We start from the raw sequence: 55,093 nt of genomic DNA on the forward strand, positions 1-55,093 counted from the left end.
GCACCCTGAAAAGCTGGGCCGTGCCCAAAGGGCCGAGCTACGACCCACACGTCAAACGCATGGCGGTGCAGGTGGAAGACCATCCGCTGGCCTACGCCGGCTTCGAGGGCACGGTGCCGGCCCGGCAGTACGGCGCGGGCAAGGTGATCGTGTGGGACAGCGGCCACTGGACGCCGCTGGGTGACGCACAGCAGGGTTACCGCAACGGCAACCTCAAGTTCGAGCTGCACGGCCACAAGCTGCAGGGCCGCTGGGCGCTGGTGCGCATGAAGGGCAGGGGCGAGCGGCAGACCGCCTGGCTGCTCATCAAGGAGAAGGACGCCCTGGCGCGGCCGGCCGAGGCCTACAGCGTGGTGGACGAGCAACCCGGCAGTGTGCTCGGCCTGGCGCCCGCCGCGAACGCCGCAAACGCGGTGGCTGCGGCCAGGGTGGTGCCGTTGTCGCACGCGCGGCGCGGCAGTGCGGCTCAGAGCAATACCCCCACGCGCGCGACAGCGGCACGCATGGCGCTGCCAGCCGAAGCGCTCGCGGCGCCATTGCCGGAACAGCTGGCGCCGCAACTGGCCACACTGGTGTCCAGCCCACCGGCCGAGCACGCAGACTGGTTGTACGAGATCAAGTTCGACGGCTACCGGCTGCTGGTGCGCATCGACGATGACGGCGGCGTGCGCCTGCTCACGCGCAACGGCCAGGACTGGAGCGACAGGCTCGGCGCCTTGCACCAGGCGCTGGAACAGATGGACCTGCCGGCGGGCTGGTACGACGGCGAGATCGTGGTGCTCAACCACAAGGGCCTGCCGGATTTCGGCGCGCTGCAGCGCTCGTTCGAGAGCGCGCGCACCGACGACGTCTTGCTTTACCTGTTCGACCTGCCGTACGCGCAGGGCCACGACCTGCGCGCCGTGCCGCTGGAGCAGCGCCGAGCCCTGCTGGGACGGTTGCTCGACGCGGCGCCCGTGCACGACCGCGTGCGCCTCAGCGCGGTGTTCGACGCGTCGCCACAGAGCGTGATCGCCTCCGCCTGCCGGCTGGGGCTGGAAGGCGTGATCGCCAAGCGCCGGGGTTCCAGCTACCGCTCCGCGCGCTCGGGCGACTGGATCAAGCTCAAGTGTGGCCACCGCCAGGAGTTCGTGATCGGCGGCTACACCAGCCCGCGCGGCGCACGCAGCGGCCTGGGTTCGTTGCTGCTCGGTGTGCACGATGCACAAGGTGTGCTGCAGTACGTGGGCAACGTCGGCACCGGTTTCGACCAGAACACGTTGACCAGCCTCACGCACACGCTGGCCCCCCTAGCCCGCGGCAGCAGCCCGTTTGCGCCGGGCGCCAATATCGGAGGGCAGCCCCATTGGGTGCGCCCGCAACTGGTGGCCGAGGTGTCGTTCGGCGACTGGACCGCCGCGGGCCGGCTGCGCCATGCGGTGTTTCAGGGCTTGCGCAGCGACATCGACGCACGCCGCGTCGTTCGGGAGACCGCCATGAAAACCGACGCTTCAACGGCCCGGCCGCGCAGCACCGCCGCAGCACCCACCAGCCTGCTGCAACGCGCCCGTGTAACACACCCCGAGCGGGTGGTCGATGCCAGCACCGGCGCCACCAAGATCGATCTGGTGCGCTACTACGATCTGGTCGGTGAACTGATGATGAAACACCTGGCCAGGCGGCCGCTGGCGCTGGTGCGTGCGCCGTCCGGTGTGGCGGGCGAGCTGTTTTTCCAGAAACACGGCGAGACCGGCCGACTGCCCGGCCTGCGCCAGGTGGACAGCGACCCGGTACCGGGCAAAGCGCCCATGTTCGAGGTGACGGGCGCACGTGGCCTGCTGTCGGCTGCGCAGTGGAACGTGCTGGAGCTGCACACGCTCAACGCCGTCACCAGCGCGCTGGACCAGCCTGATCGTTTGGTGTTCGACCTCGACCCGGGCGAGGGCGTGCCCTGGCCGCAAGTGCAGGAGGCGGCTCAACTGGTGCATGCGTTCCTGGGGGAGCTGGGCTTGCCGGCGTTCCTGAAAACCAGCGGCGGCAAAGGCCTGCACGTGGTGGTGCCGCTGCGCAAGCAGCACGGCTGGGACACGGTGAAGGGTTTTTCCAGGGCCGTGGTGCAACACATGGCGCAGACCATCCCGCAGCGCTTCGTGGCCAGGAGCGGGCCCCGCAACCGGGTCGGCAAGATCTTCATCGACTACCTGCGCAACGGCGCTGGTGCCACCACCGTGGCGGCCTGGTCGGCGCGGGCGCGCCCGGGCCTGGGCATCTCGGTGCCGGTGGCCTGGAGCGAGCTCGCCTCGCTGCGCGGCGGCGACCACTGGCGCGTGCAGACCGTGCACGAGCGGCTCGACCAGGGCAACGCGCCCTGGCAGGGTTACGCCAGGGCCGCGCGCGGCCTGCGGGCAGCCATGGACACGCTGGGCTACGAGGCGCCAGCCGAAGGCAAGACCACCACCTGAGGAGAGAGACACCATGCCCCGCATCATCTGGAAAGGCGCCATCAGCTTCGGGCTGGTGCACGTGCCGGTGGCCTTGTACCCGGCCTCACAACAGGTCGGCATCGACTTCGACTGGCTCGACAAACGTTCGATGGACCCGGTGGGCTACAAGCGCATCAACAAGCGCACCGGCCGGGAAATTCAGAGCGAGCACATCGTCAAGGGCATCAGGCAGGACGATGGTGACTACGTGGTGCTCAGCGACGCGCAGATCAAGTCGGCCTATCCGCAGGCCACGCAGTCGATCGAGATCGAGACCTTCGTGCAGGCGGCGGAGATTGCGTTCACGCTGCTGGACACGCCGTACTACCTGGAACCCATCGGCAAGGGCGACAAGGTCTACGCGCTGCTGCGCGAGGCGATGCGCGAAGCCGGCGTGATCGGCATTGCGCGCGTGGTGATCCACACCAAGGAACATCTGGCGGCGCTGGTGCCGTCCGGTGCGGCGCTGGTGCTCAACACCATCCGTTGGGCGAGCGAGATCCGCCCGCTCGATGAACTCAAGCTGCCGGCCGAAGGCAAGAGCGCGGCCGGCCTGAAACCGGCCGAGATGAAGATGGCGGCCCAGCTGATCCAGGACATGACCACCCCCTGGGTCTGGGAGGACTACAGCGACCGCTTCAGCGACGCGGTGCACCAGTTGGTGAACAAAAAGATTGCCGCCGGCGAAACCGAAACCGTGACCCCGGTGGAGAGCGAAGCCACCGAGGCCGAGGGCTCGAACGTGGTCGACCTGACCGCGCTGCTGGCGCAAAGCCTGGCACGGCGGGGTGGCGGCAAGGGCAGGGCGCCGACGGCGACTGGCAAGGAAGACAAGCCTGCAGGCAAAGCGATGGCGAAAACCACCGGGGCTGCAGCCCGCAAGCGCGCGCCGGCGAAATCGGCGGCGCGCAAACGTGCGTGAAGGTGGCGTGAAGGTGGATTGGGTGGAAGAGGGCGATGCTCAGCGCTTGCGTGGCACGGCCGGGCCTTGGCCGCCCGGGCCCGGCACGTGGCGCCGGCGTTGCTCGGCGTCCAGCCCGGGGGTGGCGCGCATGTCGGTGTCCACCAGGCCCTTGCGCAAGTCTTCGTGTGCCTGCTGGATCATGGCATCGGGCTCAACCGCGGTGACCTTGTGCGACTGGTCGCGCTCGTGCGGCAGTTCCAGGTGCTCGTCTTGCGACGTCGCGGGGCCCGTGCCGGGTGAGCGCGGCGTGCGGCTCACCAGGCTGGCCGGGCTCTGCGGCTCGCGCGAGGCCGATGGCTTGGCGGCCTTCGCATCCGCGTGGGATTTGGGCATGTGGTGTGCCTCAGGCGACCATCAGCACCGCATCGTGCCGATGGGTTTCCGGCAGCAACCGGCTCTGCTCGTCTCGCAGCAGGCCGTAGCACTCGCAGGCGTGGCCTTCCAGGCCGGGGCGGTCCAGCACGGTGATGTGGCCGCGGGCATAACGGATCAGGCCCAGCTTCTGGAAGTGGTGCGCGCAATGCGTGACACCTTCGCGCCGCACCCCCAGGCGCTGGGCAATCACTTCCTGCGTCATCACCAGGTCGTCGCCCGCAATCCGGTCCAGGTGCTGCAGCAGCGTGAACGCCACCTGCTGCGACACCGAGTGGTGGCGCATGCACACCGCGCGTTGCGAGGCCTGCGTCAACAGGGACTGGGTGTAGCGCAGCAGAATGCCCATCAAGGGGCCGCCGCGGCTGAACTCCTCGCGCAGCGTGGCTGCCGGCATGCGGTAGGCGTCCCCGGCCAGCTGCACCACCGCGCCGCTGCTGGTGAAGCCGCCGCCCAGCAACACACCCACGCCCAGCATGCCGTCGTTGCCGACCACCGCCGATTCCACGCAGGCACCGGTTTCGGTGAGGTGCATCATGGAGATCAAGGCCGAGGTGGGGAAGTAGGCGTGGGAGGGCGTTTCGCCCGCTTCGTGCAGTGACTGGTTTCGCGTGAGCTCCACGCGCTCCAGGTGCGGCTGGCACCGCTGCCACTCGGTGGCGCCGAGGCCGCTGAGCAGGAGGTTGTCGAAAGGCAGGCTGGTCTGTTGCATGGTGTGTTTCCCTGATTGGTTTGTCGTCACGCCCCCTGGTGGCAAACGACGTGCCACATGTCGCTGCGAGCAACACAGACTTACATCTCGGCGAGGCGGGAACGCTGCTTGCCCGTGAGGTGCATCGAAGCTCTTCACAAGGAACACGCGCATGCAGACTGCTCCCCCAACAGCTCCTTCTTCTGCCTTGATGGCGCCGCACTGGTGGCCGCACCCCGCGAGGGCCATCGCGCAACAAGCGGGCTTCCAGTGGGCCCACACACCCGGTGTGCCGCAGCCCACACCCGAGGTGCCGCCAGTGCCGCCCGAGATCTCGCCGGACATCGACGAGCCCGAGTTTCCCGACACGCCCACGCCGCCGGTGCAGGACCCGCCGCCGCAGCCACAACCGATCATCGGAAGGGCGTGAAGCCCTCAGCAGCACGCACGCTTTGAGTTGCTGAAAACGGCCCGCCACCGGCGGCGCCTGACGTGTGGTTTCGAGGTTCGGCTTTGTCCTACACAAAGCGCGAGCGGCCGTGGGCATCATGAATGTCGACCCACAACACGGCACGGAAGACCCTCATGAAACCCCTGGATTGCTGCCACTTTTACCTGCGCCTGGCGCCGGCATACGGCTGCCCGAGGAGCGCAACATGAGCCACGCTCTGGTGGTGGACGACGACCTGGACTCGGCCTCCATGCTCAGCGAACTGCTGGCGCTGGAACACATGACAGTGGCCACCGCGCATTCGCTGCGCGACGCCCGCAAGCAGCTCGCGCTGCAGTCCCCCGACCTGGTCTTGCTCGACCTGCAATTGCCCGACGGCAACGGCATGGACCTGTTTTCCGATCCCGAGCTGCTGTCGAATTCCGAGGTGGTGCTGATCACCGGCCACCCCAGCCTGGACACCTCCGTGCTGGCCTTGCGCCTGGGCGCGGTGGACTACCTGGTCAAGCCCATCAACGTGAAGCACCTGCGCGGCATCCTGTCGCGCATCACCAAACCGGCGGTGCTCAAGGCCGAGGTGGAAAGCCTGGCGGCCGGCGTGGCCAGCACCGGCACCTTCGGGCCGCTGTGGGGGCGTTCGCCCAACATGCAGCGCGTGTACGAGCAGGTCTCCCGCGTGGCGGGCACCGGCGTCACGGTGTTCATCTCGGGCGAGAGCGGCACCGGCAAGGAGGTGGTGGCGCAGACCATCCACGATCTGAGCCGTCGCCGCAAGATGCCGCTCCTGGGTGTGAACTGCGGCGCCATCTCGCCCAACCTGATCGAGAGCGAAATCTTCGGCCACGAGAAGGGGAGCTTCACCGGTGCAGACCGCCAGCACCAGGGCTTCTTTGAGCGCGCGGCCGGCGGCACCTTGTTCCTGGACGAGATCACCGAGATGCCGCTGGACCTGCAGGTCAAACTGCTGCGCGTGCTCGAAACCGGGCGCTTCATGCGCGTGGGTGCCACGCAGAGCCAGGAAACCGACGTGCGCATCATCGCGGCCACCAACCGCCCCGCGCTGCAGGCGGTGGCCAGCGGCCATCTGCGTGAAGACCTGATGTACCGCCTGAACGTGTTCCCGATTGACCTGCCGCCCCTGCGCGACCGCATGGGTGACGTGACGCTGCTGGCCGAGCGTTTTCTGGAAGTCATCGGCCGGCAGGAAGGCAAGACCAAGGCGTTTTCGGCCGGCGCCCTGCAGCAATTGCAGCAGCACGACTGGCCGGGCAATGTGCGCGAGCTGCGCAACGCGGTGCAGCGCGCCTACGTGATGGCCATCGGCGACGTCATCGACGCGCAATGGCTGCCACACCGCCACGGCAACGGCGTGCCCTCGATGCCGGCGTCGGCGCGCATCCTGGTGGTGCCGCCGGACGAAGACAGCAAGGCGTCGCTGCGCATCCCGCTGGGGGTGTCGCTGGCGCAGGCGGAGCAGGCCATCATCCTGGCCACGCTTCGCCACTACGGTCACCAAAAGGAGCGCACCGCGGCGACGCTGGGCATCAGCCTGAAGACCCTCTACAACCGCCTCAAGCTCTACGCGACCGACGAGCGCGCGGAAGACCGCACATCGGCCTGATGGTGGATGGAGGCACACCGTTTGCTCACGGGGCATGCGGACCGTGCCGGACCGTTGACGGAAGGAGTGCCCATGAGCGACAAAAAACCCTGCGTGCTGGAAGGTGCTGCCCCCATCGCCAGCCGCGACGCGGCGGCGGCAGCAGCGACGCATGCGCATCACGCGCCCTGTGCCTTGCTGAGCGCCGACCCCGTGCCGGCCCCTGCTGCGCACCGCGAAGGCCGTGAGGTCGAGGACGAATCGGCCGACCCGGTGGGTGATGGCCACAGCGATGCCGAGTGGGCGGCCCGCCACCCCGAAGGCGGCCACGGTACGCCGCATCGCTGACACACAAAAAAGCCCGCGATGACGCGGGCCTTGGTTGGGCCGCGCGCAGCGGCCGAGGACCATGTGGCCGAGCTCAGACCGTGGTGGCCCGGACCTGGTCGCGCAGCGACTTGATCTGGTCGTGGTTGCGCTGCACGCCTTGCATCTGCGCTTCCACGATGCTCGCCACGCCCGCCGGCAAATCTTCCTTGAGGGCCGCGCGGTAACGGGCGAGGGCGGCATCCTCGCCGCGCTCGGTTTCCTCCAGCATGGCCAGGTCGGTGTAGCCGGCCAGTGAGCCCATCACCGCAACCCAGCCGCGGTGCACCTTGCCCGTGGCGGTGCCGCTGTCTTCCGGCTTGCCGCCGTGTTGCATCACCAGGGTCTGCAGTTCGGCCGCGGCTTCACGGCAATCCCGTGCGCGCGACTGGAACAGCTGCTGGATGCGCGGATCCTGCGCGTGCTCGGCACTGGCCTGAAAGCCGTATTCGCCGTCCTTGCAGGTTTCGATAAGGTTGTTCAGCGTGTTGATGGTGTGCTTGTCTTTCATGAGAACTCCTTCCTTCGCGACATGGATTGGACGTCGACCTGGCTTGCCCCAAGGCTCACAGGCCAGACCACCCCATGGGGCACATGGCATACCCGCTTCCAGCGGCGGCGCTGCACGGCAGCCACGCGCTTCACCAGTGCTTTGCAGCAACTTTTGCCGCAACCGTGCGGCAACCCATACGGCGCAACCGCCCACATCGGGCATGTCATTTGCCCGATGACAACCGGGACTTGCCGCATTCGCCATTGCAGTGGAGTGGCACTCCCTTCTTCCCATTCCACGCCCCACCAACAAGACAGGAGCCAACATGAAGCACCTCTTCCACCCCCTCAAAATCGCAGCCGTTGCAAGCCTCGGCCTTGCATTCGCCTGCGGTGCGTCTGCCCAGTCCAGCGCGAGCAGCGGCTACTCGGTCATCCCGTATTCCCACAGCGGCTACATCGGCATCAACGTCGGTCAACCCGACTATGAAAACAGCTGCGGGCTGGGCGGTTTCAGCTGCTCGGACAACACCACCTCGGCCTACCTCTACACCGGTGGCATGTTCAACCCGTACTTCGGCGCGGAGATCGGCTACGTGAGCCTCGGCAAGGCCAAGCGCGGCGGTGGCCGCACGGAAGCGCAAGGCATCAACCTCAGCCTGGTGGGGCGTCTGCCGTTGGGCGGCTCGCGCGTGAGCCTGTTCGGCAAGGTCGGCACCGTTTACGGCCGCACCGAAGTCACGGCCAGCGCACTCTCGGGCATCCCGACGGGCAAGGCCAGTGGCTGGGAAGCCTCGTACGGCGCGGGCGTCGGCTTCGATCTGTCGCCGCGTTCGTCCATCGTGCTGGAATGGGCCCGCTACGACCTGCGCTTCGCGGGCGTGGGCAAGCGCCAGGTTGACACCACCAGCATCGGCTACGTACACCGGTTCTGATCGAATCGCCGGGCCGCGCCGGGCCGGCGTGACACCTCATGTCCATCACGCAAACCGTCTTCAGCACGCTGCAGGCGGAGATCGAAAGCTACTGGGAGGTGGAGCAGACCACACGCATGGTGTGGCGCTTGTTCATGGCACTCGTTCTGGGCGCCATCATCGGCTGGGACCGCGAACGGCGCGACGCCGAGGCCGGCCTGCGCACCCACATGCTGGTGGCGCTGGGGGCGGCCTTGTTCGTGCTGGTGCCGCAGGAAGCCGGCATGAACGACGAACAACTCAGCCGTGTGCTGCAAGGTCTGGTGTCGGGCATTGGCTTCCTCGGTGCGGGGGCCGTGTTGAAGAACAGCGATGAAGGCCGCATTCACGGCCTGACCACCGCGGCCACCATCTGGGCCACGGCCGCCGTGGGCATCGCCGCCGGTCTCGGCCACACCGGCACGGCCGCGGTGGCCACCACCTTCATGCTGGTGGTGCTGGGCTGGCTGCGGCGCATGGGCCACCAGCGAGGCCAGCGCGGGCAGCGCAGCGAAGACGACCGGCAACACAAACACGACGCCAACGACGACAGCGGGCATTGAGTTGCGCCTTGCAGTTGCGCCTGGCTTCGTCACGCTTTCGGCAATTTTTTCGGCAACAACGAGGCCAGTCCACGCAAGCGTGGGCAACGCGCCCCGCGGTATTGTTTGAATTTGTGTCCCGACACGCACCGGCACGTTGATTGCGTCACCATGTTCACGTGGATGTGCAACGCACCATCACACCCTGCAACCGCCAGAGGAGATGCCCGTGATCACCATGAACAACCGCGCAGAGACGCGACAGCAGCCGAGCATTTCGCCACGCCTGCAACACGCGGTGCGCCTGCTGCAGATGTCGTCGATGGACTTCGGCATCGCCGTGCGCGACGTGCTCGGCCGCAACCCCTTCCTGGAGTGGGAAGACGAACTGGACGAGGGCAGGGCGTCGGCCGGTACCGGACCCTCGGAGATGGACGCCGAAGAGGCGCGCACACAACCCTTCGAGCTGGAGAACGACCGCGCCTTGTGGCTGGCCGATGGCGCCGCGCCGCGCGTGGGCAGCGACAGCAGCACGACCTCCGCACTCGACTGGGTGGCCGCGGACACACCGCTCAACGCGCACCTGCATGTGCAGCTCAACACGCTGAAGCTGTCCGACCGTGAACTCGCGCTGGCGCGTGTGGTCGTCGAGTCGCTGGACGACGACGGTTATCTGCGCACGCCGTTGTCGGAACTGCAAGGCATCGAAGCACTGAGCCCGGCCGCCTCGCTGCACGACATGGAAGACGCGCTGGCGACCGTGCAATCCCTGGACCCGGCCGGCGTAGGTGCGCGCAGCCTGCAGGAATGCCTGCTGCTGCAGCTCGATGAAATCGAATGCCCGCAGATGCGAGCAACGGCCCGCACCGTGGTGCAGGACCACCTGGCGCGGCTGACCTCGCGCGACGTTTCCGCGCTCGCCAGCGAGCTGGGCCGCCTGCCGCGCGACGTGCAGGCGGCATGCGACCGCATTCGCCACCTGGACCCGCACCCGGGCTGGCAACTGGGTGCTTCGCGCGTTGACTACGTGGTGCCCGACGTGCTGGTGGCCCGCGTGCGCGGCGAATGGGCAGTGCAGCTCAACCCGGCGGTGGTGCCCAAGGTGCGAATGAACGACGACTACGTCAAACTGTTCCAGCGCCACCGCTCGGAGGACAACGCCGAGATGGGCGCCCACCTGCAGGAAGCGCGCTGGACCATGCGCAACGTCGAACAACGTTTCTCGACCATCCTGGCGGTGGCCCAGGCCATCGTGCAGCGCCAGCGGCACTTCCTCGAATTCGGCGCCATGGCCATGAAGCCACTGGGCCTGAAGGAGATTGCCGATGAAATCGGCGTGCACGAGTCCACGGTTTCGCGTGTGACCAACAACAAGTACATGGCCACGCCAACCGGCGTCTACGAACTCAAGCATTTTTTCTCGCGAACCCTGCTCAGCGCCAACGGCAGTGCCTGTTCGGGCACCGCCATTCGCGGCCTGATCCAGGACATCATCGAAGCCGAGCTGGCCGACCATCCGCTGTCGGACGCCAAGATCACCGAACAGTTGGCGCAGCAAGGCTTGGTGGTGGCACGCCGCACGGTGACCAAGTACCGCCAGATGCTGCGCATCGACGCGGTCGGCCGCCGCCGGCACTGACGCGGCACGCACCGGCGCGGACTTGCCGGTATTGCCCACACATGTAAGCCGGCGGCGCGAACGCGAACACCGCACCGATGCATCCGGGCCAACGCACCGCTGCTCGACCAGGCGGCCGCACGGCGGGAACACGACGCGGCAGAAGTCGGCTTCCTGCGCATGCAGGTGCAAGCCGTGGCGCATTCCTGGGCTTTGCAGGCGACGCTGCTGGAAAACGCCAAGGCAGAACGGGAGCGCGCCGAGTCGCTGTCCCTGGCGCTGATGCAGCAGGCAGAACGCCGCGAGGCAACGGAAGCGGCCGTGCTCTCGGCCGAATCCAACTCAGTGGCCGCAAACTGCTGTATTTGGGCGGGCGCCCGGGCCCCAACAAAGCCATTCGGGCCATGGTGAACCATGCGGGTGGCGAATACCGCCGGCACGAAGCCGTGACCGGGAGTCGGTCGTCGCCACGCGACGCGCCTGTCTGCAGCACGAGTGTGTCTACGTATCACTGAGAAGCTCGACGGTCGCCAGCTTTGCCGCCGGACTGCAGGCCACGTTCGCGCACTCGACACCGCCGCCACCATCGAACGCGTTCTGCCTGCGCCATGGCTGAGCGCTGCAGTGCCGAGAAGCACCGGCGGCCTTGCAGGGCTTTGGACCGAAGGGCATGTCCCGTAAGGGTTCCGGGCCGCAGTGGTGCTTCCTGAAGTGGCACCATTGATATTCCACGATGTATATTATGTAAAGTTAAAGAAGCCAAGGGAACAGATCAAAGTGCGTTGGTCTGCAGCATCCGCCTGCTTCGACGCCGCGTGGTTGCATGCACATCGCGGCCACGCCACTCCAGGGCCGTGACCGCGATGGCTCCTTCGGTTCTCTGCCTCACACCAGTCGCCGGGCCGGGCCTTTCATCGCCTTCATCCGGTCCAACGCCACTTCCAGCGCTTCTTCGGCGTGCACGAAGTCGTTGTGGCGGGTGTACCAAGCGGCTTCGTCGAGTGCGACCAGGGTGCCGCCGACGCTGACGGCCGGGGTGGCCAGCACGGCGTCTCGAGCCTCGCGGATGGCCGAGATGGCCTCGTGGTTGTGGCTGCAGTAGATGTCGACCTGCGCGCGCCGCACATGGTCCATGGCCGCCGCCGAAAGCGCCGCGTCGAGCGCCTCGTGGTGTGGCGGTGTGTACGCCGTGGCGCCCACCATGGCATCAACGATCAGGAGAGACGGGAGGTTGTTTGACATGTTCCGCTTTCTGCAGAGTGGAGTTGGAATGATTTCACTCTGCGCCGCGCATGGCAAGCAGACGTTGCAGGCGGAAAGGCGGCAGATGACAAATGCCATCTCGGCCTGGTACTGGCGCGGGTGGCGTGCGCTGTGCCCTGCCCCGTCCACATTCAATCAGCCACACATGCCACCGAGGCTGCCTCCGGACACAGCGAGGGCACGCCCGATGCCCCCGAATGACGCCTGCCCGTTTTTAAGGCACCGGCCGCCAAGCCAGGCGGGCCGTGCGATGCGGCAGTTGTCCCTGCGCTTATCCACAAGCTTGGGCACAGTCGCTGTGGGCAACCTGCGCGCGGCTTTTCCCTCAGTGCTGGCCGCGCGGTTCACGCGCCCGCAGCACCAGCAGGCCCACCGCCGTCAGCGCGGCGCAGCCGGCGCCCACCGCGAACGTGGCCTGGAAGCCGAACGCGTCCCAGAGGGCGCCCGCGATCAGGCTGGCCAGCAACAGGGCCACCCCCGTCAGCAGGTGGAACATGCCGAAGGCGGTGCCGCGCAGTTCGGCGGGTGCACTGTCGGCAATCAAGGCGTTGAACAGTCCCTGGGTGAAGCCCATGTGCAGGCCCCACAGCGCCACGCCGATGCCCAGGCCCACCAGGCCCGGCACGAAGGCCAGCACCAGATCGGCGGCGATCAGCAGCGTCAGGCCGATCAGCAACACGTCGAGGCGGCGCATGCGGTCGGACAAAGCGCCGGCCGGGTAGGCCGACAGCGAATACGCCACGCCCATCACCACCAGCACCGCCGGTGCCCACATGGGCTCCAGCCCGGCGGACTGCCCGCGCAGGATCAGAAAGGCCTCGCTGAAACGCGCCAGCGTGAACACCAGGCCGATACCGACCACCCACCAGTAAGCCGCACCCAGGCGCCCCAGCTCGCTGCGGCGCAAGGGCCAGCGGCGCGGCTGTGCGGCCACGGGCCGGGCCGGCTCGCGTACCCACAGCACCAGCACCAGCACTGCGATGAAGGCAGGCAGCACCGCGAACCAGAACACCAGCTGGTAGTTGTTCGCGGTCCACCACATGAGGCCCATGGCCAGCAGCGGCCCGGTGAAGGCGCCGATGGTGTCCAGGGTCTGGCGCAGGCCGTAGGCCGCGCCACGCAGTTCGGGTGGTGTCACGTCGGCCACCAGCGCATCGCGCGGCGCACCGCGAATGCCTTTGCCGATGCGGTCCACGAAACGCGCGCCCACCAGCCACTCCAGCCCGGTGGCGAGCGGAAACACCGGCTTGGTCAAGGCGCCCAGGCCGTAACCGACCACGGCGAGCAACTTGCGCTTGCCGAGCCGGTCGCTGAGCGCGCCGGAGAACACTTTCACCATGGAGGCGGTGGCTTCGGCAATGCCCTCGATCAGGCCGACCGCCAGCACCGAGGTGCCGAGCACCGCCACCATGTAGAGCGGCAGCAGCGCATGCACCATCTCCGAAGAGATGTCCATGAACATGGAGACGAAGCCCAGCGCCCAGACGCTGCGTGGCACGGCACGCGCGCCTTGTGGCGGTGCCGCGATGTCAACGATTTTTGTCATGCGTGTCGCAAATCCCATGGGAGACGGTGATCTCCCCAAACCGGGATTGTGGCCGCAGCCTCGTCACCAGCTGTTGCGCAGCTCCCGCAAGCGCCGGAACACGGTGGCGGCGTCGGGCTCGGCCGGCAGGTCCGGGCTGTCGCTGCGCAGCTGTTCGATCAGGCGCGTGCTGTCCAGGCGCATGAAGGTGTTGACCGCCCTCTCCTGCCCCAGCGTGGTCACGGGCATGCGGGCCGGGTCGCGGTTCACCACCTGGTCGAGCAAGACCTGCGCGTCACCGTTGCCGGGCTCGCGCGCCAGCGTGAAGCGCAGGTTGTTCTCGATGTAGTCGTGGCCCGGGTACAGCTCGGTGTGGTCGGGCAGGCGTGCCAGCTGGCGGCTGAAGGTGTCGTACAGGGCATCGACGTTGCCGCCGTTGTGCACGTTGCCAGCGCCGGCGTTGAACAAGGTGTCACCGGAGAACAGCGCGGGCTTCTCGGTGTGCGACAGCAGGCAGATGTGGCACAGCGTGTGGCCGGGCGTGTCCAGGCATTCAAGCTCGACCGTCTTGCCGACCTTGATGATGTCGCCCGCGCCCACACCGCGGTCCACCCCCGAGATCTTGCCGCCCGATTTTTCGTGCGCGATCAGCTTGGCACCGGTGGCGGCGATGACTTGCGCGTTGCCGCCGATGTGGTCGTGGTGCTCGTGCGTGTTCAGCACCTGGGTGATGCGCCAGCCCTTGGCCTTGGCGGTGTTGAGGGTCTTCTCGTGGTCGAGCGGGTCGATGGCCAGCGCCTCCCCAGTCTCGGGGCAGGCGATCAGGTAGTTGTAGTTCCGGTAGGCGTTGCCGGTCCAGATGCGCTCGACGATCATGCGTTCAGGCCCAGTGCTTGCAGGCGGCCGGGTTCGAGGATTTCGATCCAGTAGCCGTCGGGGTCCTTGATGAAGGCCACGTCTTTCATCTTGCCCTGGTCGGGGCGCTTCACGTAGGTGACGCCATGGCTGTCGAACCAGGCCACGGCGGCGTCCAGGTCGGGCACGGAGAAGCAGATGTGGCCGAAGCCTTGTGGCTGCGCATTGCCGTCGTGGTACTTGAAGGCGGGGTCGCTCTCGGTTCCCCAGTTGTGCGTGAGTTCAAGCAGGCCGCGCTGGGCAAAGGTCCAGGCGGTGCGCTCGCCCGCGTCTTCGGGAATGGTCTCGCCCTCTTCCGCGCGGTGCAGGAAAAACAGCGAGAACTTCATCTCGGGAAAGTCGAGCTTGCGCAGCAGTCGCATGCCCATCACGCGGGTGTAGAAGTCGAGCGAGACGGCCGGGTCTTTCACGCGCAGCATGCTGTGGTTGAACACGAATCCCCGGGTTTCGGGGGCAACCTGCTCGGCAACGCCGGGCTGTATCTCTGTGGTGAACGTCATGGATGAAGACAGGTTTCTGGATAAAAAAGGAATCAGCCGACCGCTCGCTTGCGCACTTCGGGCAACACCGCAGGCACCAGCATCGGCCGGCTGGCCGGGATCGGTTTTGGGAGACTCAGCCGCCTCAGGTAACGCATGCAGGTGATGCGCAGGAAAGAGGCGAAGTTGGGCACCTCGCCGCGGTTGGCCAGGATCTCGTCGTGGAACTTGGCGATCAGTGCATTGGTGGTGCGGCCCTCTTCCTCGGCGATCTCGGCCAGGATGTCCCACACCATGTTCTCCAGCCGGATGCTGGTCAGCACGCCGTGAATGCGCACGCTACGCGTGCGCTGTTCGTACTGGATCGGATCGGCTTTGACAAAAAATTCACACATGGTGTTTCTCCTGCGGATGCTGCCCTGCCCCCTCGGGCCGTCGGGCCCGGGTGTCAGATGGCGCGGCTGGTCATCTGTTGAGCAATGTACTCGGCCTGCCGGATCGCCAGTGTCACGATGGTCAATGTGGGGTTTTCCGCCCCGCCGGTGGTGAACTGGCTGCCGTCGGAGATGAACAGGTTGGCGATGTCGTGCGTCTGGCCGTAGGCGTTGCAGACACTGTCCTTGGCCGACGCGCCCATGCGGCAAGTGCCCATGTTGTGCGTGGACGGGTACGGCGGCGTGCGAAAGGCCTTGATGGCGCCGGCCGCCTGGTACACGCGCTCGCCCTGGCGGAAGGCGTGTTCGCGCATCGCGATGTCGTTGGCGTGGTCGTCGAAGTGCACGTTGGGAATCGCGCTGCCCCATTTGTCCTTCAGGCTGGCGTGCAGGGTCACGCGGTTGTTCTCGCGCGGCATGTCTTCGCCCACCAGCCACATGCCGGCCAGGTGGGTGTAGTTGTCCATGTAGCTGGCGAAGTCCTTGCCCCAGCCGCCCGGGTTCAGGAAAGCGGCCATGAACGGAATGCCCAGCGCCAGCGTCTCCATCTCATACCCACCGGCGAAACCGCGCTTGGTGTCGTGGCGTGCTTCGTCGCGCACGATGCCGGCCATGGTCGTGCCCTTGTACATGTGCACCGGGTTCTTGAACATGCCGTACACCGAGCCCGTCATGTGGCGCATGTAGTTGCGGCCCACCTGGCCCGAGCTGTTGGCCAGGCCGTCGGGGAACATGTTGGAGGCCGACAGCAGCAAGAGGCGCGGCGTTTCGATGGAGTTGCCGGCCACGCAGACCAGGCGCGCTTTCTGGCGTTGCTCCTTGCCGTCCTTGTCGAAATACACCACGCCCGTCACCTTGCCGGCGGCGTTGTGCTCGATGCGCGTCACGTGGCTCTCGGGGCGCAGTTCCATGTTGCCGGTTTTCTCTGCCTTGGGCAGCTCGGTGTAGAGCGTGGACCATTTCGCCCCGCTCTTGCAACCCTGGAAGCAGAAGCCGATCTGCATGCAGCGGCCGCGGTCGTCGCGCGGCTGGCTGTTGATGGCCATGTTGCCGGTGTGCACCTCCTTGTAGCCCAGCTTCTTCGCGCCCGCGGCCATCACCTTGAAGTTGTTGTTGCCCGGCAGGCCCGGAATGCCGTTGGTGCGTGTCACGCCCATCTTGTCTTCGGCGCGTGCGTAATAGGGTTCGAGTTCCTTGAGCGTGACGGGCCAGTCCATCAGGTTGGCGCCGGCGATCTCGCCGTAGTGCGTGCGGGTCTTGAACTCGTGCTCCTGAAAGCGCAGGGAGGCACCGGCCCAGTGGGTGGTGGTGCCGCCCACGGTCTTGCAGATCCAGGCCGGCAGGTTGGGAAAGTCTTTCGCCACGCGCCAGCTGCCGGAGGTGGTGCGGTTGTCCAGCCAGGCCAGCTGGCTGAAGGATTTCCATTCGTCGTTGATGAAGCTGGCCGGGGACTGCATGGCGCCGGCTTCGAGCACGACGACCTTGATGCCTTTTTGCGCGAGTTCGTTGGCCAGCGTGCCGCCGCCCGCGCCCGAGCCGATGATGACGACCACGCTGTCGTCGGTGGTGGGGAATGTGGTCATGGGGTTGTCTCCTGTCCGGTTCTGTTCTGCTCTGTTCTTCGCTCTTGTTGGTCTGCTGCGCTGTCGGCGCTGCTCAGCCCATGAAGGGCGGCGGGCTTTGTTCGGGTGTGGGCGCCGGCAGCCACTTGAGGTCCTGGAAGCCGCGCGTGATGTAGCCGCCCTTCTCCCAGGAAGACCCCGGGTAACCGAAGGCGGCATAGGCCATGTCGTTGTCGTACAGCGAGGTCACGCACTGGCCGCGCACCGTGTTGAAGAAGGGCTGGCCCTCCAGTGCGGTGACGATGGCCAGGCGGCGTTGCTCGTTGGCCTTGGCAAAGCCGGCCTTGTCGAGCGCGGCAATGCCGTCCTGCAGCACTTTGGCGGTGGCCGCATCACCACTGGCTTTGGCGTCCAGGTCTTTGGCCAGCAGCGCGTACACCGCGTCGGGCAGTTTCTTGTGCGGGTACAGCACGCGGCCCATGGCCATCAGCGCCTGGCCCTGGGCCTGGCTCAGGGTCTTGAGCTCCACCGCCCAGACCGGCGACGGCGCCAGCGCGGCCAGCACCGAGCCGGCGGCGATGGTGCCCATGAGGATGCCGGAGCCTTTGAGGAATTCGCGCCGCGCCAGCGGCAGGTTGAGGCGCGGCACCTGGCCGCTGTCTTCGTGGCAGGCGCTCGCGGCGTCCGCGCTGGGGGCGATGGGTATGAAACGCATGTTTGTCTCCTGTCTTTTCGTGGGGTGTGTGCGGCCAGCAAGGTCCTGCACTGCGCCCACTGTTGCGCTTGCGTGGCCTGCTCAGGTAATAGCGCACTACATCCGAGGGAAAACCCGATGCACAGGGTTGCATGCATCGGTTGCCGGCCGCGGTGTCACCCGCCAGGGCATGCTGTGTCGCCGCTACTCCAGCGCGGCCGGTTTGGCGCCTGCTTCGCTCGCGCCGTGGCTGACGGCGGTGCCGTCGTCGGGCCTCAGCTCCCGGAAGACCAGGGCCGACAGCACCGTCAGGCTGCCCAGCGCCAGGAAGGCCAGGTGGATGCCGTGGATCAGTTGCGCCGGGTCGCTGCGCACCGCGTCGGGAATGAACAGCGCTGCCGCCAGCGAGGCGGTGGCCACGCCGAAGCTCATCGACATCTGCTGCAGCGTGCTGGCCATGGTGCTGGCCATGCTGGCGTCGGGTGGTGCGATGTCGGCGTACACCAGCGTGTTCATGCTGCTGTACTGCAGCGAGGAGCAGAAGCCGAACAGGAAGGCCTGCAGCACGATCTGCCACACCGGTGTGCCAGGCCCGATGGTGGAGAACAGCATGATGCAGCCGCCCATCAGCAGGGTGTTCCAGATCAGCACGCGGCGGTAGCCCACGCGCGCCAGGATGTGCGGCACGGTCATCTTCAGGCACATCGCGGCCAGCGGCTGCGGCACGATCAGCAGCGCGGCCTGCACCGGGCTGAAACCCATGCCGATCTGGTACAGCAGCGGCAACAGGAAGGGCATGCCGCCGGCGCCCAGGCGCGTGACGAAGCTGCCGCTGACCGCCACGCGGAAGGTGCGCACGCGCAGCAGCACCAGGCGCAGCAAGGGGTGCGGCTCGGTCATGGCGTGGCGCCCGTAGGCCGCCAGCAGCGCCATCGAAATGCCCAGCAGGGCCAGCATCTCGCGCCCGCTCAGCGAGTGGTCGCCGAACACCTCCAGCACATAGGACAGCAACGCAATGCCGGCGCTGAACAGCACCAGGCCCACCCAGTCCAGCGGGGTGCTGTTGTCGGAGCGGTAGTCCGGCAGGTGGCGCCACACCATGTACAGACCCAGCAGGCCGATCGGCAGGTTGACGAAGAAGATCACGCGCCAGTGCAGGTAGTGCACGATGAAGCCGCCGGCCACCGGCCCGAGCATCGGGCCGATCAGCGAAGGGGTGGCGACGAAGCTCATGGCGCGCACCAGCTCGGACTTGGGGAAGGTGCGCACCAGCGTGAGCCGGCCCACCGGCACCATCATCGCGCCGCCCATGCCCTGCAGGATGCGGCAGGCCACCAGGGTGTGGATGTCGGTTGTCAGGCCGCACAACAACGAGCCCAGGGTGAACAGGCCGATGGCGGTGGCGAACACGCGGCGTGTGCCGAAACGGTCGGCCAGCCAGCCGCTGACCGGCACGAACACCGCCACCGCCAGCGTGTAGCTGCTGAGCACGGCCTTCATGCTCAGCGCCTGCACCCCCAGCGCGGCGGCCACCGTCGGCACCGCGGTGTTGAGGATGGTGGTGTCGAGCGACTCCATGAAGAACGCCACCGCCACCAGCCAGGGCAGCAGTTGCTTCACGCGGTCGGTGGGTGTGCCGGTATCGCCGCTCACAGCTGGAACCCCAGCCAGAGCAGCATGCCCTCTCCGAGATCACGCGCCAGGCCGGGCGGCTTGGGCGTGTGGGCAGTGGCCGTGGCACGTTCCTGGTCGAACCAGGCGGCGAAGCGGCGCACGTCGGCGGTCTTGTGGAAGGCGAACATCAGCTCGTAGTTGAGCAGCAGGCTGCGGCTGTCCAGGTTGGCCGAGCCGGCGAGCGCCAGCACGTCGTCGAACACCGCCAGCTTGGCGTGCATCATGCCGGGCGCCAGCCAGATGCGGCCACCGGCCTGCGCCAGCGTGCGCAATGCGCGGCCACGGGCAATGTCGGACAGCCGGTGGTTGGAGCGCGCGGGGATCAGCAGGTCCACCTCCACACCGCGCCTTGCGGCCAGGCTCAGCGCCATCAGCAGGGCCGGGTCGGGCACGAAGTACGGCGTGGCCAGTGCGATGCGGCTGCGCGCCCGGTAGGCGGCGGTGACCAGCAGGGCCAGCACGGTGTCGTCCACCTGGTCGGGGCCGGAGGCCACCAGCTGGCCGCCGTCCATCGGCATCGGTGCACCGGCCCAGGCTTCTTCCACCCGCGCTTCGATCGGCACCGCCGCGCCCTGCGCAAAAGCCCAGTCGTGTTCAAACAGCTGCGCTGCGTGCTCGACCATGGCGCCGCCGAAGTCAAAGCTCAGGTCGCACCAGGGTGGTTGCCCGGGCGTGCCTTCAAAGTACTCGGCCGCCAGGTTGCGCCCACCACACCAGACGCGCGCGCCGGGCGCACCGGCATCGGCCACCACCAGCTTGCGGTGGTCGCGCAGGTTGGTGCGGGCGCGCCGGGGTGAACTCAGCGGCGGCACGAAGGACACGAAGGCGCCGCCGGCGCGTGTCAGGCGGTCCAGCGCGGGGTGGCGCGACATCAGGCTGCCCATGCCGTCAAGCATCAGGCGCACGCGCACGCCCTGCTCCGCTCTGGCCGCCAGCCGCTCGACCACCTCGCGCCCGAGTGCGTCGCGCCCCAGGATGAAGGTGCACACGTCCAGGGTTTCATGTGCGCCATCGATCACCCGCAGCAGCGCCGCGTGTGCCGCCGCGCCGTCGGCGTGCAGCCGCAGGTCGTCGTAGGCGGCGGGCGCGGGCTGGCCGAGCGAGACGATGGTTTCCACCGCCCAGCTGCCCACGTCCTGCCAGCGCCGGCGCCCGGGCGCGGCCTGGCCGTGCGGGCGCACCGTCTTGCGCGAACCGAACAGCAGAAACGCCGGCAGCGCCAGGTAAGGCACCAGCAACAGGAACAGGATCCAGGCGATGGCCGCGGACGGCTGCCGCCGCTGGCCCATGGTGTGCGCGCTGACGATGTAGATCAGGATGGCCAGGACGACGACCAGGCCGTGCAGCGTGAGCCAGTGGATGGCAATCAGTTCGGACAACAACATGGGGCCGGCGGGTTCCTTGTTCGGGCACTCGGAAGGACGAGGTAGATGCCTGCATTCAACAACGGTTGCCGCATCCGCTGCGCACGCAACGGTGGTGGCCGCATGTCACTTGTCACACGCGCCTTCAGCGGCTGCAACACACGGCAGCGGTGCGGCTCGCACCATGCAGGTACCGGCTTGTGGTGGTCTTCCAACGCGCCGGGGCCAGGGTAGCTGGAGCGCGATCCGCTGTGAAGACCCACCCGCTGCACCGCTGGCCATCGCACCCTCGGCGCGGCGCCCCGGAGAACACCATGAGAAAGCCCGCGCATCCCACGCCGCGCAACCCCGAGCGCCGGGTCTGGGTCGCCACCACCGGCGCCATGTGCGGCGTGGCCGCGGTGGCCACCGCCGTGCCTTTCGTGTCGTCCTTCGCACCCAGCGAGCGCGCCAAGGCGGCGGGCGGCCCGGTGCAGGTGGACCTGTCGGACGTGGCGCCCGGCGGCATCAAGACCGTGGAGTGGCGCGGCAAGCCGGTCTGGGTGATGCGCCGCACGCCCGAGATGCTGGCCGCGCTCAAAGGCCATGACGCCGAGCTGGCCGATCCGCAATCCGAACGCGACCAACAACCGCCCTACGCCAGAAACGCAACCCGCTCGATCAAGCCCGAGCTGTTCGTGGCCATCGGCATCTGTACCCACCTGGGCTGTTCACCCAACCCGGTGCCGGCCGGCAACAGCAACCCCAGCATGCCGGGCGACTGGCAGGGCGGCTTCTTCTGCCCCTGCCACGGCTCGATCTTCGACGGCGCCGGCCGCGTGTTCAAGAACAAGCCCGCACCGAGCAACCTGGAGATTCCGCCGTACCGCTTCGAGAACGATGCACACATCGTCATCGGCGACGACAGCATCGCCTGAAAGAAAGAAGAGAAAGAAGAGAAAGAAGAAGGAGGACATGATGAAAACCACCAGCGCCACAACCCTTCAAGCCCTGACCACAGCCGGGGCCACCGCGCTCGCCCTGGGTGCTTCCAGCCTCGCCATGGCAACCGAATACGGCACCGTGGTGTCCAGCACACCGGCCTACGTGCAGGTGGCCGTGCCGCAGCAGCAATGCCATGAGCAGCCGGTGCTGGTGCAGCCCGCCACCAGCGGCGCCGGTGGCCTGGTGGGTGCGCTGGTGGGCGGGGGCCTGGGCAATGCCGTCGGCAACGGCGGCGGACGCGCACTGGCCACCGGCGTGGGCCTGATCGCCGGTGCCCTGATCGGTGACCGCACCGAAGCCCGTGACAACCCGCCCTACCCGGTGAGCCAGACCCAGTGCCAGACCGTCAGCCGCTACGAGAACCAGCTGATGGGTTACGACGTGGTCTACCGCTACAACGGGCAGAGTTACAGCGCCCGCCTGGCGAACGACCCGGGCGCACCCGGCGCCGCCCTGCCCTTGAACGTGAACGTGCAGGTGGCCGGCGCAGAGCCGGCTGTACCCATGCCACCCATGCCACCGGCAACGCAGCCGATGACGCTGTACGCCCGGCCGCCAGTGATTTACAGCCCTGCACCGGTGGTGTACGGGCCGCCCGCGGTCTACTACCACGCACCCTATTACGGCCCCTCGTTCAGCCCGGCCTTCGGACTGAGCATCGGCGGGGTCTGGGGCGGCGGCCACCACGGCCATTGGCGCTGACGGGGTCGTCGTGGGGCGCGTTTGATGGTGGCGCTGCAAGGCCCCCCCTCGGGCCCGGCTGTGGTGCGCTGGCCAAATGCACGACACTGGCAGCCCGAACGCACCCTCCCCCACCACACCATGCCCAGCCGCGAGGCCACTGCACCCACCCGCCCACTGCCCCGATCCACCGCCACAGGTGCCGCGCAGAACGCCCTGCGCACCATCGCCGCGTTTGAAGCCTTCAAGGGGATGCTGGCGCTGATCGCCAGCCTGGGATTCCTGAGCCTGCTGCACCACGACCTGCACCACCTGGTGACGGCGTTGATCGGCCACATCGGCCTGAACCCGGGCGACCACTACCCGGCCATGGTGCTCGGCAGTGTTGACCAGTTGCTCGCCACGCCCCACCGCACGCTGCTGCTGTTGGCCGGTGCCTATGTGCTGCTGCGCTGGCTGGAGGCCTACGGGCTCTGGAACACGCGGCCCTGGGGTGAGTGGCTGGGGGCGCTGTCGGGCGCGCTGTACATCCCGTTCGAGCTGCGCCATTTTGTCCACCAGCCAAGCTGGCTCAACGCAGCGGTGGTGCTGCTCAACCTGCTGGTGGTGGGTTTCCTGGGCTGGCGCCTGCGGCAGCGCCGCCGGGCCTGAACCTGGCCTGACTAGGCCGCGGTCAGAACAGGGTTTCGACTTCGGCGTCCAGCCGGTAACCCGCGCCGCGCTCGGTGATGATCAGCTGCGGATGGGCGGTGTCGGCTTCGATTTTCACGCGCAGGCGGCGTATCTGCACGTCGATCGTGCGGTCGTACACCTCGCCTTCGTGCAGGCGCGAGAGAGACAACAACTGGTCGCGGCTCAACACCCGTTGCGGCGCGCGGCACAGCGCATTGAGCAGGCTGAACTCACCGTTCGACAGCTCCACCGACACGCCCTGCGGCGACAACAGGCGGCGCGTGCGCAGGTTGAGCTCCCAGCCCGAGAACCGGTAGGCACGCCGGCTGCTGTCGCGTTCGGGCAGCGTGGCCTGCACCTGGTAACGGCGCAGCACCGCGCGCACCCGCGCCAGCAGTTCGCGCGGGCTGAAGGGTTTGGTGACGTAGTCGTCGGCGCCCAGCTCCAGGCCCATCACGCGGTCCGCCTCTTCGCTGCGCCCGGTCAGCAGCACGATGGGCACGGTGGCGCGTTCGCGCAGGCTGCGCGCCAGCAGCATGCCGTCTTCGCCGGGCAGCTTCAGGTCCAGCAGCACGAGGTCGATGGCCTCGCGGTCGAACAGGGCGAACATCTCGGGGCCCGAGCGCGCGGCGCTCACGCGCATCTCGTTGTTGCCCAGGTACTCGGTGACGAGCTCGCGCACGTCGGCATCGTCGTCGACCACAAGGATGTGAGGCTGGTGGCTGGTGTTCATGGCGTCGTGCCCGATGCGGACTTGAACTTGTCGTCCGCGTTTCCCGGCAGGCAAGTGGTGCAGTGATGGTGTGTCTGCGGGCCATGGTAACGCAGCGGGCTGCCGGTTTTCCATCGGCGGGGCATACTGCAGCCCACCACTTTCATCCCCCACCGTGCGCCCTTTGAACGACGATCCACCCACGCGCCGCCGCGATGCCTTGCGGCCCTGGTTGCTCGCCCTGGCGCTCTGGTTGCTGCTGGCGGCGGTGACGGCGCTCGCGCTGTGGCACCTGCACCGCAGCGCCCTGTCCAGCCAGGGCCGTGAGATACAGCTGCTCTCGCTGGCCCTGACCGACGAACTCGACCGCGGCCTGCACGGCACCGAATACGGCCTGCAGGCATTGGGCCGTGAGTTGCGCAGCCGCCATCTGATGGGGCCCGGCCTCGACACCGAACAGGCCCTGCACACCCGCGCCGCGCTGATGCCGATGGTGGAAAGCCTGTGGCTGCTCGGGCCCGAGCGCCAGTTGCTCGCGGCCTCCGATGCCGCACCCCTGCCCGCGCTGGAGGGCTTCCTGCCCGCGCTCTCCTCACTCGATGGTGACAGCACAGCCCTGAGCCCGTCGTACGAACACCCCGGCGGCACGCAGCGCCTGGTGGCGCTGGCGCTGCGTGTGGACGCCACGCCCGAACACCCTGGCGGCTGGGTGCTGGCCAGCATGCCGACCGACAAGCTGCTGGGCGCGTTTGGCGCCGCCCTGCCGGCCGCCGACGCACGGGTCGCAATCTTCCGCCGCGACGGCCTGCGGCTGGTTGGCAGCGAGGTGGTGGCGCCGCGCGCCGCCGCCCCCGACAACACGGCACCACTGCGCCTGGACGGCCTGCCCGGCCTGGAGCGGCAGCGTTTCAGCGACGGCAGCGACAACCTGGTGGGCGTGCACGAGGTGGAGCGCCACGGCCTGCAGGTGATGGTGTCGCGCGGCCTCGGCTCGGTGCTCGCCGGCTGGCGCGGCGCGCTGGATCTGGCGCTGGGTGCACTGGTGTTCCTGCTCCTCGTGCTGGCGGCGGCGGTGGCCATCGTCACGCGCTCGGAGCGGCGCCGGCTGGCGGCTCAGCAGGCGCTGCAGCTGCAGCTCACCCGCGCCAGCAAGCTGGAGGCACTGGGCGCACTGGCCGGCGGCGTGTCGCACGACTTCAACAACGTGCTCGCCGGCATCGTCGGCTACGGCGAGATGGCGCAAGACGCGGCCGTGCCCGGCAGCGACCAGGCGCGCCACCTGGACCGGGTGCTGCAGGCGGCGCAGCGCGGCCAGTCGCTGATAGAGCGCATCCTCTCCGTCAGCCGCGGTGGCGCGCGCGTGTCCAGCGTGTTCGAGCTGGAGCCCATCGTCGAGGAAGTGTTGACGCTGCTGACCGCCTCGCTGCGCCCCGGCATGGTGCTCGAGCGTGTGCTCGACGCGCCGGACGCGCGGCTGCGCGGCGACGCCACGCAGACGTTCGAGGCCGTCATGAACCTCTGCACCAACGCCATGCAGGCCATGCCCGACGGCGGCATGCTCACCGTGCAGTTGGAGCGCGCGCGTGTGAACGCGCCGCGGGTGCTGTCGCACTCGGCGCTGCACGAGGGCGACTACCTGCTGCTGAGCGTGAGCGACCAGGGCGTGGGCATCACGCCGGCGGTGATGGAGCGCCTGTTTGAACCCTTCTTCACCGCCCGCAGCGCGCTGGGCGGCACTGGGCTGGGCCTGGCCGTGGTGTTCGGCGTGGTGGCCGAACTGGGTGGTGGCATCGACGTGCACAGCCGGCCCGGCCAGGGCGCGCGCTTCAGCCTTTACCTGCCCGAGTGCTTCGAGCCCGCCACGGAAGCGACCGAAGCCGACACCAACGCGGTGGTGGCCGCGGGGGCCGGCCAGTCCCTGCTGGTGGTGGACGACGAGCCCGTGCTGCTGAACATGACCGCCGAACTGCTCAGCGACCTGGGCTACGACCCTGTGTGTTTCGGCGACGCCGCCGCGGCGCTGCAGGCCGTGCAGGCACACCCCGCGCGTTTTGCCGCCGTGATCACCGACGAGGTGATGCCCGGCCTGAGCGGCACGCAATTCACCCGCACCCTGCGCGAACACGCGCCCGACCTCCCGGTGCTGCTGGTCAGCGGCTACGGCGGTGCGCGGCTGGCCCGACGCGCCAGCCGCGCCGGCGTGACGCGTGTGCTGATGAAGCCGCTGCGCCGCGCTGAACTGGCACGCACACTGGCTGAGATGCTGACCTGAAGCCTTCGCGCGGCGCGTGCAGATGTCATCTGCAACACCGGGCCTCGGCGCCTGACACACGGCCCGCCTGCACCGGACAGACCATGGATGGGCCGCACCTTGTGGGGCGTCTTCATCCAAGGAGTCCAGCATGAAGCCATCCGACGCCACCGGGGCCGGGCCCACGCCCCACGCCGCGCCCACCCACTCCATTCCCGAACTCGTGGCCGAAGTCTACGAAGCCGCCCCACCCGCCGAACGCAGCCGCCTGCTGGAACAGCTGTTGCGCCCGCTGGGCCTGTTGTCCTTGTTCGGCATCGCCGGTGGTGTGTTTGGCCAGCTGCGCTTTCGCCATGGCTGGCACGAGCAGATCCGTGTTGACGAACTGCCCGCCGTGGACAGCGGCCAGCTGGTGGCGCTGGTGGAACATGCGCAGCAGGTCAGCGTGGAGACGGTCGATGGCCTGGCGCAACTGCTGACCGCGTCGCCCGTGCTCTCGGGCTCGGCCGCCGCCACCCTGCTGGTGGCCTTGCTGGTGCAGCGGGCACAACAACGCCGGGCCATGCGCAGAGGCCGCGGTTGAAACCAGACCTGTTTCCGGCCCACCTGTTGCTGCACCTCAGGGACGACCGGGCACCTCCCCAACAACCGGCCCGCGAGCGCGCCTGGCGCTGGCTGCGTTCGTGGCTGCACCAACCCGCGCGGGCCTGCGCCGGTGTGGAAATCGACGACCTGCAAGGCCATCGTTTGTTTGAAGCCGACCCGGCCGCGCCCTTGATGGACGTGCCGCTGCCCGCCGGCACCTACCACGTCACCGCCCACCGCGGACGCCAGCGCCGGCGCTACACCGTGACCCTGGAACACGGCGCCCACTTCGATCTGTACCTGCGCGTCAGCGGCGACCGGCCCTGAGGCCACCCTGCGCCACTCGACCCACGCGGCATGCACCTTGCAACGGCCGCCCACCGCCACCCCAAGAGAGTCCGAGCCATGTCCACCCGCTCACGCCGCGCCGCTGCCACCGCCCGCACTGCCACGGGCCCCGAGTGGCCACGCGACGAGGAATGCATCCTGGTGCTGCAAGGCGGTGGCGCGCTGGGCGCCTACCAGGCCGGCGTGCTTGAAGCCCTGGGCCGCCACGGCCAGCCCGACTGGGTGGCCGGCATTTCCATCGGCGCCATCAACGCCGCGCTGATCGCCGGCAACCCGCCCTCACGCCGGGTCGAGCGCCTGCGCGAATTCTGGGGGCTGGTGAGCTCGGCCCAGGCCCTGCCCTTCCTCGGCCCACGCGAGACGCTGAACAACGCCAGCGCCTCGCAGGCCATCTGGTTCGGCGCGCCGGGCTTCTTCAAGCCGCGCGTGCCACCACCCGCCTTCCAGGCGCCCGGCACGCCGGCGGCCATCAGCTTCTACGACACCGAGCCGCTGCGCCAGACGCTGGAGCGGCTGGTGGACTTCGACCGCATCAACACGGGCGAGATGCGGTTGTCGGTCGGTGCGGTGAACGTGCGCAGCGGCAACTTCGAGTACTTCGATTCGGCGCGCCAGCGCATCGACGTCCGCCACATCATGGCCAACGGCGCCCTGCCGCCGGGTTTTGCGCCGGTGGAGATCGACGGTGAGCACTACTGGGACGGTGGCCTGGTGTCCAACACGCCTTTGCAGTACGTGCTCGACCAACCCGCGCGGCGCGCCCGGCTGGTGTTCCAGGTGGACCTGTTCGCCGCCGCCGGCGCCGTGCCCACCAACCTCGCCGAGGTGGCGGCGCGTGAGAAGGAAATCCGTTTCTCCAGCCGCACCCGCCTCAACACCACCAACGAACTCGACCGGCAGGCCATCGCACAGGCGGCGGCGCGGCTGCTCGACAAACTGCCAGCCGCACTGCGCCGCGACCCCGACGCCCGCGCGCTTGCCGGCCTGCGTGCGGGCAAGGCGGTGGACGTGGTGCACCTGATCTACCGCAGCAAGCGCTACGAAAACCAGACCAGGGACTACGAGTTCTCGCGCCTGTCGATGCAGGAGCACTGGAACAACGGCCGCACCGACATGGCGCACACCCTGCACGACCCGCGCTGGCTGCACCGCGCGCCGGCCCACACTGGCGTGCGCGTGTACGACCTCACCGCCGACACGGACACCGCCTCCTCTTCCCTTGTTCAAACCACCGAAAGCACACCATGACCGTCAAAGACAAAGTCTGCATCGTCACCGGCGCCGCCAGCGGCATCGGCAGTGAGATCGCCAACACCTATGCCCGCGAAGGCGCCCGCGTCGTCATCGCCGACCTCAACCTCGACGCAGCGCGCGCCGCGGCAGAACAGATCCAGGCCAACGGCGGCCGGGCCATGGCGGTGGCCATGGACGTCACGAGCGAAGAGCAGGTGAACGCGGCCGTGGCCGAGGTGGTCAAGGCCTGGGGCGGTGTGGACGTGCTGGTGAGCAACGCAGGCGTGCAGATCGTGCACCCGCTCGAAGAATTTCCGTTTGCCGACTGGAAGAAGATGCTGGCCATCCACCTCGATGGCGCCTTCCTCACCACCCGGGCCTGCCTGCCGCACATGCAGAAGTCCGGCCGCGGCGGCAGCATCATCTACATGGGTTCGGTGCACTCCAAGGAAGCCTCGGTGCTCAAGTCGGCCTACGTGACGGCCAAGCATGGGCTGATCGGCCTGTGCAAGACCGTGGCCAAGGAAGGTGGCCCACACGGCATCCGCGCCAACGTGATCTGCCCCGGCTTCGTGCGCACCCCGCTGGTCGAGAAGCAGATTCCCGAACAGGCCAAAGCGCTGGGCATCAGCGAGGCCGAGGTGGTGAAGAACGTGATGCTGAAAGAAACCGTGGACGGTGAGTTCACGACCGTGCAGGACGTGGCGGCGGTGGCCCTGCTGTTCGCGGGTTTCGACTCCAACGCCCTGACGGGCCAGTCGCTGGTGGTGAGCCACGGCTGGTTCATGCAGTGAACCAGGGCCCGGTGGTTCAGGCCAGAGCGTTGCTCACCGGGGCCGTGCGCCGTAGGCGGTGACGACGAAGTCGTCGAGCTCGAAGCCCAGCTGGGAGGCCACCACCTTGAGGCGGGCCTCGATCTCGGGGTCAAAGAACTCGTGCACGTCGCCGGTGCGGTTGCACACCAGGTGGCCGTGGTGGCGTTCGCCGTCGTTGAGTTCGTAAACCGCCTTGCTGTTGCCGAGCTGGCTCTTCTTGAGCAAACCGGTCTGTTCAAACTGGCCCAGCACGCGGTACACGGTGGCCAGGCCGAGGTCGGCCTGTTCGGCGTGCAGCAGGCGGTACACGTCTTCGGCCGCCAGGTGGCGTTGTTCACAACTGAGAAACAACCCCAGGATCTTCAGGCGCGGCAGCGTCGGTTTGAGGCCGCTGCGCTTGAGGCCAACGGATGCTTCTTGCATGGACGTCCCCGCAAAGAAAGGTTCAGGGCGGTGCGATGGCGTGGGGAAAAAAAGCATGGCTGGCCGGCGTACCGATGGCTAGCAAAAACGACGCCTGAGAACCAAGCCTCAGGGTCGCCCCACGAAAAAAACTATTTGGTCAGGATCAGCTTGCCCAGCTTGGTGGCTTGCAGCTTGTACAAGGAGCCGTTGTGCGCAATCTGCACACACTTGCTGCCTCGCAACAGCGCCATGCTGTCGATGCTCAGGCGCGTTTCGGCACCGCTTGCGTCGGCCTGGTCGATCACCTCTTCGTGTGCCGTCGCAATCACGGCGGCACGGCGCGGCGCGCGCAACACGGGGCGGCTGATCGACAAAGTCTGCATGGCTTCTCTCCTGGGCACGCAGCGTGGTGACGTGCGTCATGTGATCGACTCTTGCTGGGAACCACCCCGGTGAACCAGGGCAGCGGCATGGGTGCAGTATAGCTTAATAATGAGATTGATTCGCATTTATTTAAAAAGATGAGCGAGCTGAACCGCAGGAACGCCCATGGAAATCCATGGCTTTCTCTGGTCGGCCTCCATCTGAGCTGCAAACTTGAGTTGCAAACCGTTCTCATTTGCTGGGCGCGCGCGCCCTGCCCCGCGCCACAGCCCTGGCGCGGCAACGAATGCCTGTGCACTACACCCCTGCCCTGCCGGCGGCGTGGCCACCCGCCAGAGCGGGCCGCCTCAACGGCTGAACATGCGGATCACGCTGGAGAAGTCGAGCGCGCCGTTGCCGGCCAGGCTGTGGGCCGCGTACAGGCTGCGCGCCAGGCCACCGAGCGGTGTGGCCGCACGCACCGCGGCGGCGTTGTCCTGCGCCAGTCCGAGGTCTTTGAGCATGAGGTCGGTGCCGAAGCCGCCGGCATAGGCGCGGCTGGCGGGCGTGGCTTCCATCACGCCGGGCATGGGGTTGTACTTCTCCAGCGCCCAGTTGCCGCCGGAGCTGCGGCGCATGATCTCCGAGAGCACCTTGGCGTCGAGCCCGTTGGCCACGCCGAGCGCGAGTGCCTCGCTGGTGCCGATCATCAGGATGCCGAGCAGCATGTTGTTGCAGATCTTCGCGGTCTGGCCGGCGCCGGCCTCACCGGCGTGAAAGATGTTCTGCCCCATGCGCTCCAGCAACGGGCGGGCGCGCTCCAGGTCCCAGGCCGTGCCGCCGACCATGAAGGTGAGCGTGCCCGCGATGGCGCCGCCCGTGCCACCCGAGACCGGCGCGTCCAGGCAGCCGATCTGCGCCTGCGCCGCGGCGGCCGCCAGCTTGCGCGAGGTGGCCGCGGCGATGGTGCTGCTGTCGATCACCAACGCACCCGGCGCGATCTGCGTCAACAGGCCTGGTGCGCCATTGCCGAGGTACAGCGCTTCCACGTGCTGGCTCGCCGGCAGCATGCTGATGACCGTCTCCGCATCCCGCACCGCCTCGGCGGCCGAGGTGGCGATGGGCAAACCTTCGCTGGCCCAGTGGCGGCAGGCATCGGCAGAGAGATCAAAGGCGCTGAGCTCGTGGCCGGCCTTCAGCAGGTTGTGGGCCATCGGGCCGCCCATGTTGCCCAGGCCGATGAATGCGATCTTCATTTGGGTGTCTCCTCTTTGTATGGATTCAGGCCAGCGCGGCCAGCGGGTGGGTGGTGGCGAAACGCGGCTCGAACAGGCTGTGAATCAGTTCCGGCGACACCTGCTCCAGCGTGGCCGGGCTCCAGCGCGGCGTGCGGTCCTTGTCGATCAGCAGCGCCCGGATGCCTTCGGCGAAATCGCCATGCGCGCAGCAACCAAGCGAGGCGCGGTATTCGAGCCGGAACACTTCGGCCAGCGACAGGCGCGGCACCCGCTGCCAGAGTTCAAACGCCAAGGCGGCCGAGGTCGGCGAGCCCTTGCTGAAACCGGCCGCGGCAGACATCAACCAGGGCTCGTCGCTCTGCAGGCCACGCAGGCGTTGTGCGATGTCGTGCAGATCTTCACCCGCCATCAGGGTGTTGATGGTGTCGAAGTGCGTCCGCACGCGTGAGGCCGCAGCCTCGGGTTGCGCCAGCCCGGCCAGCAGGCGCGAGAGTTCGGCGCGGTTTTCGGCCGGCGCGTCGCTCCAGCGTGCCGCGCCGATGGCTTGCAGCACGCTCGCGCGGCTGTCGGCCGCGAGGTGAAAGTCCGCCAGGCCGCAGAACAGCGCATCGGCGGCGTTGAGCGGCGCACCGGTGAGTGCCAGGAACAGGCCCACGCGCCCGGGCATGCGGCGCAGGAACCAGCTGCCGCCCACATCCGGATACAGGCCGATGGCCACCTCGGGCATGGCCAGGCGGCTCTCGGGCGTGACGACGCGGTGCGAAGCACCCGCCAGCAAGCCCATGCCGCCACCCATCACGATGCCCTGGCCCCAGCACAGCACGGGTTTGGGGAAAGCATGAATCAGGTGGTCGAGTGCGTACTCCTGCGCAAAAAAACCGTGGGCATAGGGGTTGGGCCCGGCGCCGCATTCGCGCATCGACTGGTAAAGCTCGCGCAGGTCACCGCCGGCGCAGAAAGCTTTTTCGCCAGTGGCCTGCAGCAGCACGCCGGCGATGCCTGGGTCGTTCGCCCATTGCCGCAGCGCCGGCGTCAGCGCCTGCACCATGTTGAGCGACAAGGCGTTGAGCGAGGCCGGCGCGTTCAGCGTGGCCACACCCCAGCGGCGGCCGCAGGCGGCGGGTTGCTCTTCGAGCAGCACCACATCGGTGACGGTGTCGGTGAGGGTCTCGGTCATCGTGGCTCCCATCAGGCGTTGCGCCAGACCGGCGCCCGCTTGTTCAGGAAGGCGTTGACGCCTTCGCGCTGGTCCTCGGTGTCGAACAGGTCCACGAACGCCTCGCGCTCGGCCACCAGGTTGCCCATGGGCGGCTGCTGGCGCGCGCCATGGATGAGCCGCTTGCAGGCGGCCACGCTGGTCGGGCTTTGTTTGTCCACCCGCGCGGCCAGCGCGAGCGCCTGGGTCAGGCCCTGGCCACGGGGCACCACCTCTTCCACCAGGCCGATGCGCAGCGCGGTGGCCGCGTCCACACGTTCACCGCAGAGGATCAGGCGTTTGGCCCAGGCTTCACCCACCAGCCAGGACAACCACTGCGTGCCGCCCGCGCAGGGCAGCAGGCCCACGCCGGCTTCGGGCAGGGCGAGCTGGGCGTGTTCTTCGGCAATGCGCAGGTCGCAGGCCAGCGCACATTCGAGCCCGCCACCCATCGCGTAGCCGTTGAGGGCGGCGATGCTCAGGCCACGAAAGTTCGCCAGTGCCTCGAAGGCCTCACCGAAACGGCGCGCCATGGCGCGGGCCACTGCGCGGTCGCCGTCGGCAAACAGCTTGAGGTCGGCACCGGCGCTGAAGAACTTCTCGCCGTCGCCGGTGATCACCAGGCTGTAGATGTCGCGGTCGGCGTCGAGGTCGTGCACCAGGGCGGTCAGCGCCGCCAGGCTGTCCAGCGTCCAGGTGTGCGCGGGTGGGTTGTGCAGGGTCACGAGTGCGGTGTGGCCGCGCTTGTGCAACCGCAGGCCGGGGTAGGCAGAGGATGTCATCGGATGGTCTCGGTCGCCAGGTCTTGCAACATGCGGCGGGCGACGATCACGCGCATGATTTCGTTGGTGCCTTCCAGGATCTGGTGCACGCGCGCGTCGCGCAGCAACCGCTCCAGCGGGTATTCGCGGATGTAGCCGTAGCCACCATGGATCTGCAGCGCTTCGTTGCAGACCTGGAAGCCGGTGTCGGTGGCCAGGCGTTTGGCCATGGCGCAGTAGATGTGGGCATCGGGTTGCCCGGCGTCGAGCTTGCTGGCGGCCAGCCGCACCATCTGGCGCGCCGCCACCAGTTCGGTGGCCATGTCGGCCAGCTTGAACTGCAGCGCCTGGAACTCGCTGAGCTTGCGGCCGAACTGGGAGCGCTCGTGCATGTAGCGCGCCGCCGCGTTGAGCGCGCCCTGCGCCGCACCCACCGAACAGCTGGCGATGTTGATGCGCCCGCCGTCGAGGCCACGCATCGCGATCTTGAAGCCGTCGCCCTCCTCGCCCAGCAGCTGGTGTGCCGGCACGCGCACGTCGTCGAAGTTCACGCTGCGCGTGGGCTGGCTGTGCCAACCCATCTTGTCTTCGTTGCGTCCGTAGCGGATGCCCGGGCTGTCCGCCGCCACCAGCAGGGCCGAGATGCCGCCCGTGCCCGGCCCACCGGTGCGCGCCATCACCACCAGCACGTCGCTGGCGCCGGCGCCGGAGATGAAGGCCTTGCTGCCCGAGAGCACGTATTCGTGGCCCTCCAGCCGCGCGGTCGTTCGCAGTGCGCCAGCGTCGGAGCCGGCACCGGGTTCGGTGAGGCAGTAGGAGGCCAGGCGTTCGCCGCTGGTGAGCAGCGGCCCCCAGTGCGCCGCAATCTCTTCGCGGGCATAGCGCGTGACCATGGCGGTGGCCATGTTGTGGATGGTCAGGTAGGCGGTGGTGGACGGACAGGCCGCCGCCAGTTCCTCGAACACCAGGGTGGCGTCCAGCCGCGTCAGGCCCAGGCCGCCATGCGCCTCGTCGGCGTACAGGCCACAGAAACCCAGCGCACCGGCAGCGGCCAGGGTGTCGCGCGGGAAATGGCTTTCGGCGTCCCAGCGCGCCGCATGCGGCGCCAGCTCACCGGCCGCAAAATCGCGCGCGGTCTGCTGGAACGCCAACTGGTCTTCGGACAGTTCAAAGTTCATTCAGGGGCTCCATGGCGCCGGAGCGCGACCCGCAGCGCATGAGAAAAACCAGGCCAGGGGCATCGAGGGACGGCTCCGCCGGCCCCAGATGCCGTCCCCCTCCCGCCGCAGGCGAGAGAGGGGGAAGCCGCAAAGCGGCGCAGGGGGTGCCTTCACTTCAAGCTGATGGTGGTGTTGACGCCGCTGCTCACGCTGCTGTCGTCGAACCAGCGTTCGGTGATGGTCTTGGTCTGGGTGTAGAACAGCACCACCTGCTTGCCGTAGGGGCCGAGGTCGCCCAGCTTGGAGGCACGGGAACCGGTGAACGAGAACAGCGGCACCGGCACCGGGATCGGCACGTTGATACCGACCTGGCCAACGTCGATCTCTTCCTGGAAGCGGCGCGCGGCCGCGCCCGACTGCGTGAAGATGGAGGTGCCGTTGCCGTTCGGATTGGCATTGATGAACGCAATGGCTTCGTCCAGCGTTGCGGCGGCGGCCACACACAGCACCGGGCCAAAGATCTCCTGTTCGTAGACCGCCATGCCGGGCTTCACGCCCGAGAAGATGGTGGGGCCGACAAAGTTGCCTTCTTTCAGCGCCCCGGGCAAGGCCGGCAGGCGGCCGTCGAGTTCGAGCTTGGCGCCCTCGGCCTCGCCTTGTGCGATCAGGCTTTCCACCCGGTCCTTGGCTGCGCACGAAATCACCGGACCCACGTCGGTGCCGCTGCTGGCGCCGTTGCCCACGGTCAGGGTTTTGGCGCGCTGCACCAGCTCGGGCAACCAGGCCTGCGCCTCGCCCACCAGCACCGCCACCGACACGGCCATGCAGCGCTGTCCGGCCGCGCCGAAGGCCGCGCCGAGCAGGTTGTTGAGCGTCTGCTCCTTGTGGGCATCGGGCAGCACGATGGCGTGGTTCTTCGCGCCCATCATGCATTGCACGCGTTTGCCACTCAGCGTGGCACGCTGGTACACGTGGGTGCCGACGCGGGTTGAACCCACGAAGGACACGGCCTTGATCTGCGGGTGGTCGCAGATGGCGTTCACCACCTGCTCACCACCGTGCACCACGTTGAGCACGCCGGGCGGAATGCCGGCCTCGATGGCCAGCTCCACCAGGCGCATGGTGCTCATCGGGTCTTGCTCGGACGGCTTGAGCACGAAGGTGTTGCCGCAGGCAATCGCCATCGGGAACATCCAGAGCGGGATCATGGCCGGGAAGTTGAACGGCGTGATGCCGGCGCACACGCCCAGCGGCTGCTGCAGCGTGTAGGTGTCCACGCCCGTGGCCACGTTGTTGGCCAGCTCGCCCATCTGCAGGCTGCCGATGTTGGCGGCGTGCTCCACCACCTCCAGGCCGCGGAAGATGTCGCCCTCGGCGTCGGCCAGGGTCTTGCCCTGCTCGGCCGTGAGGATGGCCGCCACTTCCTTCATGTTTTCGCGGATCAGCTGCTGGTACTTGAGGAAGATGCGCGCGCGCACGCCAATGGGGGTGTGGCGCCAGGTCTGGAAGGCGGCCTGGCCGGCGGCCACCGCCGCGTCCACCTCGGCCACCGTGGCCATGGGCACCCGCGCCAGCACCTCCTGCGTGGCGGGGTTGACGATGTCGCGCCACTCGGTGGTGGTGGACTCGATGAACTCGCCGCCGATGAGCAGCTTGACGGTGGGTACCTGGCGCATGGTTGTCTCCGGTGTTGTTGGAAGTGAATGCAGGGAAAAAATGGGGTCAGCTGTAGCGGCGCTCCAGCTCGTCAAGCAGTGGCTTGCCGACCAGGCGCTGGCGTTCGGCAAACGGCGCGACCAGGGCCGGGTCTTCCAGCAGGCGGCGGCTGTCGCGCAGCTCGGTGAGCGCTTTCTGCATGCCGGCCAGTGCGCCCTGCAGGGCCGCGTTGGCGTACAGCACCAGGCCGTAACCCAGGCCGGCGAGTTCTTCTGCGCCGACGATGGGCGTGCGCCCGCCGATCACCATGTTCATCAGCTGGGGGCGCTGCAGGCGCTGCGGCAGCGCGCGGATTTCTTCCGCCGTGGTGACGGCTTCGACGAACAGGATGTCGGCGCCGGCCTCGCTGAAGCGCTGCGCTCGCTCGATGGCGGCCTCGAAGCCCTGCGTGGCGCAGGCGTCGGTGCGCGCCATGATGAGCAGGTTCGGGTCCTGACGCGCATCCACCGCGGCCTTGATCTTGCTCACCGCTTCTTCGGTGGAAATCACGTCCTTGCCCGCGAAGTGGCCGCAGCGTTTGGGGGCGATCTGGTCCTCGAACTGGATGCAGTCGGCCCCGGCGCGCTCCAGCGTGCGCACGGTGTGGCGCACGTTGAGCGCGTTGCCGAAGCCGGTGTCGGCGTCCACGATCAGCGGCAGCTGCACCGCGTCGCGGATGCGCGCCGTGTGATCGGCGATGTCGGCCAGGCCCATGAAGCCCTGGTCGGGCAGGCCGAAGTGCATGTTGGTGACACCGGCGCCGGTGATGTAGATCGCCTCGAAGCCGAGGTCTTCGATCACCTTGGCCGAGAGTGCGTTGAAGGCGCCGGGCACCAGCACGCCGCGGCGCGCTTCGGCCAGGGCCTTGAGTTGTTGTCGGGTGGACATGGGGGATTCCTCAGGTTCAGAAACTGTCGGCGGGCACACGCACCCAGCCTTCCATCAGCACACGCGCGCTGCGGCTCATCAAGGCCTTGGTGACAGTCCACTGACCGTTCACCTGGCGCGCCTCGGCGCCCACGCGCAGCGTGCCCGAGGGATGGCCGAAACGCACGCTGTGGCGCTCACCGCCACCGGCGGCCAGGTTGACCAGGGTGCCGGGAATGGCAGCGGCGGTGCCGATGGCCACGGCCGCCGTGCCCATCATGGCGTGGTGCAGCTGGCCCATGGAGAGCGCGCGCACCAGCAGATCGACGTCGGCGGCGGCCACCGCCTTGCCGCTCGACGCGGTGTAGCTCGCGGGCGGTGCCACGAAGGCGATCTTGGGTGTGTGCTGGCGCAGCGCGGCGTCTTCCAGCCGCTGGATCAGGCCCATGCGCAGCGCACCATGGGCACGCAGGGTTTCGAAGCGCGCCAGCGCCTGCGCATCGCCGTTGATGGCGGCCTGCAGCTCGGTGCCGGCGTAGCCCAGCTCCGCGGCGTTGAGGAAGATGGTGGGAATGCCGGCGTTGATGAAGGTGGCCTGGAAGCTGCCGATGCCGGGCACGGCCAGCGTGTCCACCAGGTTCCCGGTGGGGAACATGGCACCACCGCCCTCGCCTTCGCCCTCGTCCGCCGGGTCGATGAATTCGAGCTGCACCTCGGCAGCCGGAAAGGTCACGCCGTCGAGTTCAAAGTCGCCGGTCTCCTGCACCGCACCCTGCGCCATCGGCACATGGGCAACGATGGTCTTGCCGATGTTGGCCTGCCAGATGCGCACCGTGGCCACGCCATCGCGTGGCACGCGCTCGGCCCGCACCAGGCCGTTGGCAATGGCAAACGGCCCCACGGCGGCGGACAGGTTGCCGCAGTTGCCGCTCCAGTCCACGAAGGCCTGGCCGATCGCCACCTGGCCGAACAGGTAGTCCACGTCGTGGTCCGCCCGGCTGCTGCGCGAGAGGATCACCGCCTTGCTGGTGCTGGAGGTGGCCGCGCCCATGCCGTCGATCTGTTTGCCGTAAGGGTCGGGGCTGCCGATCACGCGCTGCAGCAGCGCGTCGCGTGCGGGGCCGGGCACCTGTGCCGCCTCGGGCAGGTCTTGCAGGCGGAAGAACACGCCCTTGCTGGTGCCGCCACGCAGGTAGCTGGCGGCGATCTTGATCTGGGGAAGGTGTTGTGGCATCAGCGGCTCTGGGTGGCGGCGAGGAAGTCCTGCGCAAAACGCTGCAGCACCCCGCCGGCTTCGTAGATCGAGACTTCTTCGGCGGTGTCGAGCCGGCAGAGCATGGGCACCTCCAGGCGCTCTCCGTTGCGGCGCGTCACCACCAGGCTGAGCCGGGCGCGTGGCTGGCGCTCGCCGACCACGTCGTAGGTCTCGCTGCCGTCCAGGCCCAGCGTGAGGCGGCTGGTGCCGGGCAGAAACTCCAGCGGCAGCACGCCCATGCCGATCAGGTTGGTGCGGTGGATGCGCTCGAAGCCTTCGGCCGCAATCGCCTCCACACCGGCCAGCCGCACGCCCTTGGCAGCCCAGTCGCGCGAACTGCCCTGGCCGTAGTCGGCTCCGGCAATGATGATCAGCGGCTGCTTGCGCTGCATGTAGTGCTCGATGCCCTCCCACATGCGCACCACCCGGCCCTCGGGCTCGATGCGCGTGAGGGAACCGCGCGTGACCTGGCCGTCCACCACCGCCATCTCGTTCACGAGCTGCGGGTTGGCGAAGGTGGCGCGCTGCGCCGTGAGGTGGTCTCCACGGTGGGTGGCGTAGGAGTTGAAGTCTTCCTCCGGCAGGCCCATCTTGTGCAGGTACTCGCCGGCCGCGCTGTCGGGCAGGATGGCGTTGGACGGAGACAGGTGGTCGGTGGTGATGTTGTCCGGCAGCACCGCCAGCGGGCGCAGGCCACGCAGCGTGCGTTCTCCGGCCAGCGCGCCCTCCCAGTACGGCGGGCGGCGGATGTAGGTGCTCTGCGGTCGCCAGTCGTAGAGCGGGCTGACGGCTTCGCCGCTGGCCACGCCAATCCGGAACATGGGGTCGTAGACGCGCCGGAAGTGTTCGGGCTTGACGCTGCGCGCGACGATGGCGTCGATCTCTTCGTCGCTCGGCCAGAGGTCTTTCAGCGTCACCGGCCGGCCGTCGGCGTCGGTGCCGAGCACGTCTTTCTCGATGTCGAAGCGCACCGTGCCCGCGATGGCATAGGCCACCACCAGCGGCGGTGAAGCCAGGAAGGCCTGCTTGGCATAGGGGTGGATGCGGCCGTCGAAGTTGCGGTTGCCCGAGAGCACCGCCGTGGCATACAGGTCGCGCTCCACCACCTCTTGCTGGATCACCGGGTCCAGCGCGCCGCTCATGCCGTTGCAGGTGGTGCAGGCAAAGGCCACGATGCCGAAGCCCAGCTGCTCCAGCTCGCTCAGGAGGCCGGCCTCTTCCAGGTACAGCTGCACGGCTTTGGAGCCGGGTGCCAGCGAAGACTTGACCCAGGGCTTGCGCGTCAACCCGCGCGCCTTGGCGTTGCGCGCCAGCAGGCCGGCGGCGATCACGTTGCGCGGGTTGCTGGTGTTGGTACAGCTGGTGATGGCCGCGATGATCACCGCGCCGTCCGGCATCTGGCCAGGCACTTCCTCCCACGGCGCAGCAATGCCACGCGCCGCCAGCTCCGAGGTCGGCAGGCGCTTGTGCGGGTTGGAGGGGCCGGCCATGTTGCGCACCACGCTGCTCAGGTCGAAACGCAGCACGCGTTCGTACTCGGCGGTCTGCAGCGCGTCGGACCACAGGCCCAGGGTTCTGGCGTAGGTCTCGACCAGTTGCACCTGAGCTTCCTCGCGCCCGGTCAGGCGCAGGTAGTCAATGGTCATCTGGTCGATGGAGAACATGGCCGCGGTGGCGCCGAACTCCGGCGTCATGTTGGAGATGGTGGCGCGGTCACCCAGCGTGAGCGCGGCCGCGCCTTCGCCGTGGAACTCCAGGTAGGCGCCCACCACTTTTTCCTTGCGCAGGAACTCGGTGAGTGCCAGCACGGTGTCTGTCGCGGTGATGCCGGGTTGCGGCCGGCCGATCAGTTCCACACCCACGATGTCGGGCAGGCGCATCCACGAGGCGCGGCCCAGCATCACGCTCTCGGCCTCCAGGCCGCCGACACCGATGGCGATCACGCCCAGGGCGTCCACGTGCGGCGTGTGGCTGTCGGTGCCGACGAGGGTGTCGGGGAAGGCCACGCCGTCCTGCGCGTGCACCACCGGGCTCATGCGCTCCAGGTTGATCTGGTGCATGATGCCGTTCCCCGGCGGGATCACCTCCACGTTCTTGAAGGCCTTCTGGGTCCATTCGATGAAGTGGAAACGGTCCTCGTTGCGGCGGTCTTCCACCGCGCGGTTCTTGGCGAAGGCGTCGGGATCGAAGCCCGCGTACTCCACCGCCAGCGAGTGGTCCACGATCAATTGCGTCTGCACCACCGGGTTCACCTGGGCCGGATCACCGCCCATGTCGGCGATGGCATCGCGCAAACCAGCCAGGTCGACCAGCGCGGTCTGGCCCAGGATGTCGTGGCACACCACGCGCGCCGGGTACCAGGGAAAGTCCAGATCGCGTTTGCGTTCGATCAGCTGTTTCAGCGCGTCGGTGAGCAGCGCCGGGTCGCAGCGGCGCACCAGGTTTTCAGCGTGCACGCGCGAGGTGTAGGGCAGCCCGGCCCAGGCGCCGGGCTGGATGTGATCGACAGCGGCGCGGGCGTCGAAGTAGTCCAGCGCGGTGCCGGGCAGCGGCTTGCGGTAATCGGTATTCATCAAGCGGGTGTGTTGCGGGTTCAGACGCGTTCCTGGATCGGCAGGAAGGCTAGGTCTTCCGGGCCGGTGTAGTTCGCGCTCGGCCGGATGATCTTGTTGTCGATGCGCTGCTCGATGATGTGCGCGGCCCAGCCGCTGGTGCGGGCGATCACGAACAGCGGCGTGAACATGGCGGTGGGCACGCCCATCATGTGGTAGCTCACGGCGCTGAACCAGTCGAGGTTGGGGAACATCTTCTTCACCTCCCACATCACCGACTCCAGCCGTTCGGCGATGTCGTACATCTTGGTCGAACCGGCCTGCCCGGACAAGCGTTTCGCCACACCCTTGATGACCACGTTGCGCGGGTCGCTCACGGTGTAGACCGGGTGGCCGAAGCCGATCACCACTTCCTTGGCCTCGACGCGGCGGCGGATGTCGGCCTCGGCCTGGTCGGGGTTGTCGTAGCGCTTCTGGATCTCGAACGCGACCTCGTTGGCGCCGCCGTGTTTGGGGCCGCGCAGTGCGCCGATGGCACCGGCAATCGCCGAATGCATGTCGCTGCCGGTGCCGGCGATGACGCGCGCGGTGAAGGTCGAGGCGTTGAACTCGTGTTCGGCGTAGAGGTTGAGCGAGGTGTGCATGGCGCGCTCCCACTCCGCGCTCGGCTTGCTGCCGTGCAGCAGGTGCAGGAAATGGGCGCCGATGGAGTCGTCGTCGGTTTCCAGCTCGATGCGTTTGCCCTGTGTGGACCAGTGGTACCAGTACAGCAGCATGGAGCCGAGCGAGGCCATCAGGCGGTCGGCGATGTCGCGCGCGCCGGGCACGTTGTGGTCGTCCTTCTCCGGCAGCGTGCAGCCCAGCGCGGAGACGCCGGTGCGCATCACGTCCATCGGGTGGGCGTTGGCGGGGATCTGCTCCAGCGCCAGCTTCACGCTGGCCGGCACGCCGCGCAAGGCCTTGAGCTTGGCCTTGTAGGCCGTCAGTTCGGCGCGCGTGGGCAGCTTGCCGTGCACCAGCAAGTGCGCCACTTCCTCGAACTCGCAGACCTCGGCGATGTCCAGGATGTCGTAACCCCGGTAATGCAGGTCGTTGCCGGTGCGGCCCACGGTGCAGAGCGCGGTGTTGCCGGCGGTGACGCCGGAGAGTGCAACGGATTTCTTGGGCTTGAAGCCGGGGGTGCTGAGGTCGGTCATGGGGTCTCTTCCTGGGTAAAAGGGGTGTGGCGTCGCGGCCGCCCGTGGGCGTCCACCGCGACCATTTCGAAACGGCCTTCGAGCGCGGGGCGCAGCTCGCTGCTGGCCAGTACCTCGGCCCGGCCCTCGACCTGCACGGTCATGGAACTGCGGCCGCTGCGCGTGACCTGGGCACTGATCTGCAGCGCTTCCCCGACCCGCACCGGGCTCAGGAAACGCACCTCGTGACAGGCCGCCATCACCACGTTGCCGCGCACATGCCGGCTGGCCGAGAGGAAGGCCGCCTTGGACAGCAGGTTCAGCGCATTGCCGGCGAACAAGGTGCCGTAGTGGTTGGCCTGTTCGGGGAACACCACCTCCACCATCTGCGCCTCGCCGGCCGCGGCACGGTGGCTGGCGGCGGCGTTGTGCGCTGGCACGGACACGCGGGGTTCGGGGGTGGCGGTGGTCATGGCTTCGCAATGTACGCAGCACAACGGGGCAGCGGAAGGGCTGAATTGGCGAATGAAAGCGAAGCGGAATCCGTAAATTTGCGAATCTTGCGAAGAGTTGAAAGATCAGAGGAGTACAGTGCGGCGCATGAAAAAGACCTTCATGGGCGTGCGTCTGCGGCGCTTGCGCGAAGAACGCGGGATGAACCAGAACGCGCTGGCGCTGGCGCTCGGCCTGTCGCCGAGTTACCTCAACCAGCTGGAGCAGAACCAGCGCCCGCTGACGGTGTCGGTGCTGCTCAAGATCAACCGCGTCTTCGGGCTGGACGTGCAGCTGTTCTCCGAAGACGAAGAGGCGCGCCTGATCTCGGAGCTGCGCGAGGCCCTGAGCCAGAACGCCGCGCCGGACACCGTCTCGCTGGCCGAGATCAAGGAGCTGGCCTCGGGCATGCCGGCGGTGGCGCGCACCCTGATCCGCATGCACACGCGGCACCGCGAAGCGCTGGAGCGGCTGGAAGCGCTGGCCGGCCGGCTCGGTGACGACCGCGGCGGCCTGCCCGGCGTGCAGACCATGCCCTACGAGCAGGTGCGCGATTTTTTCACCGCGCGCCACAACCACATTGCCGAACTCGACAGCGCGGCCGAGCAGCTGGCCGCCGAGTGCCTGGGCAGCGGGCCGGCCACCGACGGCATTGCGCGCCGCCTGCAGGAGCGGCACGGCGTGCGCGTGCTGCAGGTGGTGCCCGACCACACCGGCAACGTGCAGCGCCGCTACGACCCGCAGCAGCGCGTGCTGCAACTCTCGTCCAGCCTGGAGGCCGGCCAGGCCGCTTTCCAGATGGCGACGCAGCTGGCCTTCCTGGAGATGCAGGACGTGCTGCACCAGCTGTCGCAGAGCAACGACCTGTCGGGCGAGCCGGCGCGCGCGCTGGCGCGCATCGGCCTGGCCAACTACTTCGCCGGCGCCCTGGTGCTGCCGTACACGCGTTTCCTGGAAGCGGCCGAAGCCCAGCGTTACGACATCGACCGGCTGGCACGCCAGTTCGGTGTCGGCTTCGAGACCGTGTGCCACCGCCTGAGCACGCTGCAGCGGCCGTCGGCGCGCGGCGTGCCTTTTTTCTTCATCCGGGTTGACCGCGCCGGCAACATCTCCAAGCGCCAGTCGGCCACGCATTTCCACTTCTCCAAGGTGGGCGGCACCTGCCCGCTGTGGAACGTGTACGAGGCCTTTGCCCAGCCCGGGCGCGTGCTCACGCAGCTCGCCCGCATGCCCGACGGCCGCGCCTACCTGTGGGTGGCGCGCACCGTGTCGAGTGCGCCCCTGGCCCACGGCGCGCTGGGCAAGACCTTTGCCATCGGCCTGGGCTGCGACAGCCAGCATGCCGAGCGCCTGATCTACTCCAAGGGCCTGGATTTGAAAGACCCCGATGTGCCCACGCCCATCGGCATGGGCTGCAAGGTCTGCGAGCGCGAGGAATGCCCGCAGCGCGCCTTTCCCTTCATCGGACGGCAGATCGACATCGACGAGAACCGGCGCTCGCCCAACCCCTACGCGGTGCAACTGGGCGGCTGAAGCCATTCGATCAGGCCGCGTGCAGCAGCGCCCGGTCGCGGCCGCGACAGGCCGGCCGCCCAGCCTCTTGATGAGTACTTTTTAATTGGCAGGCTGCGCTGTAGCGCGAGCGCGCAGCAGGGCAACTGGCGTCACAATCGTTCGGCTTGCAAGACGGTTTGTGTGGCGGTTCGTGTGGCGGCCCGGTTGTTGCTAAAGCACTAGGGGAAACACCGGGGCCAGCCCACAGGCAGCCCGAAAACCGAGCCCTACAATGCCAACACGACCGACCGTTCCCCTGTCACGGAACACCAACGAAAGACCGTCATGAAAACCCTTCTGCTCTCCCTCAGCCTGATTGGCGCCGTCACCCTGGTCGCCTGCGGCAAGACCGAAACGCCCGCCCCTGCTGCGCCCGAAGCCGCACCGGCGGCTGCAGCACCGGCAGCGGCGCCCGCCGAACTGCCCGAACTCAAGGTCGCCATCGACCCGACCTACGAACCCTTCACCTACAAGACCGCCGACGGCAAGCCCACCGGCTTCGACGTCGACATCGCCGAAGCGCTGTGCGCCGAAATCAAGCGCAAGTGCGTCTACGTCGAACAGGTCTGGGACAGCATGATCCCCGGCCTGCAAGCCAAGAAGTACGACACCATCGTCAGCTCGATGACCATCACGCCCGAGCGCCTGCAGGTGGTGGACTTCACGGACAAGTATTACTTCACGCCCAGCCGCATCGTCGTCAAGACCGGCACGCCGTTCACCGACGCCGCCTCGCTCAAGGGCAAGAAGCTCGGCGTGCTCAAGGGCAGCACGCAAGAGAAGTACGCCGTGGGTGAGCTCAAGTCGTCGGGCGTGACCGTGGTGCCTTACGAAGCCCAGGATCAGGTCTACCTGGACATCAAGTCCGGCCGCCTGGACGGCACGGTGGCCGATCAGGTCGAGGTCAACGGTGGTTTCCTGCGCAAGCCCGAAGGTGCCGACTACGGCTTCGTCGGCCCGGTGCTGAACGATCCCAAGTACTTCGGCACCGGCGTGGGCGTGGCCCTGCGCAAGGACGAAACGGCGCTGAAGGACGAGCTCAACGCCGCCATCAAGACCATCCGCTCCAACGGCGTCTATGACACGGTGAGCAAGAAGTACTTCGACTTCGACGTGTACGGCGACTGAGCCTGAGCGTTTTGTCCGGTTACTTCCAGTCCATCCTGCAGGGCGCCCTCCTCACGGTGGGCGTGTCCCTGGCAGCGCTGGTCGTGGCCGTGCTGCTGGGCCTGCTCGGCGCAGCGGCCAAGCTCTCGGGACGCCGCGTGCCGGTGGCTCTGGCCACGGCCTACACCACGCTGGTGCGTGGCGTTCCCGAACTGGTGCTGATGCTGCTGATCTTCTACGGCGGCGCCATCGGCCTGAACCACCTGCTGGCGTCCATGGGCAGCAAGTCCTCGGTGGACATCAACCCCTTCATTGCCGGCACGCTGACCATCGGCTTCATCTACGGCGCGTACATGACCGAGACCTTCCGTGGCGCCATCCTGTCGATCCCCAAGGGTCAGATGGAAGCCGCCTGGGCCTTCGGCATGGGTCCGCTGCGCACCTTCCTGCGCATCACCGCGCCACAGATGGTGCGCTACGCCCTGCCCGGCTTCACCAACAACTGGCTGGTGCTGATCAAGGCCACCGCGCTGGTGAGCCTCATCGGCCTGAAAGACATGACCTACCTGGCCAAACAGGCCAGCGCGGCCACGCGTGAGCCCTTCACCTTCTTCCTGTTTGCGGCGGCCCTGTTCCTGATCTACACCAGCGTTTCCCTGTGGGCGCTGCGCTGGCTGGAAAGGCGCTACAGCATGGGCGTGAAACGCGCCCGCACCTGAAGCACCGCCATGAAATGGGACATCATCTTCCAGCCCAACAACCTCGCCCTGTACGGCGAGGGGCTGGTCACCACCGCCTGGCTGCTGCTGTCCTCGCTCGGCATCGGCGCGGTGCTGGCGCTGGTGTTTGCGCTCGCGCTCACCAGCTCCATCGCACCGCTGCGCTGGATCGTCGGCGCCTACACCTATGTGATCCGCGGCACGCCGCTGCTGATCCAGCTCTACCTCATCTACTACGGCCTGGCCCAGCTCGACTGGATCCAGGCGCGCTGGAACGACGTCTGGCCCTGGACGCATTTCAAGGAACCATTCTTCTGCGCCTTGCTCGCCTTCAGCCTGAACACCGCCGGCTACACCGCGGAAATGCTGGCCGGTGCGATCCGCGAGACCGCGGCGGGCGAAATCGAAGCCGCCCAGGCCATGGGCATGAGCCGCGGCATGGCAATGCGCCGCATCGTGCTGCCCAGCGCCATGCGCCGCACCCTGCCGGCCTACAGCAACGAGGTGGTGATGATGCTGCACGCCACCAGCCTCGCGAGCACCGTGCCGGCCATGCTGGACGTGACCTCGGCCGCCAGCCGCATCTACTCCGACTACTACCTGCCGTTCGAGGCCTACCTGTTCGCCGCCGGCATCTACCTCACCATCACCTTCAGCCTGGTCGGCCTGTTCAAGCTGGCCGAGCGCCGTTTCCTGGCCCATCTGGCGCCACGCAGCGGGCACTGATGCCCTTTGCCCAAGACGCGCCCGCACCGCCATGCCACGCACCGAATACCCCTTGTTGAGCCCGAGCCTGGGGAGCCAGAAGACCCTGGTCGGTTTTCACTACGGCACACCGGGCGCGCGGCCCAAGGTCTACATTCAGGCCAGCCTGCACGCAGAGGAACTGCCGGGCATGCTGGTGGCGCACCACCTGCGTGAGCAGCTGCAGGCCGCCGAACAGGCCGGCCGGCTGCGTGGCGAGGTGGTGCTGGTGCCCGCGGCCAACCCGATCGGCCTGGCCCAGCGCGTGAACCACAAGGCCGCCGGCCGCTTCGAGTTCGACACGGCGCAGAACTTCAACCGCCACTACCCCGATCTGGCCGCCGCGGTGCGCGACGAAGCCCTGCCCCGGCTGGGCGCCGACGCTGCAGCCAACGTGGCCACGGTGCGTGAACTGGTCGGGCGCTGGCTGCGCCAGTGGCAACCGGCGAGCGAGCTGGAAAGCCTGCGCCGCCAGCTGCTGCTGCTGTCGCACGACGCCGACCTGGTGCTCGACCTGCACTGCGACATGGAAGCCGTGCTGCACCTCTACAGCGAAGACAGCTGCTGGGCACCGTTTGAACCGCTGGCCCGGCTGCTGGGTTGCCAGGCCGTGCTGCTGGCGCACGAATCGGGTGGCGGGCCGTTTGACGAACGCCTCTCGGGCCTGTGGTGGCAACTGGCCGCCGCGTTGCGCGCCGCCGGCAGCCAGGCCCCGCTGCCACAGGGCTGCGCCAGCACCACCGTGGAGCTGCGCGGCGAGGCCGACGTGGGCCACGCGCATGCAGGCGACGATGCCCGGGCCATCGTGCAGTTCCTCGAACACGTGGGCGCGCTCGCCTGCACCACCCCACCCAGCCTGCCGCCCATGGCCTGCGAGCCGACGCCGCTGTCGGGCTCGCAGACCCTGCACACCGGCGCGCCTGGCGTGCTGGTGTTCCTGGCGCGCCCTGGCGACCGCGTGGCCGTGGGCGACGTGGTGGCCGAGGTGATCGACCCCACCGCCGCCGGCCACGCCCGTGTGCACGAGGTGCGCGCCGAAGTGGCCGGCGTGCTCTACGCCACCGTGCGCGAGCGTTACGTCGTCACCGGCGGCGAAATCGGCAAGATCGCCGGCGCCATGCCGTTTCGCACCGGCGACCTGCTGGGCGCCTGACACCCCTTCACCGGCACCACACATGACCGCAGAACCCACCACCACCCGCCCCACCGGCCGCCCGCTGCTGGAGGTGCAGGACATCCACAAACGCTTCGGCAACAACGAGGTGCTCAAGGGCGTCTCGCTGCAGGCCAACGCCGGCGACGTGATCAGCCTGATCGGCAGCTCCGGCTCCGGCAAGAGCACGCTGCTGCGCTGCATCAACCTGCTGGAGAACCCGAACAGCGGGCGCATCGTGCTCGGCGGCGAAGAGCTGCAGCTCAAGCCCGACCGCCAAGGCGAGCTGCGCGCGGTGAACGCCGCCCAGTTGCAACGCCTGCGCACCAAGCTGGCCATGGTGTTCCAGCACTTCAACCTCTGGGCCCACATGACGGTGCTGCAGAACATCATCGAGGCGCCGGTGCACGTGCTCGGCATCCCGAAAGACCAGGCGGTAGAGACCGCGCGGCGTTACCTGGAACGTGTGGGCCTGCGCGGCGTGGAAGACCGCTACCCCTCGCACATGAGCGGCGGCCAACAACAGCGCGTGGCGATTGCGCGTGCGCTGGCGGTCGAGCCCGATGTGATGCTGTTCGACGAACCCACCAGCGCGCTCGACCCCGAACTGGTGGGCGAGGTGCTGCGCGTGATAAAGCTGCTGGCCGAAGAAGGCCGCACCATGCTGGTGGTGACGCACGAGATGGGCTTTGCGCGCGAGGTGTCGTCGCACCTGATCTTCCTGCACCAGGGCTGCATCGAAGAACAAGGCGTGCCGGCCGAGGTGCTGGCGCGGCCCAAGAGCGAACGCCTGTCGCAGTTCCTCTCGGGCAATCTCAAGTAAATCAAGCAGTCGGCCCGCCACCGCAGTGGCCGGCCGCGGCCCGACTCAGGGGCGGGCGGGCGGGCGCAGCTCCAGCGTCGAACGCCACTGCGCGGGTTTCATGGTCAGCACGCGGTAACGCACATCCACCCAGGTCTTGCTCATGTCGCGGTAGCGGCTGGAGAACACGTTGCCGCTCTGCCCGGTCTGGTAGATGAAGCGCGAGTTGTCCAGGTTGGCCAGGTCGTAGACCGCGCGCAGGCTGGCCGCGTGGCGGTTGGCGTACGGTGCGTCGGCCTTGTCCAGGTGGTACTGGCCGACGTTGACGGTGAACGGGTCTCCGCCGGTGGCCGCACGCACCTCGAACAGGCTGGTCAGCGGCTTCACGCTGCTCAAGGGGCGGTGGATGGAGATTGCGGGGTGCGCGTCGCCCCAGCGCCAGGCGGCCAGGTCGTCCCCATGCACCGCCTGCAGTTGCGTGAGCGCGGTGGTGAACGCCGCGCTGCTGGCGCTGGCGCAGCCGGCCTCACCACACCAGGCCTTGTCGTCACGCGCCAGGATGTCTTCCACCGCGTTGCGGAACAGGCGCTTGCCGTACATGGACTCGAAGCGCTCCTTGCCGAGCCGGCCGCCCACCACCTGGCGCGTGAAGACATCGACCCAGGCGGTGTAGATCAAAGGCGCCACGGCGTCGGCGCGCATCGCGCCCTTGAAGTCGCGCAGCGTGGCCTGGGCGGCGGCGGCCAGCGGATGGTCCGACCGGGCCTGTTGCAAGAAAGGCAACAGCTTCAGGGTGGCGGCCGATTGTTGATCGGCGTGCATCAGCTGGAACGAGTCCATCGAGTGCTGTGGCGTGGCGTCCAGCATGGCTTCGATGCGTTCGTAACGGTAGGGCGCGGCCCAGTCCTGCGTGAGGAAGTGGGGGTAATCCGCCGCGTGGATGCGCTGGTTGGCGGTGGCGATCCAGCCGCGCGCGCCATCGTCCTGCGGGGTTTCCTCGTAGGGCAACCAGCCCTGCCAGTCGTAACGCGTGTCCCAGCCGGGGGCCGGTGCCACGCCGCGGATGTCGTTGTCGGCGGCGCGCACCGGCACGCGGCCGGCGGTCTTGAAGGCGATGCGCCCGCTGCGGTCGGCCATCAGCACGCTCTGCATCGGCGCATGGAAATCGCGGAACGCCTCGGTCAGCTCGGCCACCGATTGCGCGCGGTTCGAGTTCAACGAGGCCACCACGTTGCGGCTGTCGCTGTCGAGCGCGCTCCAGCGCAGCGAGAGCACGAAGCGGCGCGTGTCGAGCACCTCGCCGTGGCGCGCCTGCGCGTCGCTGAGCACGGGGCCGTGGCGCGTGCTGCGCACCATGTGGCTCACGTCGGGCTCGCCTTTCACGCGGATGGTCTCCATGCGCAGGCCGAAGTTGGCCCAGGCCGGTTCGCTGCCTTGCGACGGCACGCGGTACTGCGCCGGGTTGGCCGGGTTGATCTGCTCCAGGTACAGGTCCTGCACATCGGGGCCGGTGTTGGTGAAACCCCAGGCCACCTGATCGGTGCGGCCGAGCACCACGAAGGGTGTGCCCGGCAGGGTGGCGCCGATCACGTCCATGCCCTTGACGCCATCGGCATCGGGCGCCTGCAGCCGCGCGAAGTACCAGATGGCGGGCGCGCTCAGGCCCAGGTGCGGGTCGTTGGCCAGCAGCGGCATGCCGGTGACGCTGCGCGCCCCGTTCACCACCCAGTTGTTGGAGCCCTTGCCTTCGATGTTGCCGAGCTCGTCGGCCCAGCGCTGCAGATCCGCGCCGATTTGCTGGCGCAGCGATGCCACCGGGTTGCCGGCCGCCTGCGGGTTGCTGGAGGTCGTGGTCGTGGTCTTGGTTTTGGCCCGGTAGATGCCGAGCTCAAGGTAAAGTTTGGCGAGGTCGGCGCTGGCCGCCGGTGTTTCGCCGGGGTACGGCGGGAACAGCTGCCACAGGGCCGGCGTGTCCAGCACCTCCAGCGCCGACAGCCGCGCGAATTCGTTGCCCCAGTTGCCGCCGAGGTCGAGCGCCATCATGAGCGACCAGGCCACGCTGTCGGCTGCATCCCAGTAACGCCCTGCCCTGGCGTCTTCGCGCGGGTCGATGCGCAGCAGCAGGAACTCCGGTGTGAGGGCCTGTTCGGAATCGGCAAAAAACGCGTTCACGCCATCGGCATAGGCTTGCACCGCGTCACGCGCTTCGGCCGGCAGGCCTTCGAGCTGGCGGCGCGCGGCGTCGCGCAGGCCGAGCGTGCGCATGAGCTTGTCGGTTTCCAGCGTGGCCGGGCCCAGCACCTCGGACAAGGTGCCGCGCATCACGCGCCGGTTGAATTCAAGTTGCCAGCCGCGCTCCTGCGCGTGCACATAGCCCATGGCCATCCAGGCGTCGCGCGGTTTGCTGGCAAGGATGTGCGTGACATCGCTGACGTCGCGGTGCACCTTCACCGGTGCCGACAGCCCCGCCACGTTGAGGCTGCCGTCCATTTTCGGCAGGCTGCGGAAGGCGTAGAAGGCCGCCAGTGCCGCGGCCGTGACCACCAGCAACGACAGCAGAACAAAGAGTCTTTTGATCCAGCGCACGAAGATGTCTCCGGTAAGTCTTGTTGTTGTCGTCATCGGTGGCCCGTTGCCGGCCACGGCCGCCTCGGCCCCTACTTCTGAATGCCGCCGGGTGCGATCAGCACCTGGCCATCGACCAGCCGGAAGCTGACCATGGGCGCGCTGAAATCGCTGAACGGCGCACCCATGGCGATCTCGCCATCGCTGTGCAGCAGGCACTCCTGGCGGCGCAGCGCGATCACGTTGTCACCGCCGGAAAAACGCACCCAGGTGCCGTAGCTGCTGATGTCTTCCAGCACGTAGTTGCCCGAGCGGATGTCGATGCTGGCGTGCATGCGCGACACGCGCGGGTCGCTCACCACGAAATCGGCTTCGGGCACACGGCCGATCTTCATCGGCAGGTCGGTCAGGCTGAAGGGTTGTGTGTTGTCGAGCCAGGACAGCTCGAAGCCGCCGTACACCGACTCGCGCACCGGGCTCAGCGCGTGCAGGTCGGCCGGCAGCGTGAGGAACTCGGACAGCATCTCCGGCTGCCATTCGATGCGGAACACCTCGCAGGGTTCGACCCGCCCCTTGATGCGCATCGGCCCCAGGCTGCGGCTGCGCACGCTGTGGCGCGGGCCGAGTTTGCGGATCACCGTGTCGGTGGCCATGATCTGCTCGGAGCCGGCGAGATCACTCAGGCGCGAGGCGACGTTGACCGCATCGCCGAAACAGTCCCCGTCGACCACCACGACCTGACCACGCGCCATGCCAATCTGCATCATGAGTTTGAGGCGGTCGGGCCACTGCATGACCCGTTTGGCGTGCTCCTGCTGGATCAGCACCATCGCGTCCACCGCGTTGCGGTTGTTGGCGAAGGACATCAACACGCCGTCGCCCAGCATCTTGACGACGGTGCCGCCATTCTCTGCGCCCATGGAGCCGATCCACTGGGTCAGCTTGGTCACCGCCTTGGTGGCACGGTCGTTACCCAGTGTTTCGAACACCGAGACGCTACCGGTCAAATCCACAAAAGCAATAGTCAGTTCGGCCATAGGAGAGAGTAAATATCCGCTGGATTACAACACACGGTCTTACAAATAACGGAGCACGCGCCCCGCCCGGGTTGCCGCGTGCGACAAGGGCCAGACAGGCAACTCAAAGCGGCTCAAAAACCCTTGAAAAACGTCGAGAGGCCGGCTGCGCCGCACCCGGGCGACACCATGAGATTGGACAGCGATCAGGCAATGAATGAATAGGCATTACAAGTCGAAGAAATCAGCTCAAAAATCGTCAGTAAACATATGATTTCTTTGTTGTTTTTTGACTGACTGGTAGATTTGACATTCACATTTCACAACATGCGACGTATTCTGTAGCCAATTAATACAACGTCGTTGAGGCCACTTCCATGCGTTGGTTCAAACCTGGTTTACGCAACAGCATTTCTGCACTACTCAGTCCCGAGACGCGCAAAGACTCGCCGGCCGCCCTGGCGCCGGTACGCGAAGCCATGTTGGAAGCCCTGGGAGAGGACGGCGCCAAGGCCAATCCCCAGCTCACGCGCAAGCTCAAGTACATGCACGACGCCCACGCACTCTGGTTTGCGCGCGCCGAAATGGTGGCGGTGCTGAGCCAGTTGCACGGCGAAGCCTTTGCGGTCAACCGTGTGCAGGCGCTCTCGCCGGTGTTCCACGGCCTGGTGCCCAAGAGTCTGGTGGACGCAGGCCGCGCACGCCGCTGACCGCCGGCGGCGCCAGCCATCCTCGGCGCTACCTCGGGGCCTCAGCCCCAGTAGATCAGGGCGTCACGCCCTTCCACCATCAGATCCACCTTGCGCCCCACGGGCAGCAACACCTTGGTCGCCACGTGGCCGAACGGCAGGCCGGTGAACACCGGCGTCTTGCTCTGCGTGCGCAACCAGTCCACCACGCTTTGCAGCTTGAAGCCGCGGTCGTAACCGGGCACCAGCTTGAAGTTGTTGAACGAGCCCAGCAACACTGCCTTCTGCTGGCCGATGATGCCGGCGTTGATCAGTTGCGCGAGCTGGCGCTCGATGCGGTACGGGTGCTCGTTGGTGTCTTCCAGGAACAGGATGCCGCCCTTGACGGTGGGCAGGTAGGGCGTGCCCACCAGGGAGCAGATCACGTTCAGGTTGCCGCCCCACAGCGTGGCATCTTTCAGCTTGAACACCGGCTCCTGGTCTGCCGACTTGCGCTTCATGCTCGCGAGGTCCGACACTGGCAGACGCCAGCCCGTGCCTTCGCCGTGGCCAACCAGCAGGTCGTCGAAGCAGGCTTCCATGATCTCGTCGGGCGCCTCGGCACCGAAGTCGGCGCCGAGTGCGGGGCCGGCCCAGGTGCTGGCGCCGGTCTTGGCCATCAGCGCCATCTGCAGCGCAGTGAAGTCGCTCAGGCCGACGAAGCGCGTGCCGCGTTCGATCGCCTTGGCCAGCGGCTTGAACGGCAGTTGCCCCAGGATGCGCGTGAGGCCGTAACCACCGCGTGAGATCAGCGCCACGTCGGCACCACTGGCGGCGGCACGGCCGATGGCGGCCACGCGTGTGGCGTCGTCGCCAGCAAAACGCTGGTGGCTGCTCAGCGCGCTCTCGTCGATCTCCACCTCATGGCCCAGCGCCTTGAGCCGCGCCACGCCGCGTTTGAACGCAGCCTTGTCGCGCACCGCACTCGAGGGCGAATAGATGTAGATATGGCTGTGGTCGTGGTTGTGGCTGCAGCCGTGGCTGCAGTGGTGAGCGTTGCTCATGGTGGTGTGCTTGCAGGCAAAAGGGGTTGATTATCCAGGGCGCACGGCAGCGAAATGCCGCACCGCGGCTTCGGCGATGGTTGCGCCGTGTTCGGGCACGAAATGACCGGCCTGCGGCAGGCGCAGCGGTTCGGGGGCATTGCGGATCACCGCGTGCAGGGCGTTCATGACCGGCTCGCCCAACACAGGGTCTTGCAGGCCGACGGCCATCAGGCTTTGGCCCGACCAGCGCTGCGACCAGAACTCGAGTGCTTCGCGACCCAGGGCGGCGCCCTCGTCGTCCGGCCGCTCCGGCACCATGGGCGGAAACGCGCGCAGTGCAGCGCGGTGGCCACGGTCTGGAAACGGCGCGTCGTAGGCGGCGCACTCCTCGGCGCTCATCTGCGGGTTGCCACGCGCGAACAGCCGCGGGATGTCGAAGCCCGGGTTCTGCGCGCACATCTTGCGCCAGGCCAGAAAACCGGGCGACAGCGGCTGCTCGCCGGTGGCCAGCAAGGTGTTCATCACCAGCAGGCCGCGGTAACGCTGCGGCGCAGCCATGGGCAGTGTGAGGCCGAGCAGCCCGCCCCAGTCCTGCACCACCAGCACCACGTTCTGCAGGTCCAGGCGCTCCACCAGTTCCAGCAGCACCTGCCGGTGCCAGTGAAAGCTGTGCGCGCCCTCCTTCTTGGGTTTGTCGCTGCGGCCGAAGCCGATCAGATCTGGCGCCACCACGCGCCCACCGCTGGCCAGGAACACCGGGATCATCTTGCGATACAGGTAACTCCAGGCCGGGTTGCCGTGCAGGCAGAGCCAGGTGACCGGCGCATCGCGCGGCCCTTCGTCCAGGTGGTGCAGGCGCAGGCCGTTCAAGGCCGGCAGGTCGCTGATGTAGTGCGGCGCCCACGGATAAGCCGGCAGGTTCTGGAACCGCGCGTCCGGCGTGCGCAGCGCGTCCTCGCGCAACGGGTGTGGATTGCCGCCGCGCCGTGCCTGGAAGAAACCACGCAACAGCTCGGCGCCCTCCCCGGCCAGCACACCGCCCAGCACCTGCGTCTGGTGGTTGAGTTGCGTGTGCGCGAACAGGTCCAGCACCGAGCCGGCCGCGCCGGTCTTGGGGTCGGCCGCGCCGAACACCACTCGCGCCAGCCGCGCGTGCAGCATGGCGCCGCTGCACATGGCACAGGGTTCCAGCGTCACGTAGAGCGAACAGCCGTCGAGCCGGTAGTTGCCCAGCGCCCGTGCGGCGGCGCGCAGAGCCACGATCTCGGCGTGGGCGGTGGGGTCGTGGCCGTCCACCGGTGCGTTGCGGCCGGTTGCCAGCACCACGCCGTCTTTCACCACCACGGCCCCCACCGGCACCTCACCCGCTTCGCCCGCAGCACGCGCCTCGGCCAAGGCCAGGCGCATGAAGTGGGCGTCGTCGGGTGCGGGTGGGCGGGGCATGCGGCGAGTGTAGGCCAGCGCCTGTGGCCTCTGGCATGATCGCGGGTTGCCCGCTGACCCCATGCCACACGCCCCGACACGCCGCTGGGAGCTCGACGCCCTGCGCGGCCTGATGCTCGTCCTGATGACCCTGACCCACATGCCAACGAGCTTCTCGTTGCCATCGGGCCAGCCGTTCGGCTTCGTCTCCGCGGCCGAGGGTTTTGTGTTCCTGTCCGCCTTCATGGCTGCGCATGTGTACGGCCGCCGGGCCCGGCGCGACGGCGTGGACGCGATGCAGACCGCGTTCCATCAGCGCGCCTTCAAGCTCTACCTGTGTCAGCTCGGCCTGCTGCTGCTGGCCTTCACCCTGATCGCTTGGCTGGGTGTGCTCAACCGGCAAGGCGGTGTCACCGGCCTGCTGGAGTTCTTTTTCA

54 protein-coding genes (2 of these 54 only partly in view) are annotated in these 55,093 nt (G+C 67.8%); 25 read left to right on the forward strand and 29 right to left on the reverse strand.

The annotated features are described in order from the left end of the window. Positions 1-2,441, forward strand: partial view of a DNA ligase D gene (gene ligD / locus HPA01S_RS01275; protein ID WP_066265625.1) — the 3' portion only. It extends 196 nt beyond the left edge of the window; the window shows 2,441 of its 2,637 coding nt (coding positions 197-2,637); the start codon falls outside the window, past its left edge; it ends in the stop codon at positions 2,439-2,441. Positions 2,442-2,454: 13 nt separating this feature from the next. Further along, positions 2,455-3,384, forward strand: a complete 930-nt coding sequence (gene ku, locus HPA01S_RS01280; protein ID WP_066265630.1) for a non-homologous end joining protein Ku — start codon at positions 2,455-2,457, stop codon at positions 3,382-3,384. 39 nt (positions 3,385-3,423) lie between these two features. Here ku and HPA01S_RS01285 read toward each other — a convergent pair whose 3' ends face one another. Then, positions 3,424-3,759, reverse strand: coding sequence for a hypothetical protein (locus HPA01S_RS01285; protein ID WP_066265632.1), 336 nt, complete (start codon positions 3,757-3,759; stop codon positions 3,424-3,426). Positions 3,760-3,769: 10 nt separating this feature from the next. Continuing rightward, positions 3,770-4,510 (reverse strand): Crp/Fnr family transcriptional regulator, encoded by a 741-nt coding sequence (locus HPA01S_RS01290; protein ID WP_066265637.1) that lies wholly within the window; start codon positions 4,508-4,510, stop codon positions 3,770-3,772. Positions 4,511-4,661: 151 nt separating this feature from the next. Here HPA01S_RS01290 and HPA01S_RS01295 point away from each other — a divergent pair, with 151 nt between their 5' ends. The 3 genes from HPA01S_RS01295 to HPA01S_RS01305 all read left to right on the forward strand — a co-directional run bounded on the left by HPA01S_RS01295 (position 4,662) and on the right by HPA01S_RS01305 (position 6,888). After that, positions 4,662-4,919 carry a hypothetical protein gene (locus HPA01S_RS01295; protein ID WP_157084855.1) on the forward strand — a complete coding sequence of 86 codons (258 nt, stop codon included), beginning with the start codon at positions 4,662-4,664 and terminating at the stop codon, positions 4,917-4,919. 226 nt (positions 4,920-5,145) lie between these two features. Beyond that, positions 5,146-6,561: a sigma-54-dependent transcriptional regulator gene (locus tag HPA01S_RS01300; protein ID WP_066265646.1), complete on the forward strand. Its 1,416-nt coding sequence runs from the start codon at positions 5,146-5,148 to the stop codon at positions 6,559-6,561. A 72-nt stretch (positions 6,562-6,633) separates the two neighbouring features. Beyond that, positions 6,634-6,888 carry a hypothetical protein gene (locus HPA01S_RS01305; protein ID WP_066265651.1) on the forward strand — a complete coding sequence of 85 codons (255 nt, stop codon included), beginning with the start codon at positions 6,634-6,636 and terminating at the stop codon, positions 6,886-6,888. 73 nt (positions 6,889-6,961) lie between these two features. Here HPA01S_RS01305 and HPA01S_RS01310 read toward each other — a convergent pair whose 3' ends face one another. Beyond that, positions 6,962-7,417, reverse strand: coding sequence for a PA2169 family four-helix-bundle protein (locus HPA01S_RS01310; RefSeq protein WP_066265653.1), 456 nt, complete (start codon positions 7,415-7,417; stop codon positions 6,962-6,964). 307 nt (positions 7,418-7,724) lie between these two features. Between HPA01S_RS01310 and HPA01S_RS01315 the strand changes: the two genes are divergently transcribed. The 4 genes from HPA01S_RS01315 (at position 7,725) to HPA01S_RS22940 (ending at position 10,922) form a co-directional block, all read left to right on the forward strand. Then, positions 7,725-8,333, forward strand: coding sequence for an outer membrane beta-barrel protein (locus HPA01S_RS01315; RefSeq protein ID WP_066265655.1), 609 nt, complete (start codon positions 7,725-7,727; stop codon positions 8,331-8,333). Between the two features lie 38 nt (positions 8,334-8,371). Then, positions 8,372-8,914, forward strand: a complete 543-nt coding sequence (locus tag HPA01S_RS01320) for an MgtC/SapB family protein (protein ID WP_066265657.1) — start codon at positions 8,372-8,374, stop codon at positions 8,912-8,914. A 202-nt stretch (positions 8,915-9,116) separates the two neighbouring features. Beyond that, on the forward strand, positions 9,117-10,532 hold the full coding sequence (rpoN, locus tag HPA01S_RS01325) for an RNA polymerase factor sigma-54 (protein ID WP_306307099.1): 1,416 nt from the start codon (positions 9,117-9,119) through the stop codon (positions 10,530-10,532). 159 nt (positions 10,533-10,691) lie between these two features. Further along, complete coding sequence (locus tag HPA01S_RS22940; protein ID WP_157084856.1) at positions 10,692-10,922, forward strand: hypothetical protein; 231 nt, start codon at positions 10,692-10,694, stop codon at positions 10,920-10,922. Between the two features lie 474 nt (positions 10,923-11,396). Here the strand turns inward: HPA01S_RS22940 and HPA01S_RS01330 are convergent, their stop codons facing one another. The 9 genes from HPA01S_RS01330 to HPA01S_RS01370 all read right to left on the reverse strand — a co-directional run bounded on the left by HPA01S_RS01330 (position 11,397) and on the right by HPA01S_RS01370 (position 20,442). Then, positions 11,397-11,753 carry a hypothetical protein gene (locus HPA01S_RS01330; RefSeq protein ID WP_066265659.1) on the reverse strand — a complete coding sequence of 119 codons (357 nt, stop codon included), beginning with the start codon at positions 11,751-11,753 and terminating at the stop codon, positions 11,397-11,399. 346 nt (positions 11,754-12,099) lie between these two features. Beyond that, positions 12,100-13,320 (reverse strand): MFS transporter, encoded by a 1,221-nt coding sequence (locus tag HPA01S_RS01335; RefSeq protein ID WP_066265660.1) that lies wholly within the window; start codon positions 13,318-13,320, stop codon positions 12,100-12,102. A gap of 63 nt (positions 13,321-13,383) precedes the next feature. After that, a complete protein-coding gene (locus HPA01S_RS01340; RefSeq protein ID WP_066265661.1) occupies positions 13,384-14,175 on the reverse strand; it encodes a hydroxyacylglutathione hydrolase in 792 nt (263 codons plus the stop codon). Next, positions 14,172-14,714, reverse strand: coding sequence for a lactoylglutathione lyase (gloA, locus tag HPA01S_RS01345; protein WP_066265663.1), 543 nt, complete (start codon positions 14,712-14,714; stop codon positions 14,172-14,174). The genes HPA01S_RS01340 and gloA overlap by 4 nt, the downstream gene beginning before the upstream one ends. A 32-nt stretch (positions 14,715-14,746) precedes the next feature. After that, positions 14,747-15,088 carry a ribbon-helix-helix domain-containing protein gene (locus tag HPA01S_RS01350; RefSeq protein ID WP_066265665.1) on the reverse strand — a complete coding sequence of 114 codons (342 nt, stop codon included), beginning with the start codon at positions 15,086-15,088 and terminating at the stop codon, positions 14,747-14,749. A gap of 53 nt (positions 15,089-15,141) precedes the next feature. Then, positions 15,142-16,710: a GMC family oxidoreductase gene (locus HPA01S_RS01355; protein ID WP_066265667.1), complete on the reverse strand. Its 1,569-nt coding sequence runs from the start codon at positions 16,708-16,710 to the stop codon at positions 15,142-15,144. 73 nt (positions 16,711-16,783) lie between these two features. Continuing rightward, positions 16,784-17,404 (reverse strand): twin-arginine translocation signal domain-containing protein, encoded by a 621-nt coding sequence (locus HPA01S_RS01360; protein WP_066265668.1) that lies wholly within the window; start codon positions 17,402-17,404, stop codon positions 16,784-16,786. A 183-nt stretch (positions 17,405-17,587) separates the two neighbouring features. Next, positions 17,588-19,036, reverse strand: coding sequence for a DHA2 family efflux MFS transporter permease subunit (locus HPA01S_RS01365; protein ID WP_245638542.1), 1,449 nt, complete (start codon positions 19,034-19,036; stop codon positions 17,588-17,590). Continuing rightward, entirely contained in the window at positions 19,033-20,442 is a 1,410-nt protein-coding gene (locus tag HPA01S_RS01370; protein ID WP_066265673.1) for a phospholipase D-like domain-containing protein, read from the reverse strand. Before HPA01S_RS01370 ends, HPA01S_RS01365 begins: the two co-directional genes overlap by 4 nt. 293 nt (positions 20,443-20,735) lie before the next feature. Between HPA01S_RS01370 and petA the strand changes: the two genes are divergently transcribed. From petA to HPA01S_RS01385, 3 genes are all read left to right on the forward strand, one after another. Continuing rightward, positions 20,736-21,338: a ubiquinol-cytochrome c reductase iron-sulfur subunit gene (petA, locus tag HPA01S_RS01375; RefSeq protein ID WP_066265674.1), complete on the forward strand. Its 603-nt coding sequence runs from the start codon at positions 20,736-20,738 to the stop codon at positions 21,336-21,338. Between the two features lie 40 nt (positions 21,339-21,378). Next, on the forward strand, positions 21,379-22,107 hold the full coding sequence (locus HPA01S_RS01380; protein WP_084360404.1) for a glycine zipper 2TM domain-containing protein: 729 nt from the start codon (positions 21,379-21,381) through the stop codon (positions 22,105-22,107). Positions 22,108-22,227: 120 nt separating this feature from the next. Beyond that, on the forward strand, positions 22,228-22,737 hold the full coding sequence (locus tag HPA01S_RS01385) for a DUF2127 domain-containing protein (RefSeq protein ID WP_066266178.1): 510 nt from the start codon (positions 22,228-22,230) through the stop codon (positions 22,735-22,737). A gap of 22 nt (positions 22,738-22,759) precedes the next feature. Here the strand turns inward: HPA01S_RS01385 and HPA01S_RS01390 are convergent, their stop codons facing one another. Further along, on the reverse strand, positions 22,760-23,491 hold the full coding sequence (locus HPA01S_RS01390) for a response regulator transcription factor (protein WP_066265678.1): 732 nt from the start codon (positions 23,489-23,491) through the stop codon (positions 22,760-22,762). A gap of 163 nt (positions 23,492-23,654) precedes the next feature. Between HPA01S_RS01390 and HPA01S_RS01395 the strand changes: the two genes are divergently transcribed. From HPA01S_RS01395 to HPA01S_RS01415, 5 genes are all read left to right on the forward strand, one after another. Beyond that, positions 23,655-25,742: an ATP-binding protein gene (locus HPA01S_RS01395; protein WP_066265679.1), complete on the forward strand. Its 2,088-nt coding sequence runs from the start codon at positions 23,655-23,657 to the stop codon at positions 25,740-25,742. Positions 25,743-25,872: 130 nt separating this feature from the next. Then, positions 25,873-26,304 carry a hypothetical protein gene (locus HPA01S_RS01400; RefSeq protein WP_066265680.1) on the forward strand — a complete coding sequence of 144 codons (432 nt, stop codon included), beginning with the start codon at positions 25,873-25,875 and terminating at the stop codon, positions 26,302-26,304. Next, positions 26,301-26,633: a hypothetical protein gene (locus tag HPA01S_RS01405; RefSeq protein ID WP_066265683.1), complete on the forward strand. Its 333-nt coding sequence runs from the start codon at positions 26,301-26,303 to the stop codon at positions 26,631-26,633. The genes HPA01S_RS01400 and HPA01S_RS01405 overlap by 4 nt, the downstream gene beginning before the upstream one ends. A gap of 78 nt (positions 26,634-26,711) precedes the next feature. Then, complete coding sequence (locus HPA01S_RS01410) at positions 26,712-27,902, forward strand: DUF3734 domain-containing protein (RefSeq protein WP_066265684.1); 1,191 nt, start codon at positions 26,712-26,714, stop codon at positions 27,900-27,902. Beyond that, positions 27,899-28,681 (forward strand): 3-hydroxybutyrate dehydrogenase, encoded by a 783-nt coding sequence (locus tag HPA01S_RS01415; RefSeq protein WP_066265686.1) that lies wholly within the window; start codon positions 27,899-27,901, stop codon positions 28,679-28,681. The genes HPA01S_RS01410 and HPA01S_RS01415 overlap by 4 nt, the downstream gene beginning before the upstream one ends. A 33-nt stretch (positions 28,682-28,714) precedes the next feature. Here HPA01S_RS01415 and HPA01S_RS01420 read toward each other — a convergent pair whose 3' ends face one another. From HPA01S_RS01420 to HPA01S_RS01475, 12 genes are all read right to left on the reverse strand, one after another. Then, positions 28,715-29,125 carry a Fur family transcriptional regulator gene (locus tag HPA01S_RS01420; protein WP_066265689.1) on the reverse strand — a complete coding sequence of 137 codons (411 nt, stop codon included), beginning with the start codon at positions 29,123-29,125 and terminating at the stop codon, positions 28,715-28,717. Between the two features lie 131 nt (positions 29,126-29,256). After that, complete coding sequence (gene hemP, locus HPA01S_RS01425) at positions 29,257-29,490, reverse strand: hemin uptake protein HemP (protein WP_066265691.1); 234 nt, start codon at positions 29,488-29,490, stop codon at positions 29,257-29,259. 348 nt (positions 29,491-29,838) lie between these two features. Next, positions 29,839-30,726 carry a 3-hydroxyisobutyrate dehydrogenase gene (gene mmsB / locus HPA01S_RS01430; protein WP_066265693.1) on the reverse strand — a complete coding sequence of 296 codons (888 nt, stop codon included), beginning with the start codon at positions 30,724-30,726 and terminating at the stop codon, positions 29,839-29,841. Positions 30,727-30,751: 25 nt separating this feature from the next. Further along, positions 30,752-31,885 (reverse strand): enoyl-CoA hydratase/isomerase family protein, encoded by a 1,134-nt coding sequence (locus HPA01S_RS01435; protein ID WP_066266180.1) that lies wholly within the window; start codon positions 31,883-31,885, stop codon positions 30,752-30,754. Positions 31,886-31,896: 11 nt separating this feature from the next. Continuing rightward, complete coding sequence (locus HPA01S_RS01440) at positions 31,897-32,685, reverse strand: enoyl-CoA hydratase (RefSeq protein WP_066265696.1); 789 nt, start codon at positions 32,683-32,685, stop codon at positions 31,897-31,899. Beyond that, on the reverse strand, positions 32,682-33,842 hold the full coding sequence (locus tag HPA01S_RS01445; protein WP_066265698.1) for an acyl-CoA dehydrogenase family protein: 1,161 nt from the start codon (positions 33,840-33,842) through the stop codon (positions 32,682-32,684). Before HPA01S_RS01445 ends, HPA01S_RS01440 begins: the two co-directional genes overlap by 4 nt. 152 nt (positions 33,843-33,994) lie before the next feature. Then, the gene (locus HPA01S_RS01450; protein WP_066265700.1) at positions 33,995-35,500 is read right to left on the reverse strand and encodes a CoA-acylating methylmalonate-semialdehyde dehydrogenase; all 1,506 of its coding nucleotides are present in this window, start codon (positions 35,498-35,500) and stop codon (positions 33,995-33,997) included. A gap of 46 nt (positions 35,501-35,546) precedes the next feature. Further along, on the reverse strand, positions 35,547-36,407 hold the full coding sequence (locus tag HPA01S_RS01455) for an isocitrate lyase/PEP mutase family protein (protein ID WP_066265705.1): 861 nt from the start codon (positions 36,405-36,407) through the stop codon (positions 35,547-35,549). Between the two features lie 16 nt (positions 36,408-36,423). Further along, a complete protein-coding gene (gene prpF, locus HPA01S_RS01460) occupies positions 36,424-37,620 on the reverse strand; it encodes a 2-methylaconitate cis-trans isomerase PrpF (protein ID WP_066265706.1) in 1,197 nt (398 codons plus the stop codon). Beyond that, positions 37,620-40,214: a Fe/S-dependent 2-methylisocitrate dehydratase AcnD gene (gene acnD / locus HPA01S_RS01465; RefSeq protein WP_066265709.1), complete on the reverse strand. Its 2,595-nt coding sequence runs from the start codon at positions 40,212-40,214 to the stop codon at positions 37,620-37,622. The genes prpF and acnD overlap by 1 nt, the downstream gene beginning before the upstream one ends. A 20-nt stretch (positions 40,215-40,234) precedes the next feature. Beyond that, positions 40,235-41,389 carry a bifunctional 2-methylcitrate synthase/citrate synthase gene (prpC, locus tag HPA01S_RS01470; protein WP_066265711.1) on the reverse strand — a complete coding sequence of 385 codons (1,155 nt, stop codon included), beginning with the start codon at positions 41,387-41,389 and terminating at the stop codon, positions 40,235-40,237. Then, on the reverse strand, positions 41,386-41,841 hold the full coding sequence (locus tag HPA01S_RS01475; protein WP_066265713.1) for an acyl-CoA thioesterase: 456 nt from the start codon (positions 41,839-41,841) through the stop codon (positions 41,386-41,388). Before HPA01S_RS01475 ends, prpC begins: the two co-directional genes overlap by 4 nt. Positions 41,842-41,968: 127 nt before the next feature. On the opposite strand from HPA01S_RS01475, the gene HPA01S_RS01480 reads away from it, so the two are divergent. From HPA01S_RS01480 to HPA01S_RS01505, 6 genes are all read left to right on the forward strand, one after another. After that, complete coding sequence (locus HPA01S_RS01480) at positions 41,969-43,393, forward strand: short-chain fatty acyl-CoA regulator family protein (protein WP_066265715.1); 1,425 nt, start codon at positions 41,969-41,971, stop codon at positions 43,391-43,393. Positions 43,394-43,699: 306 nt separating this feature from the next. Further along, positions 43,700-44,542 (forward strand): L-arginine-binding protein AotJ, encoded by an 843-nt coding sequence (aotJ, locus tag HPA01S_RS01485; RefSeq protein ID WP_084360377.1) that lies wholly within the window; start codon positions 43,700-43,702, stop codon positions 44,540-44,542. Between the two features lie 11 nt (positions 44,543-44,553). After that, positions 44,554-45,240, forward strand: coding sequence for an ABC transporter permease (locus HPA01S_RS01490; RefSeq protein WP_084360378.1), 687 nt, complete (start codon positions 44,554-44,556; stop codon positions 45,238-45,240). A 9-nt stretch (positions 45,241-45,249) separates the two neighbouring features. Further along, the gene (locus tag HPA01S_RS01495) at positions 45,250-45,966 is read left to right on the forward strand and encodes an ABC transporter permease (RefSeq protein WP_066265717.1); all 717 of its coding nucleotides are present in this window, start codon (positions 45,250-45,252) and stop codon (positions 45,964-45,966) included. 31 nt (positions 45,967-45,997) lie between these two features. Further along, positions 45,998-47,137 carry a succinylglutamate desuccinylase/aspartoacylase family protein gene (locus HPA01S_RS01500; RefSeq protein ID WP_066265719.1) on the forward strand — a complete coding sequence of 380 codons (1,140 nt, stop codon included), beginning with the start codon at positions 45,998-46,000 and terminating at the stop codon, positions 47,135-47,137. 22 nt (positions 47,138-47,159) lie between these two features. After that, the gene (locus tag HPA01S_RS01505) at positions 47,160-47,960 is read left to right on the forward strand and encodes an ABC transporter ATP-binding protein (protein WP_066265721.1); all 801 of its coding nucleotides are present in this window, start codon (positions 47,160-47,162) and stop codon (positions 47,958-47,960) included. Between the two features lie 45 nt (positions 47,961-48,005). On the opposite strand, the gene HPA01S_RS01510 is transcribed toward HPA01S_RS01505, so the two are convergent. Further along, complete coding sequence (locus HPA01S_RS01510) at positions 48,006-50,525, reverse strand: penicillin acylase family protein (RefSeq protein ID WP_066265724.1); 2,520 nt, start codon at positions 50,523-50,525, stop codon at positions 48,006-48,008. Positions 50,526-50,596: 71 nt separating this feature from the next. Beyond that, positions 50,597-51,541 carry an adenylate/guanylate cyclase domain-containing protein gene (locus HPA01S_RS01515; RefSeq protein WP_066265725.1) on the reverse strand — a complete coding sequence of 315 codons (945 nt, stop codon included), beginning with the start codon at positions 51,539-51,541 and terminating at the stop codon, positions 50,597-50,599. 458 nt (positions 51,542-51,999) lie between these two features. Between HPA01S_RS01515 and HPA01S_RS01520 the strand changes: the two genes are divergently transcribed. Further along, positions 52,000-52,230 carry a hypothetical protein gene (locus HPA01S_RS01520; protein WP_066265728.1) on the forward strand — a complete coding sequence of 77 codons (231 nt, stop codon included), beginning with the start codon at positions 52,000-52,002 and terminating at the stop codon, positions 52,228-52,230. 41 nt (positions 52,231-52,271) lie between these two features. Here the strand turns inward: HPA01S_RS01520 and HPA01S_RS01525 are convergent, their stop codons facing one another. Both HPA01S_RS01525 and tadA read right to left on the reverse strand, forming a co-directional pair. After that, positions 52,272-53,252, reverse strand: a complete 981-nt coding sequence (locus tag HPA01S_RS01525; protein WP_066265730.1) for an LD-carboxypeptidase — start codon at positions 53,250-53,252, stop codon at positions 52,272-52,274. Between the two features lie 30 nt (positions 53,253-53,282). Further along, positions 53,283-54,677: a tRNA adenosine(34) deaminase TadA gene (gene tadA, locus HPA01S_RS01530; protein WP_066265733.1), complete on the reverse strand. Its 1,395-nt coding sequence runs from the start codon at positions 54,675-54,677 to the stop codon at positions 53,283-53,285. Positions 54,678-54,738: 61 nt separating this feature from the next. Between tadA and opgC the strand changes: the two genes are divergently transcribed. Continuing rightward, a protein-coding gene (gene opgC / locus HPA01S_RS01535; protein ID WP_066265735.1) for an OpgC domain-containing protein crosses the window boundary here: on the forward strand, positions 54,739-55,093 show its start. Its footprint extends 788 nt past the window's final position; the window shows 355 of its 1,143 coding nt (coding positions 1-355); its start codon is at positions 54,739-54,741; its stop codon lies beyond the right edge, outside the window.

The sequence above is a fragment of the Hydrogenophaga palleronii NBRC 102513 genome (assembly GCF_001571225.1).
Classification (GTDB): Bacteria; Pseudomonadota; Gammaproteobacteria; order Burkholderiales; family Burkholderiaceae_C; genus Hydrogenophaga; species Hydrogenophaga palleronii.

What these genes read in the sequence shown, in the direction of transcription:
- hemP (WP_066265691.1), bottom strand. Translation starts at nt 29,490, where the DNA reads ATGCAGACTTTGTCGATCAGCCGCCCCGTGTTGCGCGCGCCGCGCCGT.
- aotJ (WP_084360377.1), top strand. Translation starts at nt 43,700, where the DNA reads ATGAAAACCCTTCTGCTCTCCCTCAGCCTGATTGGCGCCGTCACCCTG.
- HPA01S_RS01500 (WP_066265719.1), top strand. Translation starts at nt 45,998, where the DNA reads ATGCCACGCACCGAATACCCCTTGTTGAGCCCGAGCCTGGGGAGCCAG.
- HPA01S_RS01445 (WP_066265698.1), bottom strand. Translation starts at nt 33,842, where the DNA reads ATGAACTTTGAACTGTCCGAAGACCAGTTGGCGTTCCAGCAGACCGCG.
- prpC (WP_066265711.1), bottom strand. Translation starts at nt 41,389, where the DNA reads ATGACCGACCTCAGCACCCCCGGCTTCAAGCCCAAGAAATCCGTTGCA.
- gloA (WP_066265663.1), bottom strand. Translation starts at nt 14,714, where the DNA reads ATGACGTTCACCACAGAGATACAGCCCGGCGTTGCCGAGCAGGTTGCC.
- acnD (WP_066265709.1), bottom strand. Translation starts at nt 40,214, where the DNA reads ATGAATACCGATTACCGCAAGCCGCTGCCCGGCACCGCGCTGGACTAC.
- HPA01S_RS01475 (WP_066265713.1), bottom strand. Translation starts at nt 41,841, where the DNA reads ATGACCACCGCCACCCCCGAACCCCGCGTGTCCGTGCCAGCGCACAAC.
- HPA01S_RS01420 (WP_066265689.1), bottom strand. Translation starts at nt 29,125, where the DNA reads ATGCAAGAAGCATCCGTTGGCCTCAAGCGCAGCGGCCTCAAACCGACG.
- HPA01S_RS01310 (WP_066265653.1), bottom strand. Translation starts at nt 7,417, where the DNA reads ATGAAAGACAAGCACACCATCAACACGCTGAACAACCTTATCGAAACC.
- HPA01S_RS01290 (WP_066265637.1), bottom strand. Translation starts at nt 4,510, where the DNA reads ATGCAACAGACCAGCCTGCCTTTCGACAACCTCCTGCTCAGCGGCCTC.
- HPA01S_RS01480 (WP_066265715.1), top strand. Translation starts at nt 41,969, where the DNA reads ATGAAAAAGACCTTCATGGGCGTGCGTCTGCGGCGCTTGCGCGAAGAA.
- HPA01S_RS01400 (WP_066265680.1), top strand. Translation starts at nt 25,873, where the DNA reads ATGAAGCCATCCGACGCCACCGGGGCCGGGCCCACGCCCCACGCCGCG.
- HPA01S_RS01285 (WP_066265632.1), bottom strand. Translation starts at nt 3,759, where the DNA reads ATGCCCAAATCCCACGCGGATGCGAAGGCCGCCAAGCCATCGGCCTCG.
- HPA01S_RS01330 (WP_066265659.1), bottom strand. Translation starts at nt 11,753, where the DNA reads ATGTCAAACAACCTCCCGTCTCTCCTGATCGTTGATGCCATGGTGGGC.
- HPA01S_RS01320 (WP_066265657.1), top strand. Translation starts at nt 8,372, where the DNA reads ATGTCCATCACGCAAACCGTCTTCAGCACGCTGCAGGCGGAGATCGAA.
- HPA01S_RS01370 (WP_066265673.1), bottom strand. Translation starts at nt 20,442, where the DNA reads ATGTTGTTGTCCGAACTGATTGCCATCCACTGGCTCACGCTGCACGGC.
- HPA01S_RS01440 (WP_066265696.1), bottom strand. Translation starts at nt 32,685, where the DNA reads ATGACATCCTCTGCCTACCCCGGCCTGCGGTTGCACAAGCGCGGCCAC.
- HPA01S_RS01300 (WP_066265646.1), top strand. Translation starts at nt 5,146, where the DNA reads ATGAGCCACGCTCTGGTGGTGGACGACGACCTGGACTCGGCCTCCATG.
- HPA01S_RS01505 (WP_066265721.1), top strand. Translation starts at nt 47,160, where the DNA reads ATGACCGCAGAACCCACCACCACCCGCCCCACCGGCCGCCCGCTGCTG.
- HPA01S_RS01385 (WP_066266178.1), top strand. Translation starts at nt 22,228, where the DNA reads ATGCCCAGCCGCGAGGCCACTGCACCCACCCGCCCACTGCCCCGATCC.
- prpF (WP_066265706.1), bottom strand. Translation starts at nt 37,620, where the DNA reads ATGCCACAACACCTTCCCCAGATCAAGATCGCCGCCAGCTACCTGCGT.
- HPA01S_RS01515 (WP_066265725.1), bottom strand. Translation starts at nt 51,541, where the DNA reads ATGGCCGAACTGACTATTGCTTTTGTGGATTTGACCGGTAGCGTCTCG.
- HPA01S_RS01350 (WP_066265665.1), bottom strand. Translation starts at nt 15,088, where the DNA reads ATGTGTGAATTTTTTGTCAAAGCCGATCCGATCCAGTACGAACAGCGC.
- HPA01S_RS01415 (WP_066265686.1), top strand. Translation starts at nt 27,899, where the DNA reads ATGACCGTCAAAGACAAAGTCTGCATCGTCACCGGCGCCGCCAGCGGC.
- ku (WP_066265630.1), top strand. Translation starts at nt 2,455, where the DNA reads ATGCCCCGCATCATCTGGAAAGGCGCCATCAGCTTCGGGCTGGTGCAC.
- HPA01S_RS01450 (WP_066265700.1), bottom strand. Translation starts at nt 35,500, where the DNA reads ATGCGCCAGGTACCCACCGTCAAGCTGCTCATCGGCGGCGAGTTCATC.
- HPA01S_RS01315 (WP_066265655.1), top strand. Translation starts at nt 7,725, where the DNA reads ATGAAGCACCTCTTCCACCCCCTCAAAATCGCAGCCGTTGCAAGCCTC.
- HPA01S_RS01520 (WP_066265728.1), top strand. Translation starts at nt 52,000, where the DNA reads ATGTTGGAAGCCCTGGGAGAGGACGGCGCCAAGGCCAATCCCCAGCTC.
- HPA01S_RS01525 (WP_066265730.1), bottom strand. Translation starts at nt 53,252, where the DNA reads ATGAGCAACGCTCACCACTGCAGCCACGGCTGCAGCCACAACCACGAC.
- rpoN (WP_306307099.1), top strand. Translation starts at nt 9,117, where the DNA reads ATGCCCGTGATCACCATGAACAACCGCGCAGAGACGCGACAGCAGCCG.
- HPA01S_RS01355 (WP_066265667.1), bottom strand. Translation starts at nt 16,710, where the DNA reads ATGACCACATTCCCCACCACCGACGACAGCGTGGTCGTCATCATCGGC.
- HPA01S_RS01435 (WP_066266180.1), bottom strand. Translation starts at nt 31,885, where the DNA reads ATGACCGAGACCCTCACCGACACCGTCACCGATGTGGTGCTGCTCGAA.
- HPA01S_RS01380 (WP_084360404.1), top strand. Translation starts at nt 21,379, where the DNA reads ATGAAAACCACCAGCGCCACAACCCTTCAAGCCCTGACCACAGCCGGG.
- petA (WP_066265674.1), top strand. Translation starts at nt 20,736, where the DNA reads ATGAGAAAGCCCGCGCATCCCACGCCGCGCAACCCCGAGCGCCGGGTC.
- HPA01S_RS01335 (WP_066265660.1), bottom strand. Translation starts at nt 13,320, where the DNA reads ATGACAAAAATCGTTGACATCGCGGCACCGCCACAAGGCGCGCGTGCC.
- tadA (WP_066265733.1), bottom strand. Translation starts at nt 54,677, where the DNA reads ATGCCCCGCCCACCCGCACCCGACGACGCCCACTTCATGCGCCTGGCC.
- HPA01S_RS22940 (WP_157084856.1), top strand. Translation starts at nt 10,692, where the DNA reads ATGCAGGTGCAAGCCGTGGCGCATTCCTGGGCTTTGCAGGCGACGCTG.
- HPA01S_RS01340 (WP_066265661.1), bottom strand. Translation starts at nt 14,175, where the DNA reads ATGATCGTCGAGCGCATCTGGACCGGCAACGCCTACCGGAACTACAAC.
- HPA01S_RS01495 (WP_066265717.1), top strand. Translation starts at nt 45,250, where the DNA reads ATGAAATGGGACATCATCTTCCAGCCCAACAACCTCGCCCTGTACGGC.
- HPA01S_RS01455 (WP_066265705.1), bottom strand. Translation starts at nt 36,407, where the DNA reads ATGTCCACCCGACAACAACTCAAGGCCCTGGCCGAAGCGCGCCGCGGC.
- HPA01S_RS01295 (WP_157084855.1), top strand. Translation starts at nt 4,662, where the DNA reads ATGCAGACTGCTCCCCCAACAGCTCCTTCTTCTGCCTTGATGGCGCCG.
- mmsB (WP_066265693.1), bottom strand. Translation starts at nt 30,726, where the DNA reads ATGAAGATCGCATTCATCGGCCTGGGCAACATGGGCGGCCCGATGGCC.
- HPA01S_RS01305 (WP_066265651.1), top strand. Translation starts at nt 6,634, where the DNA reads ATGAGCGACAAAAAACCCTGCGTGCTGGAAGGTGCTGCCCCCATCGCC.
- HPA01S_RS01410 (WP_066265684.1), top strand. Translation starts at nt 26,712, where the DNA reads ATGTCCACCCGCTCACGCCGCGCCGCTGCCACCGCCCGCACTGCCACG.
- HPA01S_RS01360 (WP_066265668.1), bottom strand. Translation starts at nt 17,404, where the DNA reads ATGCGTTTCATACCCATCGCCCCCAGCGCGGACGCCGCGAGCGCCTGC.
- HPA01S_RS01390 (WP_066265678.1), bottom strand. Translation starts at nt 23,491, where the DNA reads ATGAACACCAGCCACCAGCCTCACATCCTTGTGGTCGACGACGATGCC.